This is a genomic window from Mesorhizobium sp. P2_C7 (assembly GCF_056404515.1).
In genome coordinates this window covers 57,672-115,342 of sequence record NZ_JBFUDW010000011.1, presented here as the reverse complement: position 1 = coordinate 115,342, position 57,671 = coordinate 57,672, and the positions used below count along the sequence as shown (strand labels likewise).

At 61.4% G+C, this 57,671-nt stretch carries 49 protein-coding genes, 1 tRNA gene and 3 pseudogenes (2 of these 53 cut by a window edge); 25 read left to right on the top strand and 28 right to left on the bottom strand.

From position 1 onward, the window contains the following. The 3 genes in view from AC1D2G_RS22410 to AC1D2G_RS22400 are tightly spaced (each overlapping or abutting the next) and all read right to left on the bottom strand, a layout consistent with a single transcriptional unit that may run on beyond the window. Nucleotides 1–280: the 5' end (the start) of an HlyC/CorC family transporter gene (locus AC1D2G_RS22410; protein ID WP_457154045.1), read on the bottom strand. Its footprint begins 617 nt before the window's first position; the window shows 280 of its 897 coding nt (coding positions 1–280); it begins with the start codon at nt 278–280; its stop codon lies off the left edge, out of view. Continuing rightward, on the bottom strand, nt 277–1,461 hold the full coding sequence (gene aroB / locus AC1D2G_RS22405) for a 3-dehydroquinate synthase (protein WP_457154044.1): 1,185 nt from the start codon (nt 1,459–1,461) through the stop codon (nt 277–279). The genes AC1D2G_RS22410 and aroB overlap by 4 nt, the downstream gene beginning before the upstream one ends. Continuing rightward, a complete protein-coding gene (locus AC1D2G_RS22400) occupies nt 1,458–2,069 on the bottom strand; it encodes a shikimate kinase (protein WP_095085024.1) in 612 nt (203 codons plus the stop codon). The genes aroB and AC1D2G_RS22400 overlap by 4 nt, the downstream gene beginning before the upstream one ends. Nucleotides 2,070–2,279: 210 nt before the next feature. Between AC1D2G_RS22400 and AC1D2G_RS22395 the strand changes: the two genes are divergently transcribed. From AC1D2G_RS22395 to AC1D2G_RS22375, 5 genes are all read left to right on the top strand, one after another. Then, nucleotides 2,280–2,432: a histidine kinase gene (locus AC1D2G_RS22395; RefSeq protein WP_095084921.1), complete on the top strand. Its 153-nt coding sequence runs from the start codon at nt 2,280–2,282 to the stop codon at nt 2,430–2,432. Between the two features lie 36 nt (nt 2,433–2,468). Beyond that, nucleotides 2,469–3,404: a site-specific tyrosine recombinase XerD gene (locus tag AC1D2G_RS22390; protein WP_477299808.1), complete on the top strand. Its 936-nt coding sequence runs from the start codon at nt 2,469–2,471 to the stop codon at nt 3,402–3,404. Between the two features lie 99 nt (nt 3,405–3,503). After that, on the top strand, nt 3,504–4,454 hold the full coding sequence (locus tag AC1D2G_RS22385) for an acetyl-CoA carboxylase carboxyltransferase subunit alpha (protein WP_477416685.1): 951 nt from the start codon (nt 3,504–3,506) through the stop codon (nt 4,452–4,454). A gap of 218 nt (nt 4,455–4,672) precedes the next feature. Beyond that, nucleotides 4,673–5,992, top strand: coding sequence for a L,D-transpeptidase family protein (locus tag AC1D2G_RS22380; protein WP_477416827.1), 1,320 nt, complete (start codon nt 4,673–4,675; stop codon nt 5,990–5,992). Nucleotides 5,993–6,048: 56 nt separating this feature from the next. Further along, entirely contained in the window at nt 6,049–6,306 is a 258-nt protein-coding gene (locus tag AC1D2G_RS22375; protein ID WP_477416683.1) for a sulfurtransferase TusA family protein, read from the top strand. A 3-nt stretch (nt 6,307–6,309) separates the two neighbouring features. Here AC1D2G_RS22375 and AC1D2G_RS22370 read toward each other — a convergent pair whose 3' ends face one another. Continuing rightward, nucleotides 6,310–7,398, bottom strand: coding sequence for a CobW family GTP-binding protein (locus tag AC1D2G_RS22370; protein WP_477416681.1), 1,089 nt, complete (start codon nt 7,396–7,398; stop codon nt 6,310–6,312). Nucleotides 7,399–7,402: 4 nt separating this feature from the next. Then, on the bottom strand, nt 7,403–8,569 hold the full coding sequence (locus tag AC1D2G_RS22365) for a serine hydrolase (protein WP_477416679.1): 1,167 nt from the start codon (nt 8,567–8,569) through the stop codon (nt 7,403–7,405). Between the two features lie 217 nt (nt 8,570–8,786). On the opposite strand from AC1D2G_RS22365, the gene AC1D2G_RS22360 reads away from it, so the two are divergent. Further along, entirely contained in the window at nt 8,787–9,950 is a 1,164-nt protein-coding gene (locus AC1D2G_RS22360; protein WP_477228390.1) for a M20 aminoacylase family protein, read from the top strand. A gap of 85 nt (nt 9,951–10,035) precedes the next feature. Further along, nucleotides 10,036–10,112, top strand: a tRNA-Arg gene (locus AC1D2G_RS22355). 28 nt (nt 10,113–10,140) lie between these two features. Here the strand turns inward: AC1D2G_RS22355 and AC1D2G_RS22350 are convergent. Continuing rightward, complete coding sequence (locus AC1D2G_RS22350) at nt 10,141–10,227, bottom strand: TPR end-of-group domain-containing protein (protein ID WP_477416825.1); 87 nt, start codon at nt 10,225–10,227, stop codon at nt 10,141–10,143. 144 nt (nt 10,228–10,371) lie between these two features. Next, nucleotides 10,372–12,207, bottom strand: coding sequence for a TPR end-of-group domain-containing protein (locus AC1D2G_RS22345; protein ID WP_477416677.1), 1,836 nt, complete (start codon nt 12,205–12,207; stop codon nt 10,372–10,374). Nucleotides 12,208–12,756: 549 nt separating this feature from the next. On the opposite strand from AC1D2G_RS22345, the gene AC1D2G_RS22340 reads away from it, so the two are divergent. The 3 genes from AC1D2G_RS22340 to AC1D2G_RS22330 all read left to right on the top strand — a co-directional run bounded on the left by AC1D2G_RS22340 (nt 12,757) and on the right by AC1D2G_RS22330 (nt 15,729). Continuing rightward, on the top strand, nt 12,757–13,824 hold the full coding sequence (locus tag AC1D2G_RS22340) for a cyclic nucleotide-gated potassium channel (RefSeq protein WP_477416823.1): 1,068 nt from the start codon (nt 12,757–12,759) through the stop codon (nt 13,822–13,824). A 223-nt stretch (nt 13,825–14,047) separates the two neighbouring features. Continuing rightward, nucleotides 14,048–14,932 (top strand): metal-dependent phosphohydrolase, encoded by an 885-nt coding sequence (locus AC1D2G_RS22335; protein WP_477228387.1) that lies wholly within the window; start codon nt 14,048–14,050, stop codon nt 14,930–14,932. Between the two features lie 344 nt (nt 14,933–15,276). Next, nucleotides 15,277–15,729, top strand: coding sequence for a pyridoxamine 5'-phosphate oxidase family protein (locus AC1D2G_RS22330; protein WP_477416675.1), 453 nt, complete (start codon nt 15,277–15,279; stop codon nt 15,727–15,729). 228 nt (nt 15,730–15,957) lie between these two features. Here the strand turns inward: AC1D2G_RS22330 and AC1D2G_RS22325 are convergent, their stop codons facing one another. The 6 genes and pseudogenes from AC1D2G_RS22325 to napE form a co-directional block, all read right to left on the bottom strand. After that, the gene (locus AC1D2G_RS22325; protein ID WP_477228385.1) at nt 15,958–16,650 is read right to left on the bottom strand and encodes a NapC/NirT family cytochrome c; all 693 of its coding nucleotides are present in this window, start codon (nt 16,648–16,650) and stop codon (nt 15,958–15,960) included. A gap of 2 nt (nt 16,651–16,652) precedes the next feature. Further along, nucleotides 16,653–17,144 (bottom strand): nitrate reductase cytochrome c-type subunit, encoded by a 492-nt coding sequence (locus AC1D2G_RS22320; RefSeq protein WP_477416673.1) that lies wholly within the window; start codon nt 17,142–17,144, stop codon nt 16,653–16,655. Continuing rightward, the gene (napA, locus tag AC1D2G_RS22315) at nt 17,114–19,618 is read right to left on the bottom strand and encodes a periplasmic nitrate reductase subunit alpha (protein ID WP_477416671.1); all 2,505 of its coding nucleotides are present in this window, start codon (nt 19,616–19,618) and stop codon (nt 17,114–17,116) included. Before napA ends, AC1D2G_RS22320 begins: the two co-directional genes overlap by 31 nt. Beyond that, nucleotides 19,615–19,880: pseudogene (locus tag AC1D2G_RS22310) on the bottom strand (chaperone NapD). The gene napA and the pseudogene AC1D2G_RS22310 overlap by 4 nt, the downstream one beginning before the upstream one ends. Next, nucleotides 19,873–20,373 carry a ferredoxin-type protein NapF gene (napF, locus tag AC1D2G_RS22305; RefSeq protein ID WP_477416669.1) on the bottom strand — a complete coding sequence of 167 codons (501 nt, stop codon included), beginning with the start codon at nt 20,371–20,373 and terminating at the stop codon, nt 19,873–19,875. Before napF ends, AC1D2G_RS22310 begins: the two are co-directional and overlap by 8 nt. A gap of 9 nt (nt 20,374–20,382) precedes the next feature. After that, nucleotides 20,383–20,580, bottom strand: coding sequence for a periplasmic nitrate reductase, NapE protein (gene napE / locus AC1D2G_RS22300; protein WP_477416667.1), 198 nt, complete (start codon nt 20,578–20,580; stop codon nt 20,383–20,385). 355 nt (nt 20,581–20,935) lie between these two features. Here napE and AC1D2G_RS22295 point away from each other — a divergent pair, with 355 nt between their 5' ends. From AC1D2G_RS22295 to AC1D2G_RS22275, 5 genes and pseudogenes are all read left to right on the top strand, one after another. Continuing rightward, on the top strand, nt 20,936–21,235 hold the full coding sequence (locus AC1D2G_RS22295; RefSeq protein WP_477416665.1) for a hypothetical protein: 300 nt from the start codon (nt 20,936–20,938) through the stop codon (nt 21,233–21,235). 99 nt (nt 21,236–21,334) lie between these two features. Further along, nucleotides 21,335–21,592, top strand: a complete 258-nt coding sequence (locus AC1D2G_RS22290; protein ID WP_477416663.1) for a YMGG-like glycine zipper-containing protein — start codon at nt 21,335–21,337, stop codon at nt 21,590–21,592. Nucleotides 21,593–22,002: 410 nt separating this feature from the next. Beyond that, nucleotides 22,003–22,388, top strand: a pseudogene (locus tag AC1D2G_RS22285) (DUF1269 domain-containing protein). Between the two features lie 912 nt (nt 22,389–23,300). Continuing rightward, nucleotides 23,301–23,738, top strand: a pseudogene (locus tag AC1D2G_RS22280) (AI-2E family transporter); the annotation flags it as partial. A 290-nt stretch (nt 23,739–24,028) separates the two neighbouring features. Beyond that, nucleotides 24,029–25,168, top strand: coding sequence for a helix-turn-helix domain-containing protein (locus AC1D2G_RS22275; protein WP_477416661.1), 1,140 nt, complete (start codon nt 24,029–24,031; stop codon nt 25,166–25,168). 147 nt (nt 25,169–25,315) lie between these two features. Here AC1D2G_RS22275 and AC1D2G_RS22270 read toward each other — a convergent pair whose 3' ends face one another. The 6 genes from AC1D2G_RS22270 to AC1D2G_RS22245 all read right to left on the bottom strand — a co-directional run bounded on the left by AC1D2G_RS22270 (nt 25,316) and on the right by AC1D2G_RS22245 (nt 33,569). Continuing rightward, nucleotides 25,316–25,864: an HdeD family acid-resistance protein gene (locus tag AC1D2G_RS22270; protein ID WP_477299821.1), complete on the bottom strand. Its 549-nt coding sequence runs from the start codon at nt 25,862–25,864 to the stop codon at nt 25,316–25,318. Beyond that, nucleotides 25,861–29,028, bottom strand: a complete 3,168-nt coding sequence (locus tag AC1D2G_RS22265; RefSeq protein WP_477416659.1) for an efflux RND transporter permease subunit — start codon at nt 29,026–29,028, stop codon at nt 25,861–25,863. Before AC1D2G_RS22265 ends, AC1D2G_RS22270 begins: the two co-directional genes overlap by 4 nt. Further along, nucleotides 29,025–30,152, bottom strand: a complete 1,128-nt coding sequence (locus AC1D2G_RS22260) for an efflux RND transporter periplasmic adaptor subunit (protein WP_477416657.1) — start codon at nt 30,150–30,152, stop codon at nt 29,025–29,027. Before AC1D2G_RS22260 ends, AC1D2G_RS22265 begins: the two co-directional genes overlap by 4 nt. An 80-nt stretch (nt 30,153–30,232) precedes the next feature. Beyond that, nucleotides 30,233–30,805, bottom strand: coding sequence for an HdeD family acid-resistance protein (locus AC1D2G_RS22255; protein ID WP_477416655.1), 573 nt, complete (start codon nt 30,803–30,805; stop codon nt 30,233–30,235). 68 nt (nt 30,806–30,873) lie between these two features. Then, nucleotides 30,874–32,112 (bottom strand): arginine deiminase, encoded by a 1,239-nt coding sequence (locus AC1D2G_RS22250; RefSeq protein WP_477416821.1) that lies wholly within the window; start codon nt 32,110–32,112, stop codon nt 30,874–30,876. A gap of 23 nt (nt 32,113–32,135) precedes the next feature. Beyond that, on the bottom strand, nt 32,136–33,569 hold the full coding sequence (locus AC1D2G_RS22245; protein WP_477416653.1) for a basic amino acid/polyamine antiporter: 1,434 nt from the start codon (nt 33,567–33,569) through the stop codon (nt 32,136–32,138). A gap of 292 nt (nt 33,570–33,861) precedes the next feature. Between AC1D2G_RS22245 and AC1D2G_RS22240 the strand changes: the two genes are divergently transcribed. From AC1D2G_RS22240 to AC1D2G_RS22230, 3 genes are all read left to right on the top strand, one after another. Beyond that, the gene (locus tag AC1D2G_RS22240) at nt 33,862–35,292 is read left to right on the top strand and encodes a basic amino acid/polyamine antiporter (RefSeq protein WP_477416651.1); all 1,431 of its coding nucleotides are present in this window, start codon (nt 33,862–33,864) and stop codon (nt 35,290–35,292) included. A gap of 304 nt (nt 35,293–35,596) precedes the next feature. Further along, complete coding sequence (locus tag AC1D2G_RS22235) at nt 35,597–36,439, top strand: formate/nitrite transporter family protein (RefSeq protein ID WP_477416649.1); 843 nt, start codon at nt 35,597–35,599, stop codon at nt 36,437–36,439. Between the two features lie 300 nt (nt 36,440–36,739). Continuing rightward, a complete protein-coding gene (locus AC1D2G_RS22230; RefSeq protein ID WP_477416647.1) occupies nt 36,740–37,351 on the top strand; it encodes a sigma-70 family RNA polymerase sigma factor in 612 nt (203 codons plus the stop codon). A 171-nt stretch (nt 37,352–37,522) separates the two neighbouring features. Here the strand turns inward: AC1D2G_RS22230 and AC1D2G_RS22225 are convergent, their stop codons facing one another. Further along, nucleotides 37,523–38,182, bottom strand: coding sequence for a response regulator transcription factor (locus AC1D2G_RS22225; RefSeq protein WP_477416645.1), 660 nt, complete (start codon nt 38,180–38,182; stop codon nt 37,523–37,525). Between the two features lie 386 nt (nt 38,183–38,568). Continuing rightward, complete coding sequence (locus AC1D2G_RS22220) at nt 38,569–38,958, bottom strand: response regulator transcription factor (protein WP_477299828.1); 390 nt, start codon at nt 38,956–38,958, stop codon at nt 38,569–38,571. A gap of 419 nt (nt 38,959–39,377) precedes the next feature. Here AC1D2G_RS22220 and AC1D2G_RS22215 point away from each other — a divergent pair, with 419 nt between their 5' ends. From AC1D2G_RS22215 to AC1D2G_RS22185, 7 genes are all read left to right on the top strand, one after another. Next, nucleotides 39,378–40,454, top strand: a complete 1,077-nt coding sequence (locus AC1D2G_RS22215) for a helix-turn-helix transcriptional regulator (RefSeq protein ID WP_477395796.1) — start codon at nt 39,378–39,380, stop codon at nt 40,452–40,454. Nucleotides 40,455–40,553: 99 nt separating this feature from the next. Next, nucleotides 40,554–42,842 carry an FdhF/YdeP family oxidoreductase gene (locus AC1D2G_RS22210; RefSeq protein WP_477416643.1) on the top strand — a complete coding sequence of 763 codons (2,289 nt, stop codon included), beginning with the start codon at nt 40,554–40,556 and terminating at the stop codon, nt 42,840–42,842. A gap of 2 nt (nt 42,843–42,844) precedes the next feature. Further along, nucleotides 42,845–43,432, top strand: coding sequence for a hypothetical protein (locus tag AC1D2G_RS22205; RefSeq protein ID WP_477395793.1), 588 nt, complete (start codon nt 42,845–42,847; stop codon nt 43,430–43,432). A 370-nt stretch (nt 43,433–43,802) separates the two neighbouring features. Then, nucleotides 43,803–44,531 carry an alpha/beta fold hydrolase gene (locus AC1D2G_RS22200; protein WP_477416819.1) on the top strand — a complete coding sequence of 243 codons (729 nt, stop codon included), beginning with the start codon at nt 43,803–43,805 and terminating at the stop codon, nt 44,529–44,531. Between the two features lie 346 nt (nt 44,532–44,877). Continuing rightward, on the top strand, nt 44,878–48,051 hold the full coding sequence (locus tag AC1D2G_RS22195; protein ID WP_477416641.1) for an efflux RND transporter permease subunit: 3,174 nt from the start codon (nt 44,878–44,880) through the stop codon (nt 48,049–48,051). 122 nt (nt 48,052–48,173) lie between these two features. Then, nucleotides 48,174–49,298, top strand: a complete 1,125-nt coding sequence (locus AC1D2G_RS22190; RefSeq protein WP_477416640.1) for an efflux RND transporter periplasmic adaptor subunit — start codon at nt 48,174–48,176, stop codon at nt 49,296–49,298. A 267-nt stretch (nt 49,299–49,565) separates the two neighbouring features. Next, nucleotides 49,566–49,799: a hypothetical protein gene (locus AC1D2G_RS22185; protein WP_143748849.1), complete on the top strand. Its 234-nt coding sequence runs from the start codon at nt 49,566–49,568 to the stop codon at nt 49,797–49,799. 164 nt (nt 49,800–49,963) lie between these two features. Here AC1D2G_RS22185 and AC1D2G_RS22180 read toward each other — a convergent pair whose 3' ends face one another. The 7 genes from AC1D2G_RS22180 to AC1D2G_RS22150 form a co-directional block, all read right to left on the bottom strand. After that, on the bottom strand, nt 49,964–50,746 hold the full coding sequence (locus AC1D2G_RS22180) for a sensor histidine kinase (protein WP_477416638.1): 783 nt from the start codon (nt 50,744–50,746) through the stop codon (nt 49,964–49,966). Between the two features lie 499 nt (nt 50,747–51,245). Further along, complete coding sequence (locus tag AC1D2G_RS22175; RefSeq protein ID WP_477416636.1) at nt 51,246–54,116, bottom strand: ATP-binding protein; 2,871 nt, start codon at nt 54,114–54,116, stop codon at nt 51,246–51,248. Between the two features lie 216 nt (nt 54,117–54,332). After that, nucleotides 54,333–54,707: a hypothetical protein gene (locus AC1D2G_RS22170; protein ID WP_477416634.1), complete on the bottom strand. Its 375-nt coding sequence runs from the start codon at nt 54,705–54,707 to the stop codon at nt 54,333–54,335. A gap of 152 nt (nt 54,708–54,859) precedes the next feature. Then, nucleotides 54,860–55,597, bottom strand: coding sequence for a response regulator transcription factor (locus tag AC1D2G_RS22165; RefSeq protein WP_477299836.1), 738 nt, complete (start codon nt 55,595–55,597; stop codon nt 54,860–54,862). 17 nt (nt 55,598–55,614) lie between these two features. Continuing rightward, a complete protein-coding gene (locus AC1D2G_RS22160) occupies nt 55,615–56,004 on the bottom strand; it encodes a response regulator (RefSeq protein WP_477228363.1) in 390 nt (129 codons plus the stop codon). Then, nucleotides 56,001–56,648: a response regulator transcription factor gene (locus AC1D2G_RS22155; RefSeq protein WP_477395783.1), complete on the bottom strand. Its 648-nt coding sequence runs from the start codon at nt 56,646–56,648 to the stop codon at nt 56,001–56,003. The genes AC1D2G_RS22160 and AC1D2G_RS22155 overlap by 4 nt, the downstream gene beginning before the upstream one ends. Next, nucleotides 56,645–57,671, bottom strand: the 3' portion of a protein-coding gene (locus AC1D2G_RS22150) for a PAS domain-containing sensor histidine kinase (protein ID WP_477416632.1). It continues 1,040 nt past the right edge of the window; only the last 1,027 of its 2,067 coding nucleotides appear in the window; the start codon falls outside the window, past its right edge — the gene reads right to left on this strand; it ends in the stop codon at nt 56,645–56,647. Before AC1D2G_RS22150 ends, AC1D2G_RS22155 begins: the two co-directional genes overlap by 4 nt.

Genomic DNA, 57,671 nt, shown 5'->3' with positions numbered 1-57,671 from the left:
TGACCGAGCGCATGTTGGTACGGTGGACCATGATATCCGACACTTCGAGCTCGGCGAGATCGAACAGGCCGCCGACGCGATCGCGATCCTCGCGCACCACCTGCCCGTCGCGGCGGAAATCGTCGACCGCGCCGCGCAACTCGGCCTCACTCGAGCGCTGCGGCCCGATGCGCGATAATTCGTAGCCGAAAGCGGCAAGCAGGCGCGCACGCAACGCAACGGCCAGCAGGACGAGGACGGCAAGGACAGCGACGACGATCCAGCCGGTCTCGTTGGTCATCTCGGCCGGCTCTTCTGCTGGCTCGGCCGCATCTTCTGCTGGCCCGGCCGGCTTTCCTGCTCGCCCGGATGGCTCTCCTTCAGGAACGACAGCACTTCCGAAGCCGGCACATCCTTGGCGATGAAGGCCTGGCCGATACCACGCGTCAGGATGAAGGTCAGCGCACCGCGCGACACCTTCTTGTCCTGGGCAATGAAGGAAAGCAGCGCCTCGGCATCGGGCAAATCACCAGGAATATCGGCCATCCGCCACGGCAGCCCGACGGCGCGCAGATGCGCCTCGACGCGTGCCGCATCGTCGGGGCTGGCGAGGTTGAGCCGCGACGAGAACCGGTGCGCCAGCGCCATGCCGATGGCGACACCCTCGCCATGGACGAGCCGGGTTCCGTCATACTGGGTGGCGGCTTCCAGCGCGTGGCCGAAAGTGTGGCCGAGATTGAGCAGCGCACGGTCGCCGGTCTCGAACTCGTCGCGAGCAACCACATCGGCCTTGGCGCGGCAGGCCTCGGCAACGGCCTGCGCCCTCTCCGGCCCGCCGGCGAACACGTGGGACCAGTTCTCTTCCAGCCAGGCGAAAAACCCCGGCCGGTCGATGAGCCCATATTTGGCAAGCTCGGCATAGCCGGCGCGGAATTCGCGGATCGGCAGCGTGTCGAGCACCTCGGTATCGGCCAGCACCAGCTTCGGCTGATGGAAAACACCGACCAGGTTCTTGCCGCGCGCGCTGTTGATGCCTGTCTTGCCGCCGACCGAGGAATCGACCTGAGCCAGCAGCGAGGTCGGGATCTGCACGAAATTCATGCCGCGGCGCACGATACCGGCGGCAAAGCCGGCAAGGTCGCCGATGACGCCGCCGCCAAAGGCGATAACGATGTCGCCGCGTTCCAGTCGGGCGGCCAGCACGCCGTCGACCACCTCTTCGAGATGGGCGAAGCTCTTGGTCTTCTCGCCGGGCGGCAGCGTGATGATAGTGGGCTGGATGTCGTTCCTTTCGAGACCCTTCTTCAGTGCGTCGAGATGCGCTGCCGCGACATTGGCATCGGTGATGACCGCGGCGCGTGTACCAGGCAGGCGGCGCGAAATCTCGGCACCGGCGCGCGACAGCAGACCGGAGCCGATCAGGATGTCGTAGGCCCGGTCGCCAAGGCCGACTTCGACGGTGACCGGCTGACTTGCGCTCACGATCGCACCTCGTCTGTAGGGACAGTCTCATCAATGCCGAAATGCCGGCAAAGCGCATCCACCACCTCGGCCGCGATGACCTCCTTGCGGTCGTCGCGGGTCGGCACGGTGACGTCCGATGTCGCGTAGACGGGATACCGCTCCTGCATGAGCCGCTCCAGCACGGCGCGGGGGTCGGCGCTTTTCAGGAGCGGCCGGTTCTGCTTCTTGGAGACGCGCTCCATCAAAAGGTCGAGCTCGGCCTTCAGCCACACCGACACGCCATGGCCGGCGATGGCCTCGCGCGTGTGGGCGTTCATGAAGGCGCCGCCGCCAGTCGACAGCACCTGCGGGCCGTTCTCCAGCACGCGCAGGATGACGCGTTGCTCCAGGGCCCTGAACTCGGTCTCGCCATAGCGCTCGAACAGCTCCGGAACGGTCATGCGCGAGACGCTTTCGATCTCCTGGTCGCTGTCGATGAAGGGCAGCGCCAGCATCGCCGCCACCTTGCGGCCGATCGCCGTCTTGCCGGCGCCCATCAACCCGACAAAGACGACGGAACGGCTGCCCAGCCGGCCAAGCAGCGCGGCGTGGTTCTCCTCTGGAGGATTTGATGGCAGCGCGTTCATCTGATGCTTCGAGTGCCCCCTTTGCCGGCGTATCGACATGAAAAGCCGGTTTTCGTCAAGCGTAGCGAGCAGCCCTGAGCATGATATGGGCTGGCCGTGCATCATCAGAAGTTGCTAACAAACCTCAGCTTCTTCCTTGAATTGGGCGGATTGGCGTCCCATAAGGGCACAGGGTTTGGAAACGCAGAACAAGAAGACGGGCGAAAATTGATGCCGACACTGTTTCGCTTTGTCGTGATCCTCGCGATTCTGGCCGGCATTGCCTATGGTACGATGTTCGCGCTGGTGATGTTCGTCGAGCCCAGAAAGGCGGAAATGAGCGTGCGCATCCCTCCCGAAAAGCTCAATCCCAAGAAAAGCTGATCGCCGCCAAAGAAAAGCCCGCCCAAGAAAACCCGAATGAACAGCGCCGCCCGCATCGAAGCCTTCCTGGAAATGATGAGCGCCGAGCGCGGTGCCGCCGAAAACACGCTGTCCTCCTATCGCCGCGACCTCGAAGACGCTTCGGACGCGATCGATGGCGGGCTTGCCGGTGCCGCCGCCACCGATATCCGCGCCTATCTCGACGATATCGCCGCGCGTGGCTTCGCGCCGACGTCGCAGGCGCGCAAATTGTCGGCGATCCGTCAGTTCTTCAAGTTCCTCTACGCCGAGGGTCTGCGCGCGGATGACCCGACCGGCACGCTGGACAGCCCGAAAAAGGGCCGTCCGCTGCCGAAGACGATGAGCGAGGCCGACACCGGCCGGCTGATCGACCGCGCAGCGCTTGAGGCCGGCGATCCCAGGCTCGGCAACGATGCGGTGCCTGGCGACAGCGATTGGCTGGCGGCACTGCGCCTGCATGCGTTGGTCGAGGTGCTCTATGCCACCGGCCTGCGCGTTTCCGAACTGGTCGGCCTGCCGGTGACGGTGGCGCAGCGCGACGACCGTTTCTTCATGGTGCGCGGCAAGGGTGACAAGGAGCGCATGGTGCCGCTATCGGCCAAGGCGCGCACGGCGATGCGGAGCTGGCTTGCCGCCCGCGCCAAGGTGCCTGCCTTCGCCGACAGTCCGTTTCTGTTTCCGGCCGCCTCGGATAGCGGCTATCTCTCGCGCCAGGTCTTTGCCCGCGACCTGAAAGGGCTGGCGGCAAGGGCCGGCATCGCCTCCGCGAAGATCTCGCCGCATGTGCTGCGCCATGCTTTCGCCAGCCATCTCCTGCAGAACGGCGCAGATCTCAGGGCCGTGCAGCAGTTGCTCGGCCATGCCGACATATCGACGACACAGATTTACACCCATGTGCTGGAAGAGCGGCTGGTGCGGCTGGTCAACGATCATCATCCGCTTGCCGACTAGGCCTCATATCGCTATGTGAGGACGACGTTCCACCGCCCGGAGCCTTGGATTTCAGGGTTCCGCCAGTCCTCGCCTTCCGACGTATCGGTCCGCTCACGCATGTACAATTACCTCGACTTCGAAAAGCCGGTGCAGGACCTCGAGGGCAAGATCCTCGAACTGAAGAAGCTTGCCGAGAGTGGCGAGGCGGTCGATGTCGGCGACGAGATCAGCCGTCTCGAGAAGCGCTCCCGCGATGCGCTGCGCGACGCCTACAAGGCGCTGACGCCGTGGCAGAAGGTGCAGGTGGCGCGCCATCCCGACCGGCCGCACTGCGTCGACTACATCAAGGGCCTGTTCAACGATTTCACGCCGCTGGCCGGTGACCGCAATTTCGGCGAGGACCAGGCGATCGTCGGCGGTTTTGCCCGCTTCCGCGGCGAGCCCGTGGCCATCATCGGCCAGGAAAAGGGCTCCGACACGACCAGCCGGCTTAGGCACAATTTCGGCTCGGTGCGGCCGGAAGGCTATCGAAAGGCGGTGCGGCTGATGGAACTCGCCGACCGCTTCAATATCCCGCTGCTGACGCTGGTCGACACCGCTGGCGCCTATCCCGGCGTCGGCGCGGAGGAGCGCGGCCAGGCGGAAGCGATTGCCCGCTCGACCTCGGCCTGCCTTGGCCTGAAAGTGCCGTCGATCTCGGTGGTCATCGGCGAAGGTGGCTCGGGCGGCGCCATCGCGATCGCCACCGCCAACCGCGTCTACATGCTCGAACACGCCATCTATTCGGTGATCTCGCCGGAAGGCGCCGCCTCGATCCTGTGGCGCGACACGACACGATCGAAGGACGCGGCGACCAACATGAAGATCACCGCGCAGGATCTTCTGGAGCTCAAGATCATCGACGCCATCATCCCCGAGCCGCTCGGCGGCGCGCATCGTGGCGCCGAAACCGTGATTGCCGCGACCGGCGACCTCATCGCCAAGACTATGAAGGATTTTTCTGGCGCCAACACCGACTTCCGCGAGCAGCGCCGCGAGAAATATCTGGCAATGGGCCGCAGTCTCTAAACCAAGGCCCTGCCCCGCCCGCCGCAATGTGGCGGCACGGAGCATTTTTGCCACAAAAATGCCGCTGCATTCGGCTCAATGAGACTGCCGCAGGGGGACGCGTCGACACTTGCGGTAAGGAATTTTCAAGGTTAACGGGCTTAGTGTCCGTACACGTTCAGTGCAGAAGCCTTGGCATGAATCGCCTTGGCGCCAGAGAAAAGACGATATCCGCAGCCATGTTCGCCAAGCTTGCCCGCACTGGAATCCTGATCGCTGCCCTCGGCGTTGCCGGCTGCAACGATTCGTCGATGAAGGATTTTGCCCCGGAGGCCAACAAGCCGCTGCCCGACAAGATCCTCGCCGACATGAGGGCCAAGGGCATGGTGCGCACCTCGTCGGTGATGGCCCGCATCTTCAAGGAAGAGGGCAAGCTAGAAATCTGGAAGGCCAAGACCAACGGCCGCTACGACATGGTGGCGAGCTATGATATCTGCAAATGGTCGGGCAAGCTCGGGCCGAAATACACCGAAGGCGACCGCCAGGCGCCGGAAGGCTTCTACACGGTGCGCCCGTCGCAGATGAACCCGCGCTCGAACTACCATCTGTCCTTCAACATCGGCTTTCCCAATGCCTATGACCGGGCCAATGGCCGCACCGGCGCCAATCTGATGGTGCACGGCGCCTGCTCGTCGTCGGGCTGCTATTCGATGACCGATGCGCAGATCGAGCAGATCTATGCCTTTGGCCGCGATGCCTTCCAGGGTGGCCAGACCGAATTCCAGATCCAGGCTTTTCCGTTCCGCATGACCGCCGCCAACATGGCGCGCTACCGCAACGACCCGAACTATGAGTTCTGGAAGATGCTGAAGGTTGGCTACGACAATTTCGAAGTCACCAAGGTGCCGCCGAAGGTCGACGTCTGCGAGAAGCGCTACGTCTTCAACCAGGTCGCCGCCGACGGCCAGACATTTGATCCGACCGGCGCCTGCCCGGCGACCACGCAACCGGATTCCTTGAAGAGCGCCTACAACGCCTATCAGAGCACCTATGACGCGGCGTTCAACGGCGCGCTCAAGGCCAGCGCGCCGCCGCCGAAGCCGACCATCGCCGGCGTCAAGGAAGCCAGCATCGTCTCCGACTGGTCCAAGCGCCGGGCGCGCGGCGAGCGTGTGCCGATCGATCCGCCGTCGCTCAACACCGATGGCTCGGTGACCGAGACGGCGCGCATGGGCCGCATCGATTCGCCGGCCGGCCGCAAGATGGCGGCACTCGACGCCGAAAAAGCCGCCAAGCAGAAGGCCGAGGAGCAGAGGCTTGCCGCTATAGAGGCGGCCAGGCAGGCCAAGGAAGCCGCCAAGGCGCAGGCCCTGGCCGAAAAGGAAGCCGCCAAGGCCCAGAAAGAGGCGACCAAGGCCGCCAAGGAAGCGCCTGTCGCCACCGCCACGATCGCAGCCCCCATGGAGGCCGCGCCTGAAGCTGAAACGCAGGCAGCGAGCGCCGACGAGAGCAGGGTCACCAGACTGAAGAACAAGCTGCTCGGCATGTTCGGCGGTTGAGGCTTTTTCGCCAATGCATGTCACCCAAAGGTGCGTACCGGTTTTGGGACAACGACATGCTTGAAAACAAGCTTTCCAGGCCTGCGAGCGTCTACGATCTCAAGGGGCTGAACTGCCCTTTGCCTGTGCTGAAAGCAAAGAAACGGCTGGCCGGAATGCAGCCAGGCAGCCGGCTCTGGCTCGAAACCACCGACCCGCTGGCCGTCATCGACATCCCGGCATTCTGTTCCGACAACGGCCACCACCTCGTCGAAACGGCGGCGGTGTCAGGCGGTCATCGTTTTCTGGTCGAGCGCGGCGAGCAGCAATCGTAGAGTTTACCGTCCGGCGATCGCCAGCGGATTGTTTTCCAGCGCCGCGCGGTCTGGCGTATCGATCGACGGCCGGTTGGTGAAGGCAGCGAACAGCCGGCGCACATAGTCTTCCGGCATGTCGAGCGTGATCAGCACCAGCCGCGTTCCGCGCTGGCCGTCCGGCCAGGACGCCAATTGCACCGGCGGATGCAGGATTTTCTGCACACCATGGATCACCAACGGCCGCGACGGGTCTTCACTGAGCTCGATGACGCCCTTCATCCGCAGCAGACGCTCGCCATGTGCCGAGCGCAACAGGTCGAGAAACATCTCGATTGCTGAAAACGGCACCGGGCCGTCGTGGACCAGCGAATAAGAACGCACGCGCTGATCGTGGCCGTGGTCATGCTCGTGATCATGGCCGTCATGATGATCATGATCATGCGCCTCGCCCAGCCAGCGCCGCACATCGGCGGATTTGGTCGCCGGATTGTAGAGACCGCAATCAAACAGCGCCGCCACGCCTGTCTTCGTGTCAGCAACGTCAAGCAAATCGGCGCCCGGATTGATCTGCCGCAGGCGGACCCGCAGCGTTTCCAATTCATGCGGGTCGGTGACCAGATCGACCTTACTGAGCACGATGCGGTCGGCAACCGCCACCTGCTTGACCGCTTCGACATGCGCGTCGAGCGTGGCATTGCCATTGACCGCGTCGACCAGCGTGATGACGCCGTCGAGCCGGAAGGCCTGGACCAGCGCGGGATGCGCCATGATCGATTGCAGCACCGGCGCCGGATCGGCTAGCCCCGTGGTCTCGACGATGACGCGGGCCAGACGGGCGATGCGGCCGGTCTGCAGCCGATCGACCAGGTCGGCCAGCGTGTCGACCAGTTCGCCGCGCACCGTGCAGCACAGGCAGCCGTCCGACAGCTGGATGATGCCGTCGGACGCCTGCTCGACCAGCAGATGGTCGATCGCAACTTCGCCGAATTCGTTGATGATGACCGCCGTGTCGGCCAGCGCCGGATCTTTCAACAGCCGGTTGAGCAGTGTCGTCTTGCCGGCGCCGAGAAAACCGGTCAGCACCGAAACAGGGATCGGGAAGCCGCTCATCCGGCTAGTTCGCAACCTTGACCGGCTGGTCGCCTTGCGCGGCGGAACCGGCAACGACCGGACCCGTGCCGGCCGGCGCCGGCTGGTCGGGACGCCAGCTCGGGATCGGCACGTCGGCATACTCCTGGCCGCCCTGGTCGAGCATGGCCTTCGGCGCCGGACCGGTGGCGCCGCCAAGGCCGACGGCAACCAGCGTCGGGACATGGTCGAGCTTCTCATGGTAGGGCGATTTCGGCACATCCTTGGCGGCAGCGGCGGGCGGTGCCTCGGACTGCTCCGCCGGCGCCTTCTTCTTGCAGATTTCATCATGCATGTCGTTGGGTGAGACAGTGTCGCCATAGGGCGCTAGCGTCGCGATGGTGGTCGAGCCGGCGGCCGGCGTATCAAAACCCTGGTCGAGCAGTTTCGCTGCGGCCTCGGCACGGGTGATTGCGGACTTCTCGCCAAGCACGACCGCCACCAGCGTGCGCCCATTGCGGGTCGCCGAGCCGATCATGTTGAAGCCGGAGGGGCAGACGAAGCCCGTCTTCATGCCGTCGGCGCCGGGATACCGGCCGATCAGCAGATTGTAGTTCGGAATCGCCTTCTTGCCGACCGCAAGCCCCTCGATCGAGAACCACGGCGCATATTGCGGAAATTCACGCCGGATGGCCATCACCAGCACGGCGAGGTCGCGCGCCGTCGTGTACTGGTCCGGCGAATAGAGCCCGTTCGGATTGACGAAATGCGTGCCGTTCATGCCGAGCCTGGTCGCCTCGGCGTTCATCCGTTCGGCGAAGGCTGCCTGTGAGCCGCCGACATTCTCGCCGACGGCCATGGCGATGTCATTGGCCGACTTGACCAGCATCATCTTCAGCGCGTTGTCGAGCCGCATCACCGAGCCCGGCTTGAAGCCCATCTTGCTTGGCGGCTGGGAGGCCGAGTGTTTCGTCACCTTGATCGGCGAATCGAGCTGGACCTCGCCGGCCGCGATCGCCCGGAAGGTCACATAAGCGGTCATCAACTTGCTCAGCGACGCCGGATACCAGCGCTTGAACGCATCCTGATGCTGCAGGATCTGGCCGTTGTTGAGATCGAACACAACGACCGGATTGGCCTGCGCCGACCCGGCCAGGACCGACAGCACGATTGCGCCAGCCGAGAATAGTTTGAGGAAATGCCTGTGCCGCATGATCAAATCCGAAATCGCCTCTTGCCGTAGTCGCCCCTGGCTCCGTAAGATTTCGTTACGCGATCGCCAGCACGATGCAGTCCGACCCTCAAAAACCGGACTGCATCGTTGCGGTGCTATTTACTCTATGTGACGCCAACATGGCAAAGCGCCTGACGATCACAATTGCAAGGCAGCGGACAACACCCGCCTGTCCCAACAGCGAGATGGAACCATCATGCCAATCCTGAACCGTGCCGCCGAAATGCAGGACGAAGTTGCCGGCTGGCGCCAGCATCTGCACCAGACGCCGGAACTGAACTTCGACGTCTTCAAGACCGCCGCCTTCGTCACCGAGAAGCTGAAGGCCTTCGGTTGCGACGACGTGGTGACCGGCCTCGGCAAGACCGGCGTGGTTGGCATCATCCGCGGCCGCCAGGGCGAAGGCCCCACCATCGGCCTGCGCGCCGACATGGATGCGCTGCCGCTCAACGAGATCTCCGGCAAGCCCTACGCCTCGACCATTCCCGGCAAGATGCACGCCTGCGGCCATGACGGCCATACGGCGATGCTTTTGGGTGCTGCGAAATACCTCGCCGAGACGCGCAACTTCACCGGCTCGGTGGCGGTGATCTTCCAGCCGGCCGAGGAAGGCGGCGGCGGCGGCAACGAGATGGTCAAGGATGGCATGATGGATCGTTTCGACATCTCCAAGGTGTTCGGCATGCACAACATGCCCGGCCTGCCTGTCGGGCAGTTCGCCATCCGCCCGGGCCCGATCATGGCGGCGACGGCCGAGTTCACCATCACCGTGCGCGGCAAGGGCGGCCATGCAGCAATGCCGCACGGCACCATCGACCCGATCGTCATCACCAGCCAGCTGGTCGGCGCCTTGCAGACGATCGCCTCGCGCAGCACCGATCCGGTCGAGGCCGTGGTGGTGTCGGTGACCAAGTTCCATGCCGGCGATGCCTACAACATCATTCCCGAGACGGCCGAAATCGCCGGTACCGTGCGTACCCTGCGCAAGGAAATCGCCAAAAAGTCCGAAGAGCGCATCCGCGCCATCTGCGACGGGCTGGCGACCGCGTTTGGCGCCAGGATCGAGGTCGATTATCAGGCGAATTACCCCGTGACCTTCAATCATGCGGAAGAGACGGTGTTTGCCAGCGATATCGCGGCCGGTGTCGCCGGCGATGCCCACGTGCACCGCGGCATCCAGCCGGTGATGGGCGGCGAGGATTTCTCCTACATGCTGGAAGCCCGCCCCGGCGCCTTCATCTTCATCGGCAATGGCGACACCGCCGGCCTTCACCACCCGGCCTACGACTTCAACGACGAGGTCATCCCGCACGGCATGAGCTATTGGGTGAAACTGGCGGAGACGGCACTCGCCGCCTGATGCCTGTCGCGCAAAGGGCCGACCGAATTGCGTTCGGCCGGCCTCTTGGCGAAACGATCCGAAGCGGCTATGTGTCTGGCCGCGTGGTCCCGTAGCTCAGTAGGATAGAGCGGCAGATTCCTAATCTGTAGGTCACAGGTTCGATTCCTGTCGGGATCACCAATCACTCACAGCAAATATGGTGCTGTCGCTAGCCGATCAGTTTCAGCAGATCCTTGTAGCGCGGATGGCTGCGGATGGGATCGAAATCTGAATCATTCTTGAACCATGATTTCATGTGGTCCCCTACCAGCCGCAAATAGGGCTCCAGCAGGTCGATAGCACAGGAGCGCCGACAGCGTGCCAGCTTCGTCAAGCCCCATCAGCCTGGAATAGCCGACCACGTCGGCGGCCAATATTGCGGTCAGGCGTCGTTCCATTGCTATCTCGCAAGCTCCAGCACCGTCTGCCAGCGTGGAAGGCTGTGCAGCGGATCAAAATCCGAGTCTTGCAGAACCCAAGCTTTCATCTCGTGGTTGGCGCGCGGCATCACGCTTTCGAGCATGTCGAACGTCCGGTCGAAATCACCGAGGAAGCAGTGGAAGCAGGCAAGGTTGTATTGGGTCAGGACATCGTCGGGGTCGATCGCGAAAGCGCGCGCGGCCCACTCCTTCGCCCGATCGAACTCACCAAGTCCGGCGAGCGCGTTGGCGCCGAGGTACGCAGGCCGGGGATTTTCCGGATTCCTTGCAAACTCGCGCTCGGCTCGTTCAACACCCCTGCGAGCCGTCTCCCTTTGTTCCTCATGCCGTCCCAACGTGCGATAGATCTGAATCAGCAAAAGCAGGGATTGGTAGTCGTTGGGGTCTATCTCGGCGGCGCGCTCCCAGTGGACGGCGGCCTTTTCGAGCTTTCCCCGCGCATAACAGCTGCGGGCGTAGAAATAATGGGTTTCGAACAGGTTGGGGTTGCCCGCGATCGCCTGCTCGAATTCTCGATCCGCTTCGTCGTACCGCTGGCCGATCGAGAGGGCCAGTCCGCGCGAGGCATGCGCTTCGGCCAGTCCGCTTTCGATCTCGAGCGCCTTGGCGGCGTTGGCCAGTATGCCGTCGAGCGACACCTCCTCGCTGTAGTCGAGGAACAGGAAGGAGTCGCAATCGGCGCTGCCGGCATAGGCGCGCGCATAGAGAGGGTCGAGCTCGATCGCCATCGTGAACATCCGTCTGGCGAGCCGGTAGTTCAGCTTTGTGCCGCGGTGGAAAAACTCACGGCCTCTCAGATAGTAGGTGTAAGCCTCGACACTCTCGGTCGGCGACGCCTCGATCGCCTTCTTTTCTTCCGGCAGCAGCCTGACCTTGAGCTGGTCGACGATCGTTTTTGTGATCTCGTCCTGAATCGCGAAGATGTCCGTCAGGTCGCGGTCGTAACGATCGGCCCACAGATGCGTGCTGTCCTTGCCGTCGATCAGCTGCGCGGTGATGCGCACGCGCTGGCCGGCCTTGCGGACGCTGCCTTCAAGCACCGTTGCGACATTGAAGCGCCGGCTGACCTCCTGCACGTCGACGGACTTGCCCTTGTAGGTGAACACCGAATTGCGGGCGATCACCGACAGGCCGGAGATCTTCGACAGGTCGGTGATGATGTCCTCGGTGATGCCGTCGGAGAAGTATTCCTGCTCCGGGTCGCCGCTCATGTTGTTGAACGGCAGCACTGCGATCGACGGTTTTTCCTTCGCCGGCGCTGGCTTGGGCGACGCCGCGCCGGCGAAGAGGTCGACATTGTAGACTCGAACCGGCCGGTCGATGTTCTTCAGCGTCTGCTCGCCGGTGTCCTCGAAGGAGAGATCGAGCCGGTTGCCGACATTGTCGCGGACCGAGCCGGACACCGCGATGCCGCCGGGCTTGGCGATGCTTTCGATGCGCGCCGCTATGTTGACGCCGTCGCCATAGATGTCGTTGTCCTCGAAGATGATGTCACCGAGATGGACGCCGATGCGGAATTCGATGCGGCGCTCCTCCGGCACGTCGACATTGCGCTCGTGCATCCGGCGCTGGATGTCAGCGGCGCACGCCACTGCGTTCACCACGCTCGGGAACTCGACCAGCATGCCGTCGCCGGTGAGCTTGACGATGCGGCCCTGGTGTTCGGCGATCTTGCCGTCGGCCATCTCGCGCCGATGCGTCTTGAGCGCCGACAGCGTGCCAGCTTCATCAAGCCCCATCAGCCTGGAATAGCCGACCACGTCGGCGGCCAATATTGCGGTCAGGCGTCGTTCCATACTCGGTTGCCCCGCTTCCTTCGGAAGCATACCTTAGCAGTTTCCCCGCGTCGCAAGCAGCTTTTCGCCGACCAGAGGAAGAATACCGGCGTTCGCACAAGGGCAAACTGGCAAACCACTGCTCGAATGTCCGTTCATGCCGCGATCCGCGCCTGTCGCGATCAATGCCTTCGAAGCAAAGCCTTGTTGCGAGCGAATTCGCTGCTTTCCTGTTTTCAGGGAATTCAGCCGGAGACTGGTTAGCGCGAGACTGCCGCCTTCACCACTCAGTCACGGCAAAACTGAACTATGCTAGGTAGCCCGAAATTCGCTCGACTTATCCGTAAGATAGGCTGGACGGTCTCTGATCAATCGGGCTTGGTACCTGTTGCAATTGTCCGGATCGAGTCATTCTCGCCGGTTGTGGCCTGTCTGTTCACGTCCGGTCACGAAGCAATCCCGGACATCTGGGTTCACAGCCGGTGACGCACGTCGCGGCGACAGTAAGGACCTTTGCGCTTGCCTTGAAGGCATCCTATCTTGGAGGAACAAGGCGCTCGTGGGCACAGAATGTCGGTACTGCGTTTCTTAAGAATATACGCGCCGCTCAACGCGGTTCTGGCTGCGCCTGGGCTTTTGGCGGTGGCTGCGCTCACGACTCCGAACATCTCCGGACGAAGCAGACTGGCTCTGGCTGCCGTGCTCGTAGTCATTTGGGGCGCCTATCTCCTGGAACTGGCCGCGACTCTGCTCAAGCGCCGGGCGGGAGACGTTCGGGACAGGACGCCGGCAATCGCCATTGATGTGCTCGCGGTTTTGGTTCCACTCGCCGCATTTCTGCTTGTCGGCACGCCCGACCGGAGCCTCTACTGTGCTGTCTGGCTGCTGAAACCGCTGCGCGACTCGACTTTCTTCCCGGTGCTGGGCAGGGTGCTGGCCAACGAAGCGCGCAACCTGATCGGCGTCACCACGCTCTTCGGCGTCGTTCTGTTCGCTGTCGCGCTGGCCGCCTATGTCATCGAGCGCGACATCCAACCGGAAAAGTTCGGCAGCATCCCCCAGGCAATGTGGTGGGCGGTGGTCACGCTGTCCACGACCGGCTATGGCGACGAAATTCCGCAAAGCTTCGCCGGCCGCGTCCTTGCCGGGATGGTCATGATGAGTGGCATCGGCATCTTCGGGCTCTGGGCCGGCATTCTTGCCACCGGCTTCTATCAAGAAGTCCGTCGCGGGGATTTCGTCCGTAATTGGCAATTGGTCACCGCCGTGCCGTTATTTCAGAAGCTCGGTCCGGCGGTGCTGGTCGACATCGTGCGCGCGTTGAGACCTCGCATGGTGCCGGCGGGCGCTGTGATCTGCCGCATTGGCGAGCCCGGTGATCGGATGTTCTTCGTCGTTGAGGGGCGCGTCAGCGTCGCGACGCCGAATCCGGTGGAGCTTGGCCCTGGCGCCTTCTTCGGCGAGATGGCGCTGATCAGCGGCGAGCCGCGTTCGGCGACGGTCAGCGCTGCAACGGTGGTCTCACTCCTCTCGCTGCACGCGGTGGATTTCCAGATGCTGTGCAGCAGCAGCCCGGAGATCGCGGAAATCATCCGCAAGACCGCGCTCGAGCGGCGCGGCGCGGTACCGACGGCTTGACCGTACCTCTGGTGTGCAGTCCCGGACTGTGATCGTGTACCGTCGATCTGTGCAGCGCCGACAGCGGCCACGGTTTCGTGAGTGGCGAGGGCGACCGCAGCGATATTCGTTGGTCGCCGCTGCCTCGGTGGCCTCGGTCCTAAGATAATATCTGGGAACTGTGCTAGGATAGCCACCGCGCGGCGCGACTTGTCATGCTTCAAAGCGGTCAGGAACGATTGTCATGCTCAATCCAATCTCCATCATGGCCGACCGGCTCGGCGACTATCTGTCAGACCTCTATCTCCAGTATTTCTCGCATCGCAATCCGGAATATGCGAGCTACATAGGTGGAGCGGCCCGCCTTGTCCTGGAGCGCATCGGCAATTCGAACGCCCTCTACCACAACATCGAGCACACGCTGATGGTTACGCTCGCTGGCCAGCAGATCATCCGCGGCCGGCTGCTTTCGGAATCCCTGACCCCCGATGACTGGCTGCATTATACCTGCGCGTTGCTTGTCCACGACATCGGCATGGTCCACGGCGTGTGCCAGGGCGACACCGAGGACAGCTTCGTCATTAACGAGGCCGGCGACTTCTTTACGCCACCGCGCGGCGCCTCCGACGCGGTGCTTGCGCCCTATCATATCGAGCGCGCCAAAATCTATGCGCGCCAACGTTTTGCTTCCTCGAAGTTCGTCAATGAGGAGCGCATTGTCGCGGCGATCGAGATGACGCGCTTTCCGGTGCCGAACGATCCGGCCTACCAGGTCACCAACACCGAGCCGGCGCTGGTCAGGGCCGCGGACCTGATCGGCCAGCTCGCTGATCCCTTCTACCACCGCAAGCTGCCGGCGCTGTTTGCCGAGTTCTCTGAGATCGGGATGGTGGAAAAGCTCGGCTGCAAGACCGCCGCCGATCTCGGCGCCATCTTCACCGATTTCTTCACGCTGCAGGTCGAGCCCTATATCGGCGACGCGATCCGCTATCTGGAGCTAACGACGGAAGGCAAGCAGTGGATCGCCAACCTCCACAGCAACCTCTTCCAGTCCGGGCATCGCGCCAGGATCGGCCCGTTCCCCGGCGTGTTGCAGCCGACCTCGGCGAGCCTTTCGGTGGTAACTTAAGAGCCTGGGATTGTTCCCTCTTTTCCGCCGGTGCCGAGCCGGCTGCGAACCAGCGATGGGGTCGACGGGGAGTGGGTCTCGCCGTCCCCGGCCGCAACTCGACAATCCCCTCCCGCGCTTTGCGCACGCTAGCCAAGTCCGCTTGGCGCTGCGAAATGCTGACATTCAGCATAGCCAAGGAAACGAACCTTTTGCCGCAGAACGGGCACAACTGATTTGCCTTTCGTTCCGCCAGCTAACACGACCGAGGCGCGTTTGCCCGCCACTGTGTTGATGTGCGTCAATGCGAGACGGCCTACGGCGCCTACCATGGTCACGGTCAGCAGTGATTTTGGAGACAGCAGATGGACGAAGAGAGCAGAAACAAGATCGAGACGTTGTTGGATCAGCATTGGATCATGACGGTTGCAACGCTGAGGCCGGACGGCTGGCCGCAGGCGACGACCGTCGGCTACGTGAACGAAGGCCTTACCCTTTACTTCCTCTGCGGTCTGGAAAGCCAGAAGGCTGCGAATCTGGCGCGAGACGATCGCGTGTCCTTGACCATCGATCACGACGCGCCACAGGTGATGGAAATCACCGGACTTTCCATGGCGGCGCGTGCGCAGCCGGTGGTGGACCGTGCCGAAGCGGAAAAGGTTCTGCGGATGCTGCCGCTGAAGTATCCCGAGCAAGTTTCGTTGCCGGGCCCGATGCCGACGCCGGAGCAGGTGCGCATATTTCGCGTGATGCCTTCGGTCATCTCAGTGCTCGATTACTCCAAGGGCTTTGGCCACACCGAGCTCGTCACTTGCTGAGCGCGCCCTCCCCAAGATAACCTTTGGGCCATGCGGGCAAGGCCGGCAAGTCGCGGGCAAAGTCTGTGCATTCAGACCTGGGGCTGGCACCTCGTCGGATGACCGCCAGTAGCACATCCCTGACAGTCGATCGTTCGAGTGATACCGGGGTTGATGATCCTACCCATACGGCGTTTGAACGGATTCTCGCTTTGTTGGTGATGGGCGATCATGCGAAACCGCCGTCCTTTAGCGCCCGGGATGATAAGTCGCCATCAAACGCTCGAGTTCGTCGATGGCGGAGGACTTCGGAAGCTTCTCGCCCTGGAGTTCCGGCCGCACCTTCCAGCCCGGATCGACGCCCTCCATATTCGGCAACTCATGCGCGATGCCCTTATGACAGTCGATGCATGTCGCCTCGCCGGAAAGCAGGTAGCGTGTATGGATTTCGGCGGCCCGCACGGTCTGCTTTGACAGGTCCATGGCGACCGACGAATGGCAGTTACGACATTCGAGGCTGTCATTGGCCTTCAGCCGCGCCCACTCATGTTCGGCAAGATAGAGGCGCATGTCGAGAAACTTGCGTCTCGTGTTGATGGTGCCGAAGATCTTGCCCCAGACTTCTTTCGAAGCCTGCATCTTGCGCGCGATCTTGTCGGTCCATTTGTGCGGCACATGGCAGTCCGGGCAAGAAGCGCGGACTCCAGAACGGTTGGAGAAGTGGACCGTCCGCGTCAGTTCCTGATAGACGTTGTCCTCCATCTCRTGGCACGAAATGCAGAATTGCTCGGTGTTGGTCAATTCAAGCGCAGTATTGAAAGCGCCCCAGAACATGACGCCGCCAACGAAGCCGCCGAGCGTCAGGAATGCGAGACTGAGGGTTGCGGCTGGCGCGGTGAGGATGCGCCCTGCCCACAGCGCAATTTTTTTTATCCGCTGCATGCCTACTCGCTCCCAGCGGGTTTGACACCCAACTCGCTCATGTCCTTGAAGAGGTTTTGGACAAGAGGCTGAACGTTGGCCTGTGGCACATGGCAGGCCGTGCAGAAGTAGCGTCGCGGCGAGACATCGGCGATCATCTGACCTTCGCGCGTCATGTAATGGGTAACGCTGATCATCGGTGCGCCAGAACCTTCGGTGAACTCGCGCTTGTGGCACGAGAGACAGCGGTTGGTGTTGACTGACAATTGATAACCCTCGATCGAATGCGGGATCACCGGGGGTTGGTCTGGATAGGCGCGCATCTTGCGAATATCGTCGACGATCCATTTCGGTAGAGGTTGAGCGGGAACTGACCCCATAGGCGGCGTCGCCCCTGTCAGTTTCGAGGCCATCTGGGCGATCGCGGCGGTCCCTGTGAAAAGGATGGCGACGGCGATGCCCATCGCCAGCTTGCGCCGCTTTATCAAGAGGCCGAAACGATCTTGACCGCGCATTTCTTGAAATCCGTCTGTTTAGAGATGGGATCGGTGGCGTCAAGCGTGACCTTGTTGATCAACTGGCTGGCGTCGAACCACGGTACGAAGATCACGCCCTTGGGCATCCGGTTGCGGCCGCGCGTTTCTAGCCGCGACCTGATCTCTCCCCGGCGCGAGATGATCCTGATCTCGGCGCCCTGGTTCAGGCCGCGCTTGCGCGCATCGTCGGCGTTCATGAAGCAGCACGCCCCGGGAAACGCCCTGTAGAGTTCCGGAACACGCATAGTCATCGACCCAGAATGCCAGTGTTCCAGAACACGTCCGGTGACCAGCCAGAGATCGTATTCCTTATCCGGCGATTCCGCCGGCGGCTCGTAGGGCACCGCAAGGATGACGGCCTTCCCGTCGGGCTTACCATAGAATCGCACGCCCTCGCCCGGCTTGACGTAAGGATCGTAGCCCTCGCGGTAACGCCATTTAGTCTCCTTGCCATCTACCACGGGCCAGCGCAGGCCCCTCTCTTCGTGGTAGCGGTCATAGGGCGCCAGATCGTGTCCGTGTCCGCGCCCAAATGTGGCGTACTCCTCGAACAACCCCTTCTGCAGATAGAACCCGAAATCCCTGGCTTCGTTGTTGTCGTAGTCCGGGTCGACCTCGCTGACCGGAAATTTGTCGACATTGCCGTTTCGGAAGAGCACGTCAAAAAGCGTCTTGCCCCGATACTCTGGGCTACTGTCCAGGATTTCCGCGGGCCAAACATCGTCGGTCGTAAAGCGCTTGGAAAATTCGACCAACTGCCAGAGATCGGAGCGCGCCTCGCCCTTGGCCTGCACCAATTGGTGCCAGACGTGCGTTCGTCGCTCGGCGTTGCCGTAGGCACCTTCCTTCTCGACCCACATGGCTGCCGGCAGGATCAAATCGGCGCTCATCGCCGTCACCGTCGGATAGGCATCGGACACGACAATGAAATTGTCGGGATTGCGGTAGCCAGGATAGGTCTCCTGACTGTCATTCGGCGCCGCCTGGACGTTGTTGTTGACCTGCACCCAATAGAAATTCAGCTTGCCGTCCTTCAGCATCCGGTCCTGCTCGACCGCGTGATAGCCTGGCTTTTCCGGCAGCAGGCCATGCGGCAATTTCCAGATTTCCTCCGCATGCGCGCGGTGCTCGGGGTTGGTGACCACCATGTCTGCCGGCAGGCGATGCGCGAATGTCCCGACCTCACGCGCTGTGCCGCAGGCCGAGGGCTGCCCGGTCAGCGAGAACGGGCTGTTACCGGGCTCGGAGATTTTTCCGGTCAGCAGATGAATATTGTAGACCATCTGGTTGGCCCACACGCCGCGGACATGCTGGTTGAATCCCATGGTCCAGAGCGACATGACCTTGCGACTGGGGTCTGCATAGAGTTCTGCAAGCTCCTCGAGGAATTCTCTTTCCACGCCGGTCAGTTCAACCGTCTTTTCGAGCGTGTAGTCCGACACGAACGCCTTGAATTCATCGAAGTCGATGGGCTCCATCTTGCCGGCGTTGGCCGCGCCGGTCGCGGCTATCTCCAGCGGATGTTCAGGCCTGAGACCATAGCCAATATCGGTTGCGCCCTTCATGAAGGTGGTGTGGTCGCGCACGAATGCCTCATTGACGCGACCCGTCGTGATGATGTGGTTCGCGATGTAGTTGAGGATGACAAGATCCGTACCCGGCTTGAATATGATCGGCACGTCGGCCAGATCCATACTGCGATGCGTGAAGGTCGACAGCACCGCGACCTTCACATGCGGGTGGCCGAGCCGCCGGTCCGCCAGCCGCGTCCACAGGATCGGGTGCATTTCGGCCATGTTCGAACCCCACAGCACGAACGCATCGGCGGCCTCGAAATCGTCGTAGCAACCCATCGGCTCGTCCATGCCAAATGTCCGCATGAAAGCGTAGGCGGCGGACGCCATGCAGTGACGGGCATTGGGATCGAGATTGTTGGAGCGGAAGCCGGCCCGCATCAACTTGGTCGCGGCATAGCCTTCATGGATCGTCCACTGGCCGGAGCCGAACATGCCGATTGCCGTCGGCCCTTTATCCTTCAGCACCTGCTTGCACTTTTGGGCCATCACGTCGAAAGCCTCGTCCCAGGAGACCGGCTCGAACTCGCCTTCCTTGTCGAACACGCCGTTGCGTTTGCGCAAAAGCGGCGTGGTCAGCCGATCGGCGCCATACATGATCTTGGACAGGAAATACCCTTTGACGCAGTTCAGGCCGCGGTTAACTTCGGCCTGCATATCGCCGTGGGTCGCGACGACCTGGCCCTCCTTGACGCCGACCATGACACCGCATCCGGTCCCGCAGAAACGGCAGGGGGCCTTGGACCATTTGATTTCAAGCGCGCTCACGCCGCCGGGAACGGGCTGGGCGGATGCAGGGAGCGCAATCCCCGCGGTCGCCGCGGCTATGCCCGCGGCATGGGCTTTCAGGATATCGCGCCGCGTCAATTCGAACGTCATTGCCCGGTGCCCTCCTCGGCCTCGATATGTTCGAACACCATGTTCGCAGCAATAACCCCGTCGAGCAGCGCGATTCGGGTGAGATAGTCGCCCATCGCCCCTGTGCTCGTGCCCTCGATGACGACGACGATCTTGCCGCCTTCATGTGCATAGACCTCGACATCGCGCATCGCTGACAGCTGCGCCGCGACATCATCCCCCTCGTCGGCAGCACCGAGACGACTGCGCTCGATATGTGATGGTAGCGCCGATCCTCAGGCATGGATGTCGTCCCTGGCCCGTTCACTCACGCCGATCGCGCTGGCGGGACAAACGCGGATGCACGCCCCGCATCCGCTGCAGGCGTCCTCGTTCAGTTCTGGAAGAAAGGGACCGCCAATGCGTGGCCGGAAGTGTATCGCCTGCTCGGGACAGGCGTCGAGGCATGACTGGCAGGCGATGCCTGACTTCGCAAAGCAGGACGCGGATATGGCGACCGCATGCGCGAATCTTCGCGGCGTGTCTGTGCTGAACACGGGCTCCGGGCAGGCCTTCGCGCATTCACCGCAAAGGGTGCATTCTCCGACGGTGAAATCGAGAGCCGGAAAGGCGTGAACGAGAGAAATGATGCCTGTCGGGCAAGCATCGACGCAGGCTGCGCAGCCCGTGCAGGTATCAAGACCATGGTTCGACATGCCTGGAGGCCGGATGCCCAAGGCCGGAACGGTGCGGCCTTGCAGAAAATTGCGGCGGCTCAGATTGCGGGCGTGGTCCATCGCCGACCCTCAATGCAAGCCGTGGGGAGGTCCCGGCGGGCCGAAGACAATCTGCCACATCCAGATGAGGAAACCGTATCCGCCGACCGCGCCAACTGCTGCAATCGGCCAAATGCCAAAAGCTAGGACGAAGAAAGTCAGCAACTCGGATCGCCGTTTCTGGCGAAAATCGGTCACACTTGTAGCTTCGAGAGAGTCTTTGTTCACGGAACCTATCCATCCATGAGTGCAAAACTCGTACCCTGCATACACGCCGACAAGATAGCCTGATACCGGCGCCGGACCAACACATTTCAGATCGCTGTACGGATCGACGAAGGCAGTGAGTTGTGTTGCCGCCCCACAATGAGACGTAGAGCTCAACCACGGGATTCTCAGCTAATTTCTTCGCGCGCCCGCTCGGATAAGGTGTACGGCAACTCGACCATCGTCCTCATCATGATTGCGAAATCCTGATGGAGATCAGAAAATATGGCGGCGCGGCTCAAGACGTCGCTCGTCCGCTAGAATCGGCATTGTGGGGTTCTATGGTGGAGCTCTCTAAATTCCTGGACGCGTAGCCATGACGGCCGTGGCAATCATGGTCATAGAGTTCGTCTGCGGCGCTGCAAGCGGAATTGCGCTCGGCCGCCGGGTGCCAAGTTTCAGCCTTGGCAGGACAGCCGACGGCATAATCGGCGGCATTGGCGGTCTGCTTTTTGTATGGCCCTCCGCCCGGATTCCAGGTGTCGGGCCCCTCATCGGCCACCACGCCGATGGCCTGACGCCGACCATGTTGATCGGAGCGGGAATAGCAGGGCTGCTGGGAGGTCTTGTCCTGATTGTGTTGGCCGGGTTCGTTGGGGCACTCATGAAAGGCTGACAGCTGCGAATGAAGACGATGGCCCTAACGCACTGCGCTTTCCGCCCCATCCTGGTGCGCCATCGCTGAAGATTGCCAGGTAGCTACGAGGAGACCATTGTGAGGAAATTGGCTCTTGCGCTTGCGGTCGCCTCAGGTTTGACAGGCTGCACCAACGCGGAAAAAGGCGCTGTGATCGGGGGGGTTGGCGGCGCCGCGCTCGGAACGGCAGCTGGCGGCAACGACGTGCGAAATGCGGTCGTTGGCGGTGCAATCGGGGCCGTCGCGGGCACCTTGATCGGAGCGGCGGCCGACCGTCGCGGATATTGTCGATACCGGGATCGGCACGGGCGAGTCTTCGAGGCGCCATGCAGGTGATCGCGTTTCGTATCTTGCTCCGCCGCAATGCTCGCAGGGCGACGCATGACCTGTTTGGCCAAGAAGAACAGGTCAGGAAACCCACTTCCATCTTCTGATGTCATCCAGCGGTGCTCTGTTCTTGTCCGAATTCCCAATGCGCTCTCCCCCTTCGCGGAAGCCCGATCAGACAATGCCACTTCATGCAGACCTCCGGATGACGGCTGTGTACCGTTGAGATGAAGTAACTGCCTGCGGTGATCGGGCGCCAGTCGAAGCCGTTCTGTCGTCTTGGGCTGCAATCAAAAAGGGACGGACCGCAAAGGCCTGGGATTCCCGGCTAATTTCTTCGCTTTGGTAGAGACCTAAAATGGCATCCCGCAATCTTGTGAGCGCATCTCGATCCCATCGATTTTCGCAGTGGAGGCCCCATGTCCGACCTGGTCGTCATAGTCTACCCCTCCGAAGCCAAGGCTGAAGAGGTGCGCCAGCGCCTGTTTGCATTGCAGAAGGAATACCTCATCAACATCGGCGACGCCGTGATCGCGACCAAGACGGTGTGGCGATTGGCGCCGCTTCCGGCGCGCTTGGCGGCGCACTGACTGACGTCGGAATAAACGATGCTTTCATGAAGGATCTGTCGGCCACCTTGCAGCCGGGAAATGCTGCATTGTTTGTGCTCGTTCACGGAATGACCGCCGATAAGGTGCTGAGCGCAATCAAGGGATTTGGTGGCGTCGTACTCAAGACATCGCTGGACGAGACGAAGGAGCAGATCCTTCGTGAGGCGCTTAGTCAGGCGTCCAAAGCCGCATAAGATTCAACGCCGCTCAGGAATCGCGTGAGCCGATCGCCTAGCAACGTGGACAGAACGATGGGCGCATTCGAGACTGCTGTCGTACTCGCCATAGAGGTCATCTGTGGTGCAGCGGCCGGCCTCGCTCTGGGGCGATGGACGGGTCTTCGTCTGGGCGCAAAAGCCGATGCCTTGACGGGCGCGATCGGCGGACTGGCTCTGACCTGGCTGGCCGGACAGCTGCCAGGCGTCGCCCGTATTGTCGGAAAGGTGGAAGGCGCGGTGGACGCCACGGCGCAAGGCGTTGGCGTCCTTACCCCGGCAATCCTTGTCGGGGTTGGCATCGCAGGATTGTTAGGCGGCCTCGTCCTTACCGCGTGCATTGCATTTGCCGTAGGGGGAGCCAGGCGTCGAGGGCGATCCGAAAGAGAAGTGAGATGAACCAGGTGCAACGCCTGTTTGCCCGCCCGAGCACGTGCTTGCTGGTCGCTGCATTGTTGTCGGCATGCACAGTCGCCGTCGATCATCCTCGTCCTGTTCCCCCGCGACCCCAGGCCTGCACCTTCCAGCATGCCCCCGTTTGCGGTCGACGAGGCGAAAGGCTGCAGACATTTGGCAACGCGTGCATGGCTCGCGCCCAAGGATTCCAGGTGGTGAGCAATGGCCAGTGTCGCATATCGCGGCCGCCCCAGCCGATAGCCTGTACTCGAGAGTTTGCTCCGGTTTGTGCGAGCAGGAGTGGGCGCCTGCGCACCTTCTCCAACGCTTGCGTGGCCCGTGCGGATGGTTTTCGGCCAGTCCATGCCGGCCGCTGCCGTTGAGGCTTCCGGCAGGAATTTGAGCTTGGCTTCTTTCTCGACCGTGAGCACTTCCGTTCCGGAGATTGCGACCGTTGCGCTCAACAGACGACAAGGCAGAAATGACAGACACGACCTGACGGGCTTGGTCGTGTGGGGGTTTGCCTTGGCTGCCGGGCTCGAACTCGCAAGCGCTTGGGCGGCGATCGCTTTTGCGCTGAACTATATTCCGTTCGTCGGACCGTTGGTGGCTACAATCTTTCCGACCTTGTTCGCTGTCGCGCAGTCCGGGTCGTGGCAGTTGGCCCTGATTGTGTTCCTCGGCCTGAACGCCATTCAGTTCGTTATCGGCAGTTATCTGGAGCCATCCCTGACCGGCGCATCGCTGGCGATCTCGCCCTTTGCCGTGATGTTTGCCATCTTCTTCTGGAGCTTTTTATGGGGTTTGCCCGGGGCTTTCATCGGCGTCCCAATTCTGATTGTTGTAGTCACATGTTGCATGCACCAACACTCGACACGCTGGATTGCTGCGCTGCTGTCCGGAGGTCCTGTCGAAAGATCCGGTGCTTCTTAGCGGTATTAACTATGCTTCACGGCCAGGCGGGGGCGTCGAAATCCAACTACCTTGTACAACCGGAAAAACCGGTTTAGATTGGCACTTGCGGGGAGATATTCTTGTCTTTGAAAGATATCTCTGATGAGAGTGCTCTTGCCGACAGTCGCGGGCTGCGCGAAGAGGGGTGCGCATAACGCATCCCTAATGTATCTTTGCTTTCGGCGTGCCGACGTTGTGGACTGGTTGTTGAAGACCCTGAGCGGGAAATCTGGCCCGGTCAGGGCTTGCGCCCGTTAGGAGGTCCGATTGTGACCGCTAACGCAGCGAGGGCGCTTTCGGTCGACTTCGCCGAGCCGTTGCCTCAAGCAGCAGCGGTCGCTCCCAAGAATGATCTGCGTCCGGTTGTCCCGGAACGCGTTCCGGTTCCCTGCTTTGAATTCTCGACTCGGGAACTGCCTCCGAGCGACCAGTTTGCGGCATGGCGCCAGAACTTCGCGACTATGCTCGACTTTGTCGAGCCGAGCGATACTGCGGCGGGTTTCGCCGGCACGCAGCTTCTCTGGGACCTAGGCGATCTTGCCCTGGCTCAGATCAGCACCAATGGCTTGGATTTTACCAGCCTGGCGGGTCGCATTCGCCGGGACCCCATCGATCATTGGTTGGTGACCCTTATCCGGGACGGCAGATCGCAGACGACCACTCCATCCAGGTCTTTCGACGGAGAGGCCGGATCGGTGCAGGTGCATTCGCTTGGCCGGGTCTTCGAGGGCAGCGTTACAGACAGCGAAATGCTGTTGCTCTTCGTACCCCGCGACTTCTGCCGTGACATGGGGTGGGGTCTCGACATGGCCGAGTTCACCGTTCTCGGTGGAGGCATGGGGACGCTGCTTGCCGACTATCTGGCCAGCCTCGCCCAGAGGCTTCCTACGATTAATGTTGGCGATCTTCCTGGCTTGCTCGGTGCGACCAGAGCGATGCTACAGGGTTGCATCGCGCCATGCTCTGACCATCTCGCCGAAGCCCATGATCCGATTTCCGCCACCTTGATCGAGCGCGCCCGTCGATTCGTGCAACTTCATCTGTTTGAACCGGATCTCGGCACCGAGCGTTTGACACGCGGACTCGGTATTTCGCGTTCACGTCTCTACCGACTGTTCGAGGCTTCCGGAGGGATCGTGCACTACATCCAGCATCGGCGGCTCCTGGCGGCCCATGCAGCGCTCGCTGATCCGAATGACCGCCGTCGAATTCTCGACATTGCTGACGAACACGGCTTCGGTGATGGCGCTGAATTCAGCCGGGCTTTTAGACGCGAGTTCGGATACTGCCCGAGCGAAGTGAGAGCTGGTGTCAAAAACGGACCATCGAACTGGCATATGAACGAGGTGCAGACCGCTGCCCCGTCTGAGCGTCTGAGCCGTTTGCTTCTTCGGCTCCAGGCGCAATGACCGGCGTGGTCGATCTCGCTTAAATCGGGTAACCCGATCCAACCCCATCGAACAATGCGAGCACCATCTGCATTGACGGACCGATCCGCGGCCCGCAACGCAGCACCGCCCAGCGATCAAATCCGCGAGCCCGGCCGCCGCGAGAATTCACGCTGTCTTGGCCGCAGATACCCAGCCGTTTGTCAGCCAGGCAATGCCATGCGAAATGAGGTCGATACCCAGCAAGAATCCAAGCACCCAAAGGCCGGTCGTGGGCCATCCAGTCAGGACAACAAGTCCAGCCAGAAATCCGAATGCTCCGGACAGAACCATCGCCCAGCCGACGTCGCTCCAGTGCCTGACGCCGACAAAGAGGCGCACGATGCCCGAGGCCACAAGCAGCAGTCCGAGGACGTAGGTCAGGACAAGGGCGCCTGACACAGGCTGCCTCACCACCATGGCACCAAAAACAATATACAGGATGCCGAGGAGGAATTGCCATATGAAGCCGCCCCATCCCTTCATCCAGAAGGCGTGCATCATCTCGAACGCACCCACGACGATGGCCGTAACACCAATGACAATGGCGCTGATCACGGTAGCCAGCGCAACGTCACCCAAGACGAATATGCCCCCGACAATCAGCACGAGGCCAAGGAGAAGACGAACCGATGTGGGTGGCAAGGTCGATGCGGTTCCATTCTCATAGGCAGTCATGGCTCCCTCCCCGATTGCTGGACTCCCTCATTGGTGTCGATCCCTGCCTTCGGCCGGACAGTGGCCCACTCCGCAATATGCTGGATCGCCGCGAATAAGGCCGGGATGATGAAAAGGCCGATCGTCGTTGCGGCCAGCATGCCGCCAAAGATTGTGACACCCACCGCCTGGCGCGCGCCGGCTCCTGCGCCGGTGGACACCGCCAGTGGAATAATGCCCAGAATGAAAGACAGAGCCGTCATCATCACGGCACGGAACCGCTGCTCGGCGCCAAGTCTTGCCGCTTCGTCGATCGGTTGCCCCTCCTCGCGGCGTTCCTTGGCGAATTCGACGATCAGGATGGCGTTCTTCGACGCCAGCCCGATGAGCAGCACGATGGCGATCTGCACATAAAGACTGTTTTGCAGTCCGAAAAGCATGAGCGCCCCAGTGGCGCCGAACAAGGCGGCTCCAAGGGACAGAATTACGGCGATTGGAAGCATCCAGCTTTCGTACTGCGCTACCAAGAACAGATAGGCGAACAGGAAGGCCAGTCCGAAGATCATGGTCTCCTGTCCGGCGCTGCGCCGTTCCTGGAACGACAGGCCGGACCACTCGTAGCCATAGCCGGCCGGCAGCGCCTGGGCCGCGACGCGTTCGATGGCATCCATCGCTGCCCCGGAACTGCCGCCTGGCGCGACTTGGCCGTTGATCTGTGCCGCTACCGAGAGGTTGTAGCGGGAGATGACGAAGGGCGCGAGCACAGTGCTGGTCGACACCACCGCCCTGAGCGGCACCATCGCACCCGTCCGGCTGCGAACATGGAGATTGAGGATATCCTCGGCGTCCCCGCGATGCTCGGCGTCAGCCTGCAGGTTGACTTGGAAAACTCGCCCCTGCAGCGTGAAATCGTTCACGTAACGAGACCCAAAGCTGGCGCCGATCGTCGAATAGATGTCGGACACGCTCACTCCAAGCGCTTCCGCGCGGGTCCGGTCGACATCGACATAAATCTGCGGCACATCGGCGCTGAAGGTAGTCGCCACACCGCCGATCTCCGGCGCCTGGTTGATCTCCGAAACGAATGCACGGACCACCGCCGCGATCTCCTCCGGCGGCTGGCCCTGCAAAGCCTGGAGGCGCAGATCGAGCCCACCGACCGCCCCGATGCCGGAAATGGCCGGTGGCGAAAAGACTGCAACATTGGCGCCCGGAATGGTTGAGAATTGCGCACGCAATCTTGCGAGGATGGCGTCCAGCCGCAGATCCGGCGTGTTGCGCTGATCCCAAGGATCCAGCGCCGCAACCACCATCGCTCCGTTGGGAGATTGTGTCCCCTGCACGATGCTGAAGCCTGCGACCGAAATGACGTTTTCGACGCCTTTCGTTGCCGACAGAGTCCGTTGAACCTCGCCGACAATCGCCCTCGTGCGATCGAGCGAGGCGGCATTCGGAAGCTGGATATCGACAAACAGGGCGCCCTGGTCCTCGTCCGGGAGGAAAGTAGCGGGAAGACTGCTGAACAGCAGGAAGGCACCCAGGAAGCAGGCGGCAAGCGCGGCGAGCGGTATGATCCACAGGCGCACCAGGAAACCGACCAGCCGACCATAGCCGACGCGCGTCGCGTTCATGAAGCGCGCGAACCAGCCAAGCGGACCGCGCCGGTATCCGCTCTGGCCGCGCCTCAGCAGGATCGCGCTGAGCGCCGGGCTGAGCGTGAGGCCGACTACGGACGAGATAACCAGCGCCGCCGACAAGGTGACCGCGAACTGACGGTAAAGCTGCCCGCTTATGCCGGATAGGAAAGCTGTCGGGATCACCACGGCGAGGAGGACGAGCGTGGTGGAAATGATCGGCCCCGTGATCTGCCCCATCGCCTTGCGAGCGGCCGCCGCGGTTTCGACCTCGGGGTCTTCCTCCATGACATGCTTGACGTTCTCGACGACAAGGATGGCGTCGTCGGCGACCAGTCCGATCGCCAGCACCAGGGCTAGCAGCGAGATCGAGTTTATCGAATATCCGAACGCCAGCAGGATGGCGATGGCGCCCAGCATTGCGACGGGCATGGCCAGCGCCGAGACCAGGGTGGCCCGCCAGTCCTGCAAGAACAGATAGGTGACGACGAGCACGATCAGGAAAGCCTCGCCGAGGATCCGCACGATGAGCGAGAGGCTCGTACGGACGAACCGTGTCGCGTCGTAGACGACCTGGTACTGGAGGCCGGGCGGAAACGTGGGTGCAAGACGCTTTAGCTCGGCGAGCACGGCGTTGGCGGTCTGGATCGCGTTGGCTCCCGGCGCCTGGTTTATCTGAAGCATCGCCGTGTCATGCCCGGCGAAGCTCGCGCTCGATGAATAATTGCGCGCGCCGAGTTCGATGCGGGCGATGTCGTGCAACCGTACGATCGCTCCGGCCTCGCCGGTGCGCACGACGATGGCCCCGAATTCATCCGTGCTCATGAGGCGGCCGCGGGCCACGAGCGTATATTGCAGCTCGGTGCCTTCCCGCGCCGGTGGGGCCCCGGCCTGGCCAAGCGAGGCCTGGATGTTCTGCCGCTGAATGGCGGTGGCCACGTCATCGGCCGTTATGCCGAGCGCATCCATGCGTGCCGGATCCATCCATATGCGCATCGAGTATTCGGACGCGCCGACGACGGAAGCCTCGCCGACACCGGTGACACGCGAGAGCGCATCGGCGATCGTTGTCGAGGTGAAATTGGTGATCTGCAGCACGTCGAGCTTGCCGTCCGGAGAATAGAAGGCGATGCCAAGCACGAAATCGGGCGATCTCGACCGCACCGACACGCCTTGCTGGGTGACCGCGGCCGGCAATTGAGAAATCGCCAGTTGCGCCCTGTTCTGCACATTGACCTGCGCAATGTCTGGATCCGTGCCGACTTCAAACGTCACGGACAGCGAATATTGCCCGGCATTCGAACTTGTCGACGACATGTACATCATGTTGGGGACGCCATTGATGGCCGTCTCCAGAGGCCCGCCGACGACATCGGCTATTACTTCCGCACTCGCGCCGGGATAGATGGCCGAGACGCTGACGGTGGGCGGCGTGATCTCTGGATATTGCTGCACCGGCAGCGAAAAAATGGCGATCGCGCCTGCAATCGAAATGACGATCGACAAGACAATCGCCAGCCGGGTCCGGGTGATGAACAGATCGGAGATCATTGGCCATCGCCAACGGGCTGGCCTTGGCTCGGCTGAACTGTCATGCCTTCGACAAGACGCTGGATTCCCTGGACGACGACCTGCTCGCCGCCGCTGAGGCCAATGGTGACCGCCCAGCCATTGTCGACGCGTGCGCCCGTGTCGATGCGCCGTTGCGAGACGGTGTTGCTCTTGCCGAGCAGATAGACGAAGCGCCCCTCGCGATCCTGCAGCACCGCTGCCTGAGGTACTATCGGCAAGCTGGGCGCGTCTTTCTCCCGCACGTAGAGGGTGACGAACTGTCCCGGCAGAAGGATATGGCGAGGATTGGGGAAAACCGCGCGGGCCGCGACCGTCCCAGTCTGCGGGTCGATCTCGTTCTCGATAAATTCGATTCGACCGGGCGTGTCGTAGTCCGTCCCGTTCGCAAGACGCAGCGAAAGTTTCAATGTGCTCGGATCGACGTTACTGCCGCTCGTCGCCTCCTGCTGCCGGATCGTCACAAGCAACCCTTCGGTCACAGCGAAAGCCACGCGGACGGTGTCCAGGCCGACTATGCGTGCCAGCGCACCGGAATCCGATCCGACCAGATTGCCGGTCGTGAACGTCGCGCGGCCGATGTTGCCGGAGATCGGGGCAGTGATACGAGCATAGGACAGGTTGAGTTCGGCGGTAGTCAGGGACGCCTGGGCAACCTGCACGTCCGCGGCAGCGACATCGAATGCCGCCTGGACCTCGTCTAGAGCGGCCTGTGAGATCGTTCTTCGGGCGAACAGATCCTGGTTGCGCGCCAGGCTCCGTTCGGCCGATATTCGTGTTGCCTCGGCACGCGCCACCTGCGCCCGTGCCGACGCAACCAGGGCATTGAGTTGATCCGGCTCGATCTCGAACAGAGTTTCCCCAGCCTTTACCGCTTGTCCACCCTTGAAATCGACGGAGTGCAGAAAGCCGGTGACACGCGCCCGGATGTCGACTGCCTCTATCGCTTCCACGCGACCGGTAAACTGCACGGGAGTGCTGACCCGCTGAACCTCGATCTTCTCGACGACGACAGCGGGCGGCGGGGCCTGCGTTCCGCCAGGTTGCTGGGCGAATGAAATCGAACTGATGAAAGGTGGTCCGGCGCCCCCCAAGCCAGCAGCCATCAAGCATGCCCAAGAAGCGCGGCTGATCCATCGCCGCCTCGCGACCGGACGATGTCGCTCGGATGTTTCGCACGGCGCCTTCATGACCGGGCTCTACGCATCGTCAGGGCAATGGCAATGTAGGCGCCACCGGCGACAAGGAGGGAAATGCCAGCGACCGTACCTGGTGTGTAAATGCTGGTATAGGGCAACTTCAATGCGAGCGTCGCACTAGCGGCAAGGGCGACCAGGCCCGATACTCCGAACCACTGCCAACCATCTTGATCGCGCACCCGGAACGCGAGGGCGACTTGCAGGATGCCCTGCACCAGAAATACCAAGGCGATCAGAAGCGTGATCGCCAGAGCGCCCTTGAAGGGATCGAAGTATATAAGGATGCCGCCGACCAGCTCGACCGCGCCCGTGAGCTCTTGCCAGATGAATCCGCTCCACTCCTTGACTCGCAGGGATTGAACCATCTTCACAATGCCCGCGAGCGAAAGGACGATTCCAAGGACAACGCTTGCCGCGAATGTGGAAACCACCGGCAGCGCCACGGCCAGCACTCCAGCCGACGCCAGGCCGATGCCCAACGCCAAAAACCAACCCCATTTTGAACGCAGGGAGGCCGCTTGATGCTGGTGATCGGTTCCGCTCGTGGATGCGCCGCTCATCGTCGATTGCCTAACCGGAATTGCTGCACGAGTGGCGCCCATCTCCGATCTCCGGGAACGCTCTCTTGTCAGTAATCCACCGGATCACGGATTATCGGACAGGTCATGCAGTGGCCGCCGCCACGACCGCGGCCTAGTTCCGCGCCGATGATGGTAATGACCTCTATGCCCTCCTTTCGCAGCAGCGTGTTTGTATAGGTGTTGCGGTCATAGGCGTACACGACGCCCGGCGATGCACAGACCAGATTTGCGCCACTATCCCATTGGGTGCGCTCGCGGACGTAGGCATTGCCGCCGGTCTCAACAACACGCATCCTTTTGAGACCGAGCGAGTCGCGCACCGTCTCGACGAAGGTGCCTTTGTCCTTATGCAGTTCGACGCCGCCCTTGCCGTCCGGCCGGTAGGAGAACGCCTCGATGCCATTGACGATATCGGGGTAGAGCAGCACGCAGTCGCGGTCGGCAAAGGTGAACACCGTGTCGAGATGCATCGCCGCGCGCAGTTTCGGCATCGCCGCGACGATGACGCGCTCGGCCGCGCCCTTCTCGAACAGCGTCGCAGCGAGCTGGCTGATGGCCTGACGCGAGGTGCGCTCGCTCATACCGATCAGAACATTCCCCTTGCCGATCGGCATGACGTCGCCGCCCTCGAGCGTGGCGAGGCCCCAATCCTTGGTCGGGTCGCCCCACCACACATTCACCTTGCCGGCGAAGTCGGGATGGAACTTGTAGATCGAGGTGGTGAGGATGGTCTCCTCATGCCGCGCCGGCCAGTAGAGCGGGTTCTGCGTGACGCCGCCATAGATCCAGCAGGTGGTGTCGCGGGTGTAGAGCGTGTTCGGCAGCGGCGGCAGTAGATACTCGTTCACCCCGGCCGCGTCACGGATCAGCTCAAGCTGTTCGCCTCCGATGGATTCAGGGAATTCATGGGTCGAGAGACCACCGATCAGCGTCTCCGCCAGATCGCGGTTGGAGAGCCCCTCCAAATAGGAGCGCACCTCGTCGACGAGGCCTAGGCCCACCTGGTTCGGCACCACCTGATTGTCGAGGATCCATTTCTTCGCCTCGGGGACGGCAACAGTCTCGGCGAGGAGGTTATGCATCTCCACCACCTCGATGCCGCGGTCGCGCATCTTGGTCATGAAGTCGAAATGGTCGCGCTTGGCGTTGTCGACCCACAGCACATCATCGAACAGCAGTTCGTCGCAATTGGTGGGCGTCAGGCGCTGATGGGCGCGGCCGGGCGCGCAGACCATGACCTTGCGAAGCTGCCCTACTTCGGAATGCACGCCGAATTTCGTTTCCATCGCCATGACTTGTGCCTTTCTCGTCAAGGTGTAATTGCGCCGGTCAACAGGCCGACGAAACCGGCGAGTCCAGCGACCAGTGTGACGGCGAAGATGATGAGTTCGACCGATGTGAAGATCCGCGCGTTCTGTTCGCGCCGCGCCCAGAGGTACAGGACGGTTCCCGGCACGAAGAGCACCGCCACCAGCAGGACGTATTTCAAGCCGGCGGCCAGAAACATGACAAGCGTGTAGACGACGGCGATCCAGGCGAATAACTGGTCGCGCCCGCGCTGACCAGGCGAGGTCTCGTACCCCTCGCCGCGGCGGGCGATCAGCACGCCATAGCCCGCGACCAACAGGTAGGGCAGCAGCGCCGTCACGCTTGTCATGTCGAGCATGAAGTTGAAGGCGTCACGCGACCAATAGGTTGAGATGACGAATAGCGAGACGACGATATTGGTCAGCCAAAGCGCGTTGGCGGGAACCCGGTTGCCGTTCTGCGCCGCGAAAAGCTTGGGCATGTCCTGCGACTTCGCCGCGGCGAACAGTACCTCGGCGCAGATCAGCGACCAGGCGAGATAGGCGCCGAGCACTGACACCAGCACGCCGATGGAAATGAACACCGCGCCCCAATGTCCCACGACCAGTTCGAGCGCGCCGGCAAGCGAGGGCTGTTGGACTCCGGCGATGGCCGCACGCGTAGCCGTGGCGTAGGGCAGAAGGGTGATGGCTACCATCAGGCCCGTGACGCCGACAAAACCCAGAATGGTGGCGGTGCCGACATCCGAACGCTTCTCTGCGAAGCGCGAATACACGCTCGCTCCCTCAATGCCGAGGAAGACGAAAACGGTGATCAGCATGGTGTCGCGCACCTGCGCCAGCAGGGTCTTTTCCGGCATGCCCACGCCGCCGAGAAAGTTCTCTGAGAATTGCGTGTAGTTGAACGCGAACGCCATGGCGAGGATCGCCACGATGATCGGTACGATCTTCGCGACCGTCACGACGCTATTGATGAAGGTGGCCTGCTCGACGCCGCGCAGGATCATGAAATGGAAGGCCCAGATGCCGACCAGCGAGACGATGATCGCGGTCGCGGTGCTGCCATCCCCGAAAATCTCGGGGAAAAAGCGCCCGAGCGTCGATCCGATCAACACCCAGTAGAAGACGTTTCCGAGGCAGCTTCCGAGCCAATAGCCGAACGCCGAGAGGAAGCCCATATAGTCGCCGAAGCCCGCCTTGGCATAGGCGAAGACGCCGGAATCGATATCGGGTTTCTTCTCGGCCAGCGCCTGGAACACCCGGGCCAGCATGTACATGCCGGTTCCGGCTATCATCCAGGCGATGATGGCGCCGAACGGGCCCGTCGCGGTGGCGAACCTGCCGGGCAGATTGAAGATACCGGCCCCGATCATCGATCCGACAACCATTGCGATCAGGGCGAACAAGGACAGCTTCTGCTCGGACTTACTTGCCACGTGCCTCTCCCGAGTGATCGGAAATCATCTGTGCGTGAGCCAACGAGCGGGCTGGAATTTCAGTACAAACCAAACCCTATGCTTTTGGCGTGGTCGTGAAATTAGCTGAGAGTCTCATTCCTGTGCATCGCGTCTCTATTTCGGAGCCTCGACGCAATACACCGCCGCAGTGGAGTTACATCGGCTGGACTTGTGACTTTCTCCGATGCAGCATCGGGTGAGCGACCTGGACCGGTTTAGCAATTCGGACGGATTTCGCTTGTGCAATTGACGACCGGCTCGAGACGCGGCCATGGCATCCCAGACCTCGCAGAAGCTTTCGCTCGCGGCGCTAACGGCGATGGTGGTCGGATCAATGATCGGCGCCGGCATATTTTCGCTGCCTCGTACCTTCGGCAACGCAACCGGACCAGTCGGCGCAATCATCGCCTGGTGTATCGCCGGGACCGGGATGTATACGTTGGCCCGCGTCTTTCAGGCGCTCGCGGAGCGCAAGCCAGAACTCGATGCCGGCATCTTTGCCTACGCAAAAGCCGGCTTCGGTGACTACGCTGGTTTCCTTTCTGCGTTTGGCTATTGGTTGGTTGCCTGCATTGCCGACGTCTCATATTGGGTTCTGATCAAGTCGACGCTCGGCGCGTTCTTCCCGGTTTTTGGCAACGGTGACACGGTCCCGGCAGTGGTGGTCTCGTCGATCGCACTCTGGCTGTTCCACTTCACGATCCTGCGCGGGATCAAAGAAGCTGCCGTCATCAACACCGTTGTTACGGTCGCAAAAGTCATTCCCATCCTTACCTTCATTTTCATTCTGGCCGGAACGTTCAAGGCGAACATCTTCGTCAGCAACCTATGGGGCGGAGAGCTGGCATCGCGAAGCGGTCTCTTTGAGCAAATCCGAGCGACCATGCTGGTCACAATCTTTGTGTTCATTGGGATTGAAGGAGCAAGCGTCTATTCTCGCTATGCCAAGGAACGCTCCGATGTCGGCCGGGCGACGATCGTCGGTTTCGTCGCCGTTTTGTTCCTGCTGGTACTGGTGACGCTTCTGCCGTATGCCGTACTTACACAGGCGGAAATCGCGGGAATGAGGCAGCCATCCATGGCTTCCGTTCTCGAGGCCGTCGTCGGTACTTGGGGCGCGGTTTTCGTCAGCGTAGGGCTGATTGTTTCTGTGCTAGGCGCTTATCTCGCCTGGTCGTTGATCTGTGTCGAGGTGCTGTTCGCGGCCGCAAAGAGCGGCGACATGCCAAGGATTTTTGCGCGTGAAAATGCCAACAAAGTCCCGGCCGCCGCGCTGTGGCTGACCAATATCGTCATTCAAGTCTTCGTTATAAGCACGCTTTTCTCGCAGGATGCGTTCGCGCTCATGGTGAAGCTGAGCAGTGCAATGGTGTTAATTCCTTACCTGCTCGTGGCTGGATACGGCTTCCTTCTGGCTTTACGCCGAGAGACTTATGGAACCCAACCCGCACAGCGATCCCGCGACTTGATCGTGGCTGGCATTGCCACATTGTATGTTGCGTTCATGATCTACGCAGGCGGCCTGAAATTTCTGTTGCTGTCATCTATTCTCTACGCACCCGGTACGCTGCTCTATGTTCAGGTCAGACGGGAACAGAACAAGCAAGTGTTGGTCGGCGTAGAATGGATAGTGTTGGCGGCTGCGGCAATTGGTTGCCTCGTTGGCATTTACGGAATTGCCAGCGGCGACATCGTTATCTAGCTGAGCGAGCGCTTCAGTTGCTTGGCCGACAAGACATACCAAGGAATGTCTGGCCTAAATCAAGTGCGTAATCCGGTTACCCTCCGTAGAATGTCGCCGCGAAGTGCCGTCGGCTATTCATCCCTGCAGTGACAATCAGCCTGCCATTCGGTCCTGGTTGGCAACGCATGGGAGACGTCATGGGTATCGCAGCGCGCTTTCTGGCCACGACGACAGTAGCGATCCCTTCAGCCAGACCGCAGTTGCCGCGCCTTGCGGCGCTGAAATGCGGAACCAGCCTGCTCGGCGCAGAAGGATAGCGATCATGAACGACAGCCTCTCGCCGCGCGAAATCGTGCGGGCAATAGTGGATCTCGGCGCCGCTAAGGCCGCTCACAGCGTTCCTGATCGTTTGATCCGCGGAATGCTTTCCGGGGCGCTCCTTGCCTTCGCGACGAGCATGGCCCTGGAGGGTGCGCTTCAGACAAATGTCGCGCTCGTCGGCGCTCTCATCTTCCCGGTGGGATTTGCCATCATCATCATCCTTGGCCTCGAGCTCGTGACCGGGAATTTTGGCCTGGTACCCCTGGCCGTCCTCGCTCACCGTACGACGGTCGGCCGGATGTTGGCCAATTGGTTCTGGGTTTTCGTCGGCAACATGCTCGGTTCGCTCATCTTTGCCGGGCTGTTCTATGTCGTCCTGACCGATGTCGGCAATGTTGGGCCGAGTGCGCTCGGAGATCATCTGCGTGCGCTCGCCGAAGCGAAGACGATCGCCTATGAGCCGTATGGATACGATGGACTGGTGACCGCCTTCGTCAAGGCCATGCTCTGCAACTGGATGGTCTGCCTCGGCGTCGTCATGGGGATGAGTTCGAAGTCCACCCTCGGCAGGATCGTCGGATGCTGGTTGCCCATATTCGCCTTCTTCGCGCTCGGATTCGAGCACTGCGTCGTCAACATGTTCGTCATTCCCATGGGGATGATGCTCGGGGCCAAGATCAGCTTCGCAGACTGGTGGTACTGGAACCAGATACCCGTGACCTTGGGCAACATTGCTGGCGGTTTCCTCTTCACCGGACTTCCTCTCTATTGGACCTACCTGAAGGGCGGTGCAGAAGACGTGCCTGCCCCTGCGGCGAGGATGTCACTCGGCCCGGCCGAGTGATGGGCCAGCATTCCGGCGAACACATCTTCTTCCTCGGCATTGGGTCGCCCACAATTGCTTCGCGAAAGAATGTAGTCGTTTCGAAAAGAAGGCCTCAGTCGGGTCCGCCATGGTGGCGCCGACAGCATCCAGCCGAACAGCTTCGATTGGACACAGCTAGAGCCAGGAAAGGCGCCGGCACATGCCTGACAGACCAGATGTGCAGTCCCGAACCAGAGGATGGCTGTGGCTGTCAGGTTCGCGGCCGACCGAGTTCAGTCCGGATCACAAATTGCAATCGCCGCCATTGCGCATCGCCTGATGACCACGAACATGACGCAACTCGAACTTCCGCCCGATGTTTCGCCGCAGCCGAGTTTTCGCTCGGCTGACACTTCTTCTTCGGCAAGCGGCGCGGCGGCCGAGATCACTGACGAACGCAGGCGAGCGATCGTCGCGGAGATTCCACGGCTGCGTGGTTATGCGCGCGCGCTGTTGCGGGACCGCGATGCCGCCGACGACCTTGTGCAGGACAGCCTCGAACGGGCGCTGTCGAGGATGGCGAACTGGACGGCCGGCGATACGCCTCGGCGCTGGCTGCTCACGATCATGCACAACCTGTTCGTCGACCAGTTGCGGCGCGCCAAACGCCATGCCCAGGCGGTGACCACGATCTCAGAAACGATAGATGCGATCGCGACGTCGCCACAGGCCGACAGGCTCGTATTCGTGGACGTATTCTCGGCGCTTCAGCAGATCAATCCCGAACGACGCGCAGCACTCGTGCTTGTCGCGGTCGAAGGCCTCTCCTATGCCGATGCCAGGAAGGCGCTGGGCATTCCCGTGGGGACGCTGACGTCGCGGATCGCCAGGGGCAGAGAGGAGCTGCGATCGATCCTGGAAGGTGTCTCGCAGCCAGGCCAACCAGGGTGAGCAAAGAATGAACCGTCAGCGTTTTCAATGATGAACCAAGGCACCTGCCGTCCACACCGGCGCGGCGTCGCCGGGTCATATCCGGCGAACGGCGGAGGGTCGAGAACTGCTGGAGCGAGCGGGCGGGATCGATAGATTTTCGCGCGATACCGGATGACGACTTTGCCATCGCTATTGATTTGCCCTTCGAAGGCCCAACCGTTCTGCAATCCGCACCAGGTCGGGCAAGGTTCGCACCGCCATCTTCCGCATGAGATGCCCGCGATGGATCTTGACCGTAATTTCGCTGAGGCCCATCTCGCCCGCGATCTGCTTGTTCATTAGGCCCTTGGTCACGAAGAACATGACTTCCTTTTCACGAGAGGTCAAAGTTTGGTACAGGGCTGATATCGTCGCCGCTTCCTGGTCGGATTCCCACCTTATGCGGTCGTTTTCGAGCGCGCCGAAGACCGCATCAAGCATGTCCTGGTCCCGGAACGGTTTGGTCAGAAAATCGATCGCTCCGGCTTTCATCGCGCGCACCGACATCGGAACATCCCCGTGTCCAGTCATGAAGACGACGGGCATTTGAATGTTCGACTTTGCAAGATGAGCCTGGAAATCGAGGCCGCTCACGCCGGGCAACCGGATATCGAGCACGAGGCAGCTTGGCGTTTCCGGCAGCTTGCCCTGCAGGAATTGGCTGGCGGAGGCGAACAGTTCGACATGCAGCCCCACGGATCTGAACAGCCCACTCAGCGCATCGCGCACAGCGTCGTCATCATCGATGACATAGACTGTCGGCGCAAAAGCGGTCGACGCGGTTTGGCTTGGATTGGAACCTGCTGTCACGATAGCAATCCGCTCTCACGATTCCTGCTCCGCACGGCCCAGGAATGGCACAACGCCATCTTAGCATATTAATTTGGCAACGAGCCCCGCCACTAGGCGAGACGTGGTCGCGACTGTCGGTAATGCCGAGGGGGCTGGGATGGCTTCCGCGCGCTACACCATCAATATCACCAATCCACCCATCGGCGCATGTGCGCTGATGTTTCTGCAGTCGCGCCCTCTTGTGCAGCGGGGCTAGGCAGGCGATCGCCGAAACCTGCCTGGAATTCAACCGCACAGGCTGGCGGCAATCTTCCCGGAACGAACGCAAAATTCCGATTTGGAACGCACGCGACTTCGGCTCCGAAAGCAATGGGGGTGGCAGCGCTCGGCTCACCACGAAGAGGTCATTCCGGCTTGATTTCGCGTGGCCAGTTCAGCGCATCTTCGATGCACCGAATCATGGCGGCGGCGTCAAAAGGCTTGTAGAAGAAGCCTGCCGCCCCTGCAGCGAGGGCGTTCTGCCTGGTCCGTTCGTCAGGATAGGCCGTGATAAGAATCACCGGAACGGTGTGGCCACGTGCCAGGAGCAACGTCTGCAGTTCCAACCCGTTCATTTCCGGCATCTGCACATCGGTAATGACACAGCAGGCGTCGGCGAGCCGTGGCGAACGCAAGAGTTCCTCGCCAGAGGCAAACAGGTTTGCGGCAAAGCCGCAGGAACGTATCAGATTCGCGGTGGACGTGCGGACCGCCTCGTCGTCGTCAACTATGGCAACCATCGGAATTTTCGACACATCGGTGTCCCCCGGAGACTGTGTCGCCCGGCGTCGCCCGGCGCGATCTCATCTCGGCGCCAGCATACGAACGTAGAGCCAAGACCGAAATCATACAGAGGTTTGACTAGCCTGAGGTTCGCAGGCAGCGATGCCGCGACCTGGCGACCGGTCGGAGAACCGTACGGCTACACAGCGGCGTCAACGTTCAACCGCACGGTGGGATCATTGTCGCACGGCACCGGCGACCTCCCTGCACAAGCTTGCCGACGTCGCCAGATGCGCCCAAGGCGCCGCCGCCAACAGTAGATACCATCGTATACGCAGCATAGCTGATGATATGATTCATTCAGACGGCCATTCAATGGAGCAGATTTCCCACCCGTGTACCTTGACCAGCAAGCAGAAGAAAATTCTGAAGCTAGAGGAGCACGGGCCCAATGCAGTTCCACTCATTGTCTGCATCCGAATATTACGATCGGCAACCGGGAGAAGATCGGCCCGTCCTTCCTCGACGCGACGGCATGGTCCGAGCGATGCATGTCGCCGGCCCGGCCCGAAAGCCTGAAGTCGGCTCGTCATTGTTCGACCCATTCGACGCCGGCAACGGCGCCTACCCGGTGGCGCCAGACTGCCGCATGATTTCGATCCCCCTCACTCATATGAATGTGGTTCTCTCGGTGTCCGCTGCAGCGATGCCGCAACCCCGTCGCGGCGGTCTAACGATGCATGCAAATGCGGCCGCAGACCCTGATCCTACGGCGGCGCCCAGTGGGGCCATGGCGCAATTTGCCCAAGCAGGCCAAAGCGCGATCGACGGTCTGAATGTTTTCCACGCGCCTCGGGACCTAGGCCTTGCCGAACTGGTCCCGGAGCGGCACTCCTCTGATCCGGTCGTCCAGCGTCTTTCCAGGGCGCTCGAGGCGGCCGAAGACAGCCATGATGGATTTGGCAACCTCTATGCCGATGCAGTCCGCCTTGCCATCGTAACCCGCTTGCTCACGCTGCGCTCAGATCCGCAGCCAGACCCGGATGAGCCGGCGGCACGCTCTACGGCCGCCCTGTCCAAATGGCGATGGAAGCGCGTCGTCGAATACGTCGATTCACATCTCGATGAGACGATTACGCTCGCCGACATGGCAGCAGTGGCGGGGCTCAGCCGAATGTATTTCGCCGCACAGTTCCGGGCGGCCACCGGCATTCGCCCGCATGAATTCCTGCTGCGGCGACGGATCGACCGTGCCAAGCAGATGCTCATCGAGACCGAGATGACCCTGGTCGACGTGGCGCTGAGTGTGGGCTTTCAGAACCAGGCCCATTTCACCACGGTCTTCGGACGTTTCGTTGGCGAGACACCCTATCGCTGGCGTTGCGGCAATCGCAGGGATGTTGCAGATCGCCCTTTCGACAGCGATCCCGTCGGTTGGCGCCACCCGCCACGTGGGTCGGACACGCGGCCCATTCAGCTGGCAGCTCTGGGAGAGTTGCCGCCCCGCAGCGCTGCCGTTGCAACATAGCCGACAGCGCTGGCGGCAGCACTGCGATGGAAAGATGTTGCTTGCCGGAAGGCTTGTTGCCCACACAGGATTCTTCAGCTCTTCGTGGAGGCGTCTCCAATGGCCAATGACATTCGTCCTTACAATGCCCCGGCCGGCGGATGGGGAGCGCTCAAGTCGCTAGGCGAACACCTTGTCGAGCAGGGAATCCCGATCAAGGGGGCGGCCACTCTGGGGCGCATGAACCAGCCGGAGGGATTTGATTGCCCCGGCTGCGCCTGGCCGGACCCCAAGCACACTTCATCCTTCGAATTTTGCGAGAACGGGGGCAAGGCGGTTGCCTGGGAAGCCACGGCGAAACGCTGCACGCCGGAGTTTTTCGCCGCCCATACCGTTGCCGAGCTTTCAAGCTGGAGCGATTTCGATCTCGAGATGGTCGGACGCCTGACCCATCCGATGGCCTACGATGCCGCATCCGACCATTACGTGCGGGTCGGTTGGGACGAGGCCTTTGCAACCATTGCCCGCCACCTCAACGGATTGCCGGATCCCAACATGGCCGAGTTCTACACATCCGGCCGTACCTCGAACGAGGCAGCGTTCCTCTACCAGCTCTTCGTGCGAGAGTTCGGCACCAACAATTTCCCCGATTGCTCAAACATGTGCCACGAGGCTACCAGCGTCGGCCTGCCGCACTCGCTCGGTGTCGGCAAGGGTACCTGCCTGCTTTCCGATTTTGACAAGACGGACTGCATCTTCATCTTTGGACAAAATCCGGGCACGAACAGCCCTCGCATGATGACGAGCCTGCGCAACGCCTCACGGCGCGGCGCAACCATCATGTCCTTCAATCCGTTCCGCGAGCGCGCACTGGAGCGCTTCCAGTCGCCCCAGAGCCCGGTCGAAATGGCAACGCTTACGTCGACACCGATAAGCGCCAAGCTCTATCAGGTGCGTGTCGGCGGCGACGTCGCGGTCGTCAAGGGGCTCATGAAATTCCTCATGGAAGCAGACGATGCGGCGCGCGCGGGCGAATTGCCGGCGATCCTCGACTGGGATTTCATCAAGGGCCATACGACGGGTATCGAGGCTCTCGCCGCCGACCTGCGGGCGACGCGATGGGACGACATCGTCTCTCAGTCAGGGCTCGCTCGCGAGGACATCGAATACGCCGCTCGCGCCTATATGCAGGCCGAACGAGCGATCATTGTCTATGGCATGGGCATCACGCAGCACCGGCGGGGTGCACAAAACGTGCAGCAGCTGGCCAATCTCGCGCTGCTGCGCGGTCATATCGGCCGCGAGGGCGCCGGACTTTGCCCGGTACGCGGCCATTCCAACGTCCAGGGCGATCGCACGGTCGGCATCACCGAAATGCCGACAAAGGAATTTCTCGATCGGCTTGAGCACCGCTTCGGCTTCAAGCCGCCGTCCGAACATGGCCACAATGTCGTGACTGCGCTGGAGGCCATCAAAGACGGCAAAGTGAAAGTGTTCTTCGCCATCGGCGGCAACTTCGTGTCAGCCATCCCGGACTGGGAGGTGACCCGCGCTGCCTTGCGCAAGCTCGACCTGACGGTCCAAGTGTCAACCAAGCTCAATCGCAGCCATCTGGTACACGGGCGCGACGCGCTGATCCTGCCTTGCCTCGGGCGCACCGAAATCGACGTCCAGGCAACGGGGCCGCAGTCGATCACGGTCGAGGATTCGATGTCGATGGTGCACGCGTCGGCGGGCCGCAATGTTCCGGCGTCGGAGCACCTGATGAGCGAACCTGCAATCGTCGCCGGCATTGCACGGGCGACGCTGGGTGCAGGTTCCGTCGTCGACTGGGAAAGCTTCACCGCCGACTACGACCTTGTCCGCGACGCGATCGAAGACGTGTTCCCGATCTTCCAGGGTTACAATGCCCGCATTCGCATCCCGGGCGGCTTCCATCTGACATCGAACGCGCGCGAACGCATCTGGGCGACAGTTTCCGGCAAGGCGAATTTCCTCGTCTTCGACGGCCTCGGCGAGGATCCGCCCCTGGACAGTCTCGACGCTCTATGGCTGACGACGGTGCGCAGCCATGATCAGTACAACACCACGATATATTCGATGTCCGACCGCTATCGCGGCGTCTTCGGTCAGCGCGACGTGATCTTCCTCAACGAACAGGAGATGGAAAGGCGTGGCCTCCAGGCCGACGACCGCGTCGACTTGATCACTCTGTCCACCGACGGCGTTGAACGCCGCCTGTCCAATTTTCGGATCGTCCCGTATGCCTTCCCGAATGGCAGCTGTGCGGCCTACTATCCCGAGGCAAACCCCCTCGTGCCGCTCTATGCGCACGATCCGATCAGTTTCACGCCCTCCTTCAAAGCAATTCCGATTCGCATTTCGCGGTCGCGTACCGAGGCGGTTTGATCATGGGTGAGGTCGAACTCGCGCGCCTTCATGACCAATGCCGATCCTATCCCTGGCGGCTAGACCGCGGCGATCTTCGGGCGGCGTCGCGCTGGGTCGCAGGCAAGTGGTCGGACGGGTTCGGTCGCGGCACCGAAGGCGCGAGCGGCAGTGTCGAACTGGAGCAGTTTGGGGTTCTGGAACCCTATCTTGCCGAAGCAATCGTGCTTGAGCGGGGAGCAGACTTCATGTTTGCGAGATGGGGCGCGGCGCTGGACGCGCTTTGTGGCGGGGACCGTGGTGGTCACAGGCTGTCTGCGCTCCCCCAACCCAGCCGCGGGCAGCTGCGCCGGCTGTGTGTGCGGGCCGCTGCGGAGCAGCTGCCGCAGGCAAGACAAGCGACCTGGGCGCTCGATGGACGGATTTGGCAGTGTGCGATGCTGGCGCTGCCGACGGCCGGCGACGAGCTTTCCGCCACGCGACTTCTCGTGGCCCTGCTCTTTGCCCCTCACTCAATGTTTGCCGCCCAGCCTCTTCCACGGGGCGAAGCGTTGCGTTGGAGGCGAAGCTCCCACGCACTCCGCGCACGCGCCATTCTGCCGAACTCCTGAGGCGCCCGTCCCCTCCTCCCGCGGGCGCCTGAACTGGCGGTGGGTCGCATTAGCGATCCGCCGCCCCTTTTTTGGTGACCTTTCGGTCGTTGCCGACGGCGGGCGCGCCCATCACATCGCCATCGGACCTGCCCGTTCGTGCGCGACGAGAAAGGCAGGGGCGTTTCTGAAAGACGCCGAACCGCGAAATCGGGATTGTCGCAACGAGCTGCCTCCGCAAACGCCTAGGCCACGGAGCCGGCCCGCAGGATTTGCTACCGCATCGCTGGCCCTCATCTTGGTCATCGGCGCATTCGATTGTTTGAAAAAGGGAAGGAAGAGACCCGTGCGCGAGATCGTCAATGCCATCGCAATTGCCCTCACTCTTGGCCTGTCGGGAGTCGCCGTGGCGGCTGACAATCCCACGCCCAAGCCCGCGCATACCGTGGCGCGCAACGTGGTGCTCGTGCACGGAGCGTGGGCCGACGGATCGAGCTGGGCCGAGGTGATCCCGCTCCTTCAGGCAGCCGGCCTCAGAGTAACCGCGGTGCAGAATCCGCTGACGTCGCTGGCAGACTCGGTCGCGGAGACGCGACGGGCGCTGGCGCTGCAGGATGGGCCAACCGTGCTCGTAGCGCATTCCTGGGCCGGCACCGTCATCAGCGAAGCGGGGACTGATCCCAAGGTTACATCGCTGGTCTATGTGGCTGCACGAGCACCGGATGCCGGTGAGGACTTCGTCGCTCTTTCCGCAAAGTTTCCCGCAGGACCCGTTCGAGCCGGCATCCAGGTGAATGATGGCTTCACCAGATTGTCCGAAGAGTCATTCCTGAAATACTTCGCGAACGGTGTCGCGCCCCGGCAAGCCAAGATACTGTATGCGGTCCAGGAGCCCACCGCTGCGACCATCTTCGGCGGACGAACCACAGAGGCTGCATGGCATTCCAAGCCATCGTTCTACGCGGTGTCGAAGCAGGACAAGACGATCAACCCTGATCTCGAACGGTTCCTCGCCAAACGCATGCACGCGACGACGGTGGAGATCGATGCGGGCCACCTGTCGCTGGTTTCCCATCCCAAGGAGGTCGCCGACCTCATTCTGGCTGCGGCGGGCCGATGACATTGGATTTGCCCCGGCGAAGCTATGCGGACGGGCCTGACGGCCTGGGCGGGCCGTCCCGGCGACGGCCCGCCCGCCGCGCGCAGCATCCACATGCTGCTCGCAATGGTCTCGCCCACTGCACTGATGTTGCCCAAACCAGCCCGCCATCGGGCGCCCGGCGATGAGCTTGGCGACGTCACCGGGCAACGCTCGGCGCCGACGCCTTTTGGGCGCAAGGACCGGACATTCGAGGCAATGGGCGCAAAGTCATTTCGGAGACACTGAAAGAAAATCCGGCAATACGGCGACGTTCATCGCTCGAGCCGTTCCGACTAACGTTGCCAGGAAGGTCATCGGCTGAGGCATGGGTATCGTTCGGTTCGCGTTGCGATTTCCGCACACGTTCTATGTGCTGGCTGCCTTGATTCTCTTTCTCGGCGGCGTCGCAAGTCGCGAGATGCGGTTGGACGTCTTTCCGGAAATCAACATTCCGGTGGTGACTGTAATCTGGAGCTATGGCGGCCTCAGCACGCCGGAGATGGAACAGCGTGTCACCACGTACAGCCAGTATGCGATCAGCTCCAACGTCAATGGCATCAAGAACATCGAGGCGCAGACCTTAGGGGGGCTGTCGGTCCAGAAGATCTATTTTCAACAGGATGTGAATCTCGATCTCGCGATCGCGCAGATCGTTTCGGCCACAAACGCCATTCGTGCCCTCCTGCCGCCGGGTATCCAGGCACCGCTCGTGGTGCAGTTCAATGCCTCAAGCGTGCCGGTCCTGCAGATCAGCCTGAGCTCGGACACCCTCAACGAACAGCAGCTCTACGACTACGGCATCTATCGGATCCGCCAGCAGCTGGCCCCGATCCCGGGCGTCACCCTGCCAACACCCGCGGGCGGAAAATATCGCCAGATCATGGTCGACCTCGACCCGTCGAAGCTCCTGGCCAAGGGTCTGACACCGCTCGACGTCGTCAACGCGGTCAACGCCCAGAACCTGACCTTGCCGTCGGGCACGGCCAAGATCGGCAACACACAGTATGTCGTGCGCACCAACGCCACGCCAGCAACCATCGATGAGCTCAACGATATTCCGATCAAGGTCGTGAATGGCGCTACGGTGTTCGTCAAGGATGTCGGCCAAGTCCATGACGGATGGCTCGTTCAGCAGAACATCGTTCGCGAGAACGGCCGGCATTCCGTGCTGCTCAGCATCATCAAGAACGGCAATGCCTCGACGCTGGAGGTGGTCAATGCCGTTCGGGATGCCTTGAAGACGGCGCGCGCCGCGGCGCCTCCCGGCATGGAAATCAAAGAGCTCTTCGACCAGTCGGTGTTCGTCAAGCAATCGATCGCCGGCGTGCTGCGGGAGGGCGTGATCGCGGCCGCACTCACCGCTCTGATGATCCTGCTGTTTCTGGGATCGTGGCGATCGACGCTGGTCGTCATGATCTCGATCCCGCTGGCGATCCTGTCGTCGGTCGTGGCGCTGTATTTCCTGGGCGAAACGCTCAATACGATGACGCTGGGGGGCCTGGCGCTGGCGATTGGCATCCTCGTCGACGATTCGACGGTGACGCTCGAGAACACCCATCGCCTGCTCACCGAGGAAAGACAGACGCTGCCGCAGGCGACGCTGCATGGAGCCGCCGGTATCGCCGTGCCGACCCTGGTGTCGACGCTGGCCATAAGCTGCGTGTTCACATCAGTGGTCTTTCTGGAAGGTCCGGCAAAATATCTGTTCACGCCGCTCGGTCTTGCCGTGGTGTTCGCGATGCTCGCATCCTATGGCCTTTCGCGAACGCTCACTCCGATCACCATCGGATTGCTGCTCAAAAGCGAACGCCACGGCGCCCCGACGGGCTGGTTCGGCAGGTTTCACACCAGGTTCGAACGTGGTTTCGAGACCATGCGCCTGCACTATGCCGAGTTGCTGGCCGTACTCCTCAGGCGGCGGTTCATCGTTCCCGTCATTGCAGCCCTGGTGCTCGCGTTGGGCGCTTTGCTGACGATGCTCGTCGGTCGCGATTTCTTTCCCGCGATCGACGGCGGCCAGATCCAACTCCATGTTCGGGCTCCCGCCGGAACCCGGATCGAGGAGACGGAAAAGATATTCCAGGCTGTCGAGGACAAGATCCGCGAGATCGTTCCTGATCGCGACCTCCAGCTTGTCGTCGACAACATCGGTCTGCCGGCGCGTTCCTACAATTTGGCGTTCACGGATGGATCGACCATCGGCGTGAATGACGGTGTGATCCAGGTCGCATTGAAAGACGGCCACGCGCCGACTGCCGACTATGTGCGCAAGCTGCGCACGGCGCTGCCAAGCGCCTTTCCAGACGTTCTGTTCTACTTCCAGTCGGCCGACATCGTCACGCAGATCCTCAATTTTGGACTGCCGGCGCAGATCGATGTCCGTACGGTCGGCTATGACCGCGTCACCAATCTGCGGGTTGCATCGGAGTTGCGGCGCCGCATCGCCGCCATTCCCGGCGTGGTCGACGCACACCTGCAGCAGGAAGTCGACGCGCCGGCGTTCTATGCCGATATCGATCGCACGCGGGCGGCGCAGCTCGGCCTCAATGCCAGCACGATCGCCAACAACATCAATGTGAGCCTGAGTTCCTCCGAGCAGGTGTCGCCTAACTTCTGGACCGACCCGACCACGGGCATTCCCTACTACCTCGCCGTTCAGACACCGGAAAACAAGATCGCGTCATTGAACGATCTCGGCAACACGCCTGTGTCCTCAACCATCAACACCGCCGGCGCACAGGTTCCCGGGCAACTCAGCAACGTCGCGACGTTCAAGCGCGACAGTCTCCCGACAAACGCCAACCAGGCGAACGTCCAGCCAGTCTACGAAGTCTATGCAAGCGTCCAGGGTCGCGATCTGGGAGGTGTCTCCAGCCAGATCAGCACGATCGTCGCCGACCTGCAGAAGCAGCTTTCGCCCGGAAACACCATCCAGGTCATAGGGCAGATCCAGAGCATGAACGATGCCTTCTGGGATCTCGGCATCGGCATCCTGTTCGCCGCCGTGTTCGTCTATCTGCTGATGGTCGTGAACTATCAGAACTTCGGCGACCCCTTCGTCGTCATCCTTGGCTTGCCGGCGACCTTTTGCGGCATCGTGACGATGTTGTTCATCACGGGCACCACGCTCAACGTGCCCTCACTGATGGGTGCGATCATGGCGGTCGGGGTTGCTTCGGCCAATTCCATCCTGCTCGTGACCTTTGCCCGGGACCAGCAGTTGGCAGGCAAGTCCGCGTTCGACGCGGCGATCGACGCCGGTCATACCCGGATCAGACCTGTGCTTATGACCGCGGCCGCGATGATCGTCGGCATGGTTCCCATGGCGATCGGCGGAGCGGGCGAAGAGCAGAATGCCGCTCTGGCGCGCGCGGTCATCGGAGGACTTTTATTTGCAACGCCCACGACGCTCCTCGTCGTGCCGTACCTGTTCGCGATGCTGCGTAGCGGACAGGACGGCAAGACGGCTCACGGCGTCTTCGAAGAGGAAATCGCATGAAACCGAGGCACCGTTTGGATCAGGACGACGACACGGTGATGGATGATGCAATGAAGCGGCCGCCGCGCCGAGGCGGAGGCCGGCTGCTTGCGTTGGGCGCGCTCGCTCTGCTGATGACGGGATTGGCCTATGGCGCCCAAGGGTACTATTCGCGCAACCAGGAACTCGCGGCTTCGGCCAAACAGGCGCGTGACTTCATTCCGCTGGTGCGTGTTGCGGCGGTAAGGCCGAGCGACGACATCGTGAAAGTCAGTCTGCCCGCCACCACAACTGCCTTCGACGTCGCCGACATCTTCGCGCGAGCCAGCGGCTATATCGAGACGCGCGAGGCCGATATCGGGGACAAGGTCAAGAAGGGACAGTTGCTAGCCAAGATTGCCGTGCCGGAACTCGATGACCAGATTTTGCAGGCCCAGGCAACCTTGGGACAGTTCAAGGCGGCGCTGCAACAAGCACAAGCCAATCTCGATCTCGCCAAGGTGACGTGGCAACGAGACAAACCCCTGGTGGACCAAGGCTGGATCACCAAGGAACAGGGTACGATCGACGTCCAAACCCTCAAGGCACAGGAGGCGGCTGTCGGCGTTGCGCAGGCCAACGTGAATGCGCAGCAGGACCAGTTGCGCGTTCTCGACCAGCAACAGGCCTACCAGCAGGTGGTCGCCCCGTTCGACGGCGTCATCACTCAACGCAACGTCGATATCGGCAGCCTGGTGCAGGCCGACACGACCAACAGCACTTTCCTGTTCGCCATCATGCAGGGGGATGTGATCCGTGCCCAGGTCTTCGTCCCCCAGGACCAGGCCTTTGGACTGACCCCGGGGGTCAAGGCCGTGCTCCAGGTCCCCGAAATCCCCAGCCGTTCCTTCCCCGGCACGGTGACGCGGATTGCCGATGCGCTGGCACCGGGCACACGGACCTTGCTGACCGAAATCGACATTCCGAACCCTGACGGTGTTCTCACGCCCGGCACCTATTGTACTGTCGAGCTCCAGATCCCGCGCAAGACACCCAGCTTTTCCGTGTCCGCAGATGCGATCATCTTCAACGCGGATGGTTTGCAGGTTGCCGTGGTCGAGAACGGCATTGCGCATATCCGGAAAATATCGGTGGCGCGCGATCTCGGAACGGAGGTCGAGGTCCGTGACGGCGTCAAACAGGGCGACCTTGTGATCCTGAATCCGCCGGTCGAACTTGCCGAGGGCAGCAAGGTGCAGATCAGCCCTGCAGCCGTCGGGCCAGCTTAGTTCAGTTCCGGACGCCCGGGGTGCAAATGAAGCCCATTTCCCCCTTGGTGCCGTACATGCATCGCGAATTGGCGGTCCATACTATGTCATACATCGATGATACCTTGATATACTACATATTACTTCCACCACTTGCTAGTTAAGTAATGCAGGACGAGAACGGAAGCGGCGAGATCAACTTCGCAACCCGAAAGTTCCCGAGTGCCTGTGGCTCGGAATGCGCGGTGAACAAATCGCCGCCATCCTCATCGAAAAGGATATCTAATCATGCGTTCTATCCCTCTGAAGGCGGTGCTTGCCGCGATGATCGTCACCGTTCCGCTCACCGGGGCCTTTGCCGCCTCGTCGCACGGGGGAGACCGCGATAGCGGTCGCGACCGTGGCGATCACAGCAGCAATTACAGCGACTTCTCCCAGAATGGGTGGTTTGACGGCATCCATTCGTTCAAGGCCCATCCGGCTGCAGGCAAGGACTTCCTCCAGCAGCTCAAGGGTGAATGAGAGTATCCACCGTCTCGCCGCAGCCCCGCCGTCTCTCAGGAGCGGCGGGGGTCTGCGGTGTGAAGCCTTATGGACATGTCACAGGCGCGCCGCCTGTCGATCAAGGTAGGCATGTTGCTCGAGGCAGGCATGTTTTCGACTTCTCATGCCGCCGAAAGAGATCATCATAATGGAGCGCCGCGAAAAAGCCCTTCGACCTGGCGGTTCGTTCGCATCGTCCGCCGGCATCGACTCGATCCGACTGAGTTTGGCTCAGCTGTCTTTGGGATGACGAATTGGAAAATGCTGCCATGCGGAACATCGGGTGTGGCCCAGAGCCGACCGCCGTGGGCTGCGACGATAGAGCGGCATATCCACAGCCCCAATCCCATGCCCTCGCGCTTGGTCGTAAACAGGGGATCGAAGATGCGATCGATAAGTGCTGGATCGAGCCCTGTGCCCGAGTCCCCGACTGCAACCATCACATCGCCATTCTTGTCGAGTTGGGTGACGATGCGCAGCTTTCGCTGCCGGTCCTGCACCATGCTCATCGCCTCGATGCCGTTCGCGACGAGGTTGGCGACGACCCGCTCCAGCTGACCCCGATCGCCCCTGATCGGCTCCAGGTTCTCAGCGAGTTCCACCTCGACCGCGATGCGATGATGGCGCAGATCGAGGCTCACGAGATTGAGGAGACCTCTGATCAAGTCGTTGATGTCGAGGTTGTTGGGTACGGGCGGGGATTTTCGAGCAAGGTCCCGAACGCCTCTGACGACGTCGGCGGCGCGAAGGCTGTTGCCGATAATCCGTTCAATGGCCCGTTTCACCTCATCGAGATTCGCCGGGTCTCTCGACAACCACCGCAAGGCGGTTTCCGCGTTTGTCAGTATTGCGGTAAGCGGCTGATTCACTTCATGCGCAATGCACACCGCGCGCTCGCCTATCGTTGTCGATTGGGTGCTAAACATAAGGTGCGGGCTCCTGCGCCAAGAGGGTTCGATTTGGTCGTGGGCGGTACCTGGTGCATGTCGCCTAAAAGCGGCCCCGGTTTTGGGGCAACGACATGCATAAAAACAAAGACTTAAAGCGCATCGCCTGAATCCGTTTCAATGCGACGCGCCTTAGGGCTGTGGGCGATCGATCCGCCTGAGCTTGCGAACGGGCGCGCGCCAAAACTATTGTGCTGCCGGGGAGGAAATGGTCCGGAGCGTTCGGTGTGATGAAGCCACGCGAATGTCCCAATTCTGACTCCCTCCAGCGTGGCGATTGTCTGGTACTCCATGCCATGGAACTATCCGCTCTATGAGCTGTGAGGCGAGTTCAGCGTTGCAAATAGCTGTAAATATTCGCGCCCAAGACAGGCCGTGAATAAGCCCATGCGTGGGGCATCGCTCCAGGCTCCAGGCGCCTGGCGCGAGCATGAAAGAGCCATGGGGTTGGAAGCGGACCGCGACTGGCTTGCTCAGCTCAGCTGGTCGAGCTCAGTTCGTCGAGAAGTCGGCGAGCGGCAACCAGATCTTGGGTTCCAAATCCCTCTTTGAACCGCTGATAGATGTGTTCGAGCATGGAGCGGGCGTCCCCGCTCCGGCCGTGTTCCCCCCACATGCGTGCCAGAGGAATTGCAGCTTTCAACTCCCAACCCAGGGCGGATTGCTTGCGCGCACGATCGATCGAGCGGAGCAGCGAGCCCTCTGCTGCAGGAAGGTCCGGTCTCGGCTGCGTCAGCAGGATTTCGCCTCGGGCGCGCAGCAAGTCGGGCAACCACAGTATCTCGCCGACTTGCTCCGCATGCTCCACAGCCTCGTCTATAGTGGCCAGCGCTTCCTCCGGTCGACCGGAAAGGGCCAGGCCCTCGGCCAAGGCACGCGATGCCGGCAACGTCACGATGCGGTACCGATTGGCATCCATCGCTTTCAGTCCTGCCCGCAAGATTTCGACGCCCGATGCCGCCTCGCCGCGCGCGACCATGAATTCACCCTTCAGCGCGAGGCCAACGGCGTGATAGGGAGCAAGGGAGTATTTGATAGCCTGCTCGATTACGATTTCGGTATGCTCTTCCGCTGCTTTAAAATCGCCACTCCAGTGGAGAACAGGGATGAGATAGATGAGAGCAATGCAATATGAGACCGGGTGATCGTAGCCCTGCGCAGTCCTGATTCCCTGACGTGCGACTTTGCAACCCTGATCCGCGAAGCCGCACAGCCATAAAGACCTGGCCAGCGTTGCGAGCCCTGACACATGGTGGTCGTGGCCAAAGAAGCTCACCCTCCCCAGCTTGAAATCTGACGCAAGCGCCATGCCTTGTTTGCAGTGACGCAGCGCGGCCGCCTGATTGCCGGTCAAATGATATGATCCACCCAACATCCATTCGGTCATTGCGTTTTCGGTCGGGCCTCCGCTCGCCTTGGCAACGGTGTCGCTTCGTTTGGCGGCTGCCAACGCGCCGCTGAAGTCGCCCTGGCGCGTGAGAAAAATGTAGAGTCCAGAAAGCAATTGGAGTTGGCGCCCTCCATCCCGCAAAGCCTCGCAGAGGTCCAGGCCTCGCTCGATGCCGGCCCTGACTTCCAAGCTGTTGCCGCGGGCGTACATGGATGACATCGCCAGAGCCCCCTGGAGCTCCAGTTCCAGTTGCATCCCGTGATCCGTCTCGTGCAGCGCGCCCAGTGCTCGCCGGCACCATTGTTGACACTCATCCAGCAGTGAAAGCCCCAGGAATAACGCAGCCCCATGCGCAGCCAGCTCAATGGCGATGGAACGGTCGCCCGAGCTGGAAAAACTCCACGCGAGCGCTTTGCGGACATTGCCGATGTGCGGAGCGTAGGCGGCTACGTTGTGGCCATCAAAAGCTGACCCTTTGGCCATGCCTTGCGCCAGAAGGCCGACGAAGTGGCAAGCGTGACGTCTTTCGGCGGCTTCTGCCTCCCCGCCTTCCGCGAGCTTGGCCGCGGCATAGGCGCGTGTTGTGTCCAGGAGCCGGTAGTAAGCAGGCCCGCTTGTCGACAATATCCCCATGAGAGACTTGTCGATCAGGCTGGCGATCGTGTTGGTGACCATTTGCGTCTCGCCACCGGCATCCCCGGCGACTGCATGCGCCGCCGCCAGCGTGAATTGGCCAACGAACACGGACAGCCTGCAGAGGGTTCTCTGCTCATCCGCCGACAGTAGCCTGAAGCTCCAGTCGAGCATGGCCTGCAGCGTCTGATGCCGGGGCAACGCGCTGCGCCTGCCCTGCAAGAACAGCCCGGCGCCGCTGTCCAGGAGATCGGCGGTTCCTTGAATACCATGGGTGCCCACACGACTGGCAACCAACTCGATCGCCAGAGCAATTCCATCGAGCCGGCGGCAGATATTCGCAACGATTGGAGCTTCGGTGTCGCTGAGCTCGGCACGGTGCCCGCTCGATCCCGCCCGCTCCATGAAAAGCTGGACGGCGGGCGAAGCCAGCGCCTGAACGGCAGATGGCGTGTCGTTAGGCGGACTGTCGAGATGCATCAGCAAATGCACATACTCGCCCTCAACGCGCAACGACTCGCGACTGGTCGTCAACAAGTGCAGCGACGGCACTGCGCGAAAGAGGCGTTCGCACAGCGGCGCAGCCGTCTCGATCACATGTTCGCAATTGTCAAGAACGACAAGGGTCCGCTTATCGGCCAGGAAGGCGCTTATGTACAGCTCGGGGTCGGGCCCCTGAACAAAGCAGCCGAGTGCCGACGCGACGGCAGCGGGAACGTCTGCTGGAGCGGTGAGCGAACCGAGATCAACGAAGCAAACCGCATCGTCGCCTAATTCCCGACGCAGCGCGTGGCCGACCGCGACGGCGACAGTCGTCTTTCCTATTCCGCCTGGCCCGACCACACTGACGAAGCGTCGCGACAACAGCAGCGAGGAAAGGGTGGCGACGGTCTCGTCCCGTCCGACCAGCAGTTGCAAGGGCGCCGGGAGACTCGGAGGCAGCACGGGACCGGCAGGAGCGACAATCAGGTCGGTGCCGTCCGCGTTTGAGCGCCGAACCGGTGCAACGAAAGTGTAGCCCCGGCCGGGAACATTGACGATGTATCGAGACCCGTCTTTGCCGTCTGCCAGCACTCTGCGAATGGCGGCGATGTGCACACGAAGATTGGCTTCCTCGACGAAGACGCCCGGCCAAACGAGATCGATCAGTTCTCGCCCGCTCACGATCTCCCCCGCTCGGTCGGTCAACGCAATCAGAACGTCAAGCGCGCGGCCGCCAATAGCGACCGGTGTGCCATCCTTGACCAGCAATCGCTCAGCCCCGATCAAGCGGTACGAGCCGAAAGACAGGATTTCGCCGATCCCTAATTCACCGCCACTTGCCATGACAGTCGTCCTGGGCGCTGCCAGCCTCATGCTCGAAGATCCGGGCGATCTTCTTTGCATCTTTTTGCGACCTTTAACTCGCCGGGACCGGCGCTCCGGGATCATATTGGGCCGTGTCCGAAAGACGTGGCGAAACGGAGGCGCCAGCGCATCTTGGTGCCGTGCTCTGCGCGAAGCGAAGAAACCGCAATTCTCTCGGGGGCAGCATGTGCAATGTCATTGTGCCTGGTTCCTTGTTGATGGACTCCATTCGAGGCTGAAAGGCGCGACCGGCGGCAAGGGATCTTGCTCCGGCACGTCTGCATTGGACCGATCCTGTCGCTGGCAGGTCCACTTTCTGACGATGTCTTCGGCGGAAGTATAGGCATTGAGCTTGCCGCGATCGACAAGGATCATGGCAGCGGTCGCGAAAATCGATGTCGATATCGAGAAAATACGGAAAAGCGCGTCCTCCGCGGCCCTGCCCAGCGGAGACGCTTCACTGGCTGAGCCGGAGCAGCGAACGCCGTTTCGGTCACCCACCAAGCCGAAAACGAAGGGCAAATCTCCTTCGGCCACGCTCCAGTCGAGAATGTCCTGCAACATCGACACGGATGATACCGCTCCCAGCCCCCCCTCTATTGCGATCGGGCAGAATGTCTTTCTGCGCGCTGCCGCGGAGAGAAGCGCAAGGATAAAGGAAGCGTGTCCGAGCCTCCATTCTGGCTTGGTACAGTTTCGTATTCGTTCGGCGGGTTGGACCACTACTTAGGTCTATCCAAAATAGCCCTGAGGCTAGTTGTGGGAGCAGGTGCCGAGCGCAGCAACTCGGCCATTCTGACCAAATCGGCCAGGGACTGCGCGCCCATCCTTCTCATGACTTGAGCACGATAAATCTTAACCGTGGATTCTACCACGCCAATCCTTCCAGCAACCTGCTTGTTCATCAATCCTGCTGTCACCAGATCCATCACCTCGCGTTCGCGCTCGCTCAGCGTCTGAAATCGGGTGAACGTCTCGATCGCCCGCCGATTGCTATCGAGGCGCATGCCGTCCAGCTCGATGGCCCTTGTGACGGCATCCAGCATTTCCTGTTCGCGAAACGGCTTCGTCAGAAAGTCGACTGCACCAGCCTTCATGGCTCTCACCGCCATCGGCACGTCGGCGTGGCCGGTCATGAATATGATTGGTATACGGACGCCGGCTGCGACAAGGCGAGCCTGAAAGTCGAGACCGCTGATGCCGGGCATACGAATGTCCAGCACGAAGCAGCTCGCAAGGTCGGGCAGTTCCATGTTCAACAGCTCGGTCGGAGACGAGAAGGCCTGGCTCTGCAAACCGACGGATTCCAACAAGTCGACCAGCCCTTCGCGCATCGCAACATCGTCTTCGACGATGAAGACGAATGCATTTTGGGTAGTCCCAGCATAGATGGGGGCAGCCACAGGACGGGCATATGACTGCGTCGGCTCCAGCAGCAGGCGTTCATAATCTCTGGTCATTAGATCACTTGTCATCATTACTCCCCTTGCGATGAGGCCAAAACGGCCAGGGCGACCGCCGCAAGCAATGCTGAAGCATCGAAGGGCTTTCGAAAGAACCCATGATGACCTTCAGCAGCCGCGCGCCTTTGGTCTGCGGCTTCATGGCGCGCCGTTATGAAAATGACGGGCAAGTCGGGGCGCACAATTCGCGCACGCCGGCGAAGCTCGAAGCCGTCGACAACTGGCATGCCGATATCGGCAATCAGGCAATCTATCCTGCGCAACTCGTCGCGTTCGAGGAAAGACTGAGGGGATGAGAACAGACGCACCGAGTGCCCCGCCGACTCCAGGAGATCCTCGATCGACTCGAGGACCCGAACGTCGTCATCGACAACCGCGATCGTTGATTTCCGTACAGTTTTCATTTCGAAGATGTTCCTGCGCGCCGAGAATGAGTTACTGGTACTTGCAGCCTTTGGGCGATCCTCACGAGATCGGCCAGCGATGCTGCCTGCATCTTGTGCATGATCTTGCCGCGGTGGATTTGCAGCGTCACCTCACTGATCCCAAGTTCGGCAGCTGCCTGCTTGTTGAGCAGACCGCTGACGACCAGCGGCAGAACCTGGCGTTCGCGGGAGGTCAAGGAGGATAGGCGGCGCTGTAGCGCCACAAGCTCGGCCCGCTCCAGGCGGACGCCGCAATCCCGATCGATCGCCGTGTGGATGGACTTCATCAACTCGGTTTCGCTGAACGGCTTGGTGAGGAAGTCCACGGCGCCGCGCTGGATGGCGCGTACAGAAGATGGAATGTCGCCGTGTCCGGTGATGAAGACGATAGGCGGATGTTGCTCGTGGCCGGTCTGTTTCTGGAATTCCAGCCCGTTGATGTCCGGCAGTTCGACATCGAGGATCAGGCAACCGGGCAGGTCCGGCCGGGGAAAAGCTAGATATTCGGCAATCGAGTTGAAGGCAACGGAAGCCAGGCCTCTTGCCGCCAGAAGGTCGCACAGCGCCACGCATATGCGCTTGTCGTCATCAACGATGAAAATGATACAGTCGTCCTGGGTCATGCCGCATCGCCCGATTGGATCGGCAGCGTAAACGAGAACACCGTTCCCCTTGGCTCGATGCTCTCTGCCCAAAGCCGGCCGTCGTGTGATTCCAGGATCGAGCGACAGATTGCTAGGCCCATACCCATCCCCTCCGCCTTCGTGGTGAAGAACGGTTCGAAAATTCGTTCTGGTTCGGCAATTCCGTCGCCGTTGTCGCGGACGTCGACCAGGATCGCGTTCTCCCCATAGCGACGTGATCCAAACTTCAGTGATTTCGACACGTCGGTTGTCGACTTCATTGCCTCGATCCCGTTGCGGACCAGATTGACCAGCACCTGCTGCATCTGCACGCGGTCGGCGAGCACCAGCGGCAGCGCCGGATCGAGATCCGTCCCAACGAAGATGTCCTGCGAGACTATTTCGTCGAACAAAAGCTGACGCACCTCGCCGATCACCTCGTTGAGATTGATTGAAGTTCTGGACGAGGCGGTCTGTGTGAAGAGTGCTCGTATTCGGCTGACGACCTCGGCCGCGGCCATGGAATCGCGAACGATTCGCTCCGCGGTAATGCGTGCCCGCTGCAGGTTTGGAGGATCCGCCGACAGCCAGCGTTGGCAGGCATGACTGTCGGTGATGACAGCCGCCAAGGGCTGATTGATCTCATGCGCGATCGAGGCCGACAGCTCGGCGAGGCTCGCAAGCTGCGAAGCGCGCGAAAGCTTGTCCTGGGTCGCACGAACGGCGTCATGTGCTCTCATCTCGTCATCGATGTCGATGATGACGCCGTACCATTTCACGATGCGGCCATCGTCGTCCCGTAGTGGCATGGCGCGATTATCAACCCAGCGATAGACGCCATCGCCCCGGCGGTTGCGGTACCGCATGGCGAAAGGCTCCCCGGTCTTCAATGAGTGCATCAGGTTTCTCTTCACAGCCTCCAAGTCGTCGGGATGCATAAGGCGTCCAAGTGCCCCATCCAGCCTGGAACCCTCCTTGGGCTGACTGGGGTCGATCTTGCGGCCGTAGTAGGTTTCCAACTGC

Excerpts from the sequence above, each read along its gene's own strand:
- AC1D2G_RS22400 (WP_095085024.1), bottom strand. The coding sequence starts at position 2,069 with ATGAACGCGCTGCCATCAAATCCTCCAGAGGAGAACCACGCCGCGCTG.
- AC1D2G_RS22395 (WP_095084921.1), top strand. The coding sequence starts at position 2,280 with ATGCCGACACTGTTTCGCTTTGTCGTGATCCTCGCGATTCTGGCCGGC.
- AC1D2G_RS22390 (WP_477299808.1), top strand. The coding sequence starts at position 2,469 with ATGAACAGCGCCGCCCGCATCGAAGCCTTCCTGGAAATGATGAGCGCC.
- AC1D2G_RS22385 (WP_477416685.1), top strand. The coding sequence starts at position 3,504 with ATGTACAATTACCTCGACTTCGAAAAGCCGGTGCAGGACCTCGAGGGC.
- AC1D2G_RS22380 (WP_477416827.1), top strand. The coding sequence starts at position 4,673 with ATGTTCGCCAAGCTTGCCCGCACTGGAATCCTGATCGCTGCCCTCGGC.
- AC1D2G_RS22375 (WP_477416683.1), top strand. The coding sequence starts at position 6,049 with ATGCTTGAAAACAAGCTTTCCAGGCCTGCGAGCGTCTACGATCTCAAG.
- AC1D2G_RS22370 (WP_477416681.1), bottom strand. The coding sequence starts at position 7,398 with ATGAGCGGCTTCCCGATCCCTGTTTCGGTGCTGACCGGTTTTCTCGGC.
- AC1D2G_RS22365 (WP_477416679.1), bottom strand. The coding sequence starts at position 8,569 with ATGCGGCACAGGCATTTCCTCAAACTATTCTCGGCTGGCGCAATCGTG.
- AC1D2G_RS22360 (WP_477228390.1), top strand. The coding sequence starts at position 8,787 with ATGCCAATCCTGAACCGTGCCGCCGAAATGCAGGACGAAGTTGCCGGC.
- AC1D2G_RS22350 (WP_477416825.1), bottom strand. The coding sequence starts at position 10,227 with ATGAAATCATGGTTCAAGAATGATTCAGATTTCGATCCCATCCGCAGC.
- AC1D2G_RS22345 (WP_477416677.1), bottom strand. The coding sequence starts at position 12,207 with ATGGAACGACGCCTGACCGCAATATTGGCCGCCGACGTGGTCGGCTAT.
- AC1D2G_RS22340 (WP_477416823.1), top strand. The coding sequence starts at position 12,757 with ATGTCGGTACTGCGTTTCTTAAGAATATACGCGCCGCTCAACGCGGTT.
- AC1D2G_RS22335 (WP_477228387.1), top strand. The coding sequence starts at position 14,048 with ATGCTCAATCCAATCTCCATCATGGCCGACCGGCTCGGCGACTATCTG.
- AC1D2G_RS22330 (WP_477416675.1), top strand. The coding sequence starts at position 15,277 with ATGGACGAAGAGAGCAGAAACAAGATCGAGACGTTGTTGGATCAGCAT.
- AC1D2G_RS22320 (WP_477416673.1), bottom strand. The coding sequence starts at position 17,144 with ATGCGCGGTCAAGATCGTTTCGGCCTCTTGATAAAGCGGCGCAAGCTG.
- napA (WP_477416671.1), bottom strand. The coding sequence starts at position 19,618 with ATGACGTTCGAATTGACGCGGCGCGATATCCTGAAAGCCCATGCCGCG.
- napF (WP_477416669.1), bottom strand. The coding sequence starts at position 20,373 with ATGGACCACGCCCGCAATCTGAGCCGCCGCAATTTTCTGCAAGGCCGC.
- AC1D2G_RS22295 (WP_477416665.1), top strand. The coding sequence starts at position 20,936 with ATGACGGCCGTGGCAATCATGGTCATAGAGTTCGTCTGCGGCGCTGCA.
- AC1D2G_RS22270 (WP_477299821.1), bottom strand. The coding sequence starts at position 25,864 with ATGACTGCCTATGAGAATGGAACCGCATCGACCTTGCCACCCACATCG.
- AC1D2G_RS22265 (WP_477416659.1), bottom strand. The coding sequence starts at position 29,028 with ATGATCTCCGATCTGTTCATCACCCGGACCCGGCTGGCGATTGTCTTG.
- AC1D2G_RS22260 (WP_477416657.1), bottom strand. The coding sequence starts at position 30,152 with ATGGCTGCTGGCTTGGGGGGCGCCGGACCACCTTTCATCAGTTCGATT.
- AC1D2G_RS22255 (WP_477416655.1), bottom strand. The coding sequence starts at position 30,805 with ATGAGCGGCGCATCCACGAGCGGAACCGATCACCAGCATCAAGCGGCC.
- AC1D2G_RS22250 (WP_477416821.1), bottom strand. The coding sequence starts at position 32,112 with ATGGAAACGAAATTCGGCGTGCATTCCGAAGTAGGGCAGCTTCGCAAG.
- AC1D2G_RS22240 (WP_477416651.1), top strand. The coding sequence starts at position 33,862 with ATGGCATCCCAGACCTCGCAGAAGCTTTCGCTCGCGGCGCTAACGGCG.
- AC1D2G_RS22235 (WP_477416649.1), top strand. The coding sequence starts at position 35,597 with ATGAACGACAGCCTCTCGCCGCGCGAAATCGTGCGGGCAATAGTGGAT.
- AC1D2G_RS22230 (WP_477416647.1), top strand. The coding sequence starts at position 36,740 with ATGACCACGAACATGACGCAACTCGAACTTCCGCCCGATGTTTCGCCG.
- AC1D2G_RS22215 (WP_477395796.1), top strand. The coding sequence starts at position 39,378 with ATGCAGTTCCACTCATTGTCTGCATCCGAATATTACGATCGGCAACCG.
- AC1D2G_RS22210 (WP_477416643.1), top strand. The coding sequence starts at position 40,554 with ATGGCCAATGACATTCGTCCTTACAATGCCCCGGCCGGCGGATGGGGA.
- AC1D2G_RS22205 (WP_477395793.1), top strand. The coding sequence starts at position 42,845 with ATGGGTGAGGTCGAACTCGCGCGCCTTCATGACCAATGCCGATCCTAT.
- AC1D2G_RS22195 (WP_477416641.1), top strand. The coding sequence starts at position 44,878 with ATGGGTATCGTTCGGTTCGCGTTGCGATTTCCGCACACGTTCTATGTG.
- AC1D2G_RS22185 (WP_143748849.1), top strand. The coding sequence starts at position 49,566 with ATGCGTTCTATCCCTCTGAAGGCGGTGCTTGCCGCGATGATCGTCACC.
- AC1D2G_RS22180 (WP_477416638.1), bottom strand. The coding sequence starts at position 50,746 with ATGTTTAGCACCCAATCGACAACGATAGGCGAGCGCGCGGTGTGCATT.
- AC1D2G_RS22175 (WP_477416636.1), bottom strand. The coding sequence starts at position 54,116 with ATGGCAAGTGGCGGTGAATTAGGGATCGGCGAAATCCTGTCTTTCGGC.
- AC1D2G_RS22165 (WP_477299836.1), bottom strand. The coding sequence starts at position 55,597 with ATGACCAGAGATTATGAACGCCTGCTGCTGGAGCCGACGCAGTCATAT.
- AC1D2G_RS22160 (WP_477228363.1), bottom strand. The coding sequence starts at position 56,004 with ATGAAAACTGTACGGAAATCAACGATCGCGGTTGTCGATGACGACGTT.
- AC1D2G_RS22155 (WP_477395783.1), bottom strand. The coding sequence starts at position 56,648 with ATGACCCAGGACGACTGTATCATTTTCATCGTTGATGACGACAAGCGC.